Raw genomic sequence first — 57,671 nt, forward strand, 5'->3', positions numbered from 1 at the left:
TCGGTGAGCAGCTGGAATCTCGTATTTCTCAAAATCCTCATAGGAATTCACCTGGGCCTCCATCCTTTCAGAAAGAGTTTTTACCAAAACACTGTCTTTGGCTTCTCGGGCATTTTCAAGAGAGTCATACAGAGGTTTGATTGAAGCATCATTGATAGCAAAATGTCTCTGTAGATAGGTATTGATCCGATTTTGGTTGTGTGTCAAAAGACTGTCATTTTGGATCTTACCCTGCACAATGTAAAACTGGGTGCTACTAGAAGCCCTTTCGGGATTGTTGGTACGGGCTGCGCCCAAAGCTCCTTTTTGGTGGAATAGGTTCGGGCGGATTTCAGCTGGTACTTGATAGGGCAAATCATTCTCTCCGACAGATTCTCCAGGTTTGGCATGTTTGCTTTCAGTATCTCCTGCCTGAATCATAAAGTCCTCGATCACCCGGTGGAAAATCAAACTGTCGTAAACCTGGTCTTCTACCAGTTTCAGAAAATTGTCCCGATGCTGTGGAGTTTCATTGAAGAGTTCCAAGACCATTGTTCCAAAATTGGTCTGGATTTCGATTTGAGGCCTTTCCTGAGCAAAAGTTTGAAAGGAAATCAGGGTAAAAAATATGCAGGCATAAAGCTGTTTCATAGGTTTTTATCGATCGGTTTTTCTATACATAAACTTCAATCCGCTCCAATCCTCATCAATTGCTGCTACTTTGACATCCACCAGCCCTTGGTCAAGACCATATTGCATAATCTCATATTTTCCGATGTCTGTTGCTATGCTGGAGCTTTGCTTTGGCCAACTTACCCAAAGAATTCCATCTTTTTTCAAGAATTTGATGGCTGTGGTCCAACCTTCTTTTAACTCGCGCTCACTCTTGACAAAGAGATGGACAAAATCCAGTTTTGAAACTCTATCAAGATGCTCCAGCAGATCGACTTTCTCAGGCAACAATTCAAAAAATGTAGCATAGGGTCTAGGCATCTGCCATGCCCAAAGCTGCATCCCGGTTTTGATTCCGAGTTTTTTGAATAGAGGGGTAGCTGAATATCCGGAATTGGCCATTGGTGCTGAAGTGCGGAGAAGGTGATAAGTTAGGGAATTCTTCACATTATCGGCTGAAATGCCCATTCTTCCCTGTCTCTTGAAGCTGGGTTCTGCCAACTTGTCATTTTTTCTCGTTTGGAACAGGCATTGATAATTCCCCACTGTCAATTATTGTATTCACTAAAACGATTTATACCCATGCAGGAAAAAGGTACTATCTCGATCCATACCGAGAACATTTTCCCGATCATTAAAAAATTCTTGTACTCTGACCATGAGATTTTTCTCCGTGAGCTCGTATCCAATGCCGTGGATGCGACGCAGAAAATCAAAAGATTGGCGACGCTCGGTCAGTACAAAGGAGAGCTAGGAGATGTCAGAGTGAAGGTTTCCTTTGACGAAAAAAAGAAGACCATCACTATCTCAGACCAAGGTCTGGGAATGACAGCTGAGGAGATTAAGAAGTATATCAATCAGATTGCTTTCTCCGGTGCTACTGAGTTCGTCGAGAAATTCAAAGATGCCAAGGATGCCAATGAGATCATCGGTAAGTTTGGATTGGGTTTCTATTCCGCTTTCATGGTGGCCAAGACCGTGGAAATTCACACGCTTTCTTATCAAGAAGGTGCAGAGCCGGCTATCTGGACTTGTGATGGAAGCACGGAGTTCGAGATCAAAAAAGGCAAAAGAAAAGAAAGAGGAACTGATATCATCTTGCATGTCAATGAGGATTCCGAGGAATTTTTGGACAAGTGGAAGCTTCAGGGAATCTTGGACAAATACTGTAAATTCTTGCCGGTTCCTATCCAGTTTGGGACCAAAACCGAATCCGTAGAGGATGGAGTGGATGACAAAGGCGAGAAGAAATACAAGTCTGTCGAAGTTGATAATATCATCAACACTACCTCTCCTATCTGGACCAAGTCGCCAAGTGATCTGAAGGATGAGGACTATTTGGCTTTCTACAAGGAGCTCTACCCGATGTCTGAAGATCCGCTATTCTGGATTCACCTGAATGTGGACTATCCTTTCAATTTGACAGGGGTGTTGTACTTCCCGAAAGTCAAAAATGACTTCGAATTGCAGCGCAATAAGATCAAATTGTTCAGCCGCCAGGTATTCATTACGGATGAGGTGAAAGACATCGTTCCTGAATTCTTGATGTTGCTTCATGGGGTGATCGACTCTCCAGATATTCCTTTGAACGTGTCTCGAAGCTTCCTACAGGCGGACGGCAATGTGAAAAAGATCAATAACTATATCACCAAGAAAGTAGCTGATAAGTTGGCTGAACTGTTCAAAAAGGACAGAAAAGCCTACGAAGAGAAGTGGAGTGATATCGGATTGTTTGTGAAATACGGAATGATCTCCGAGGACAAATTCTACGAAAAAGGAAAAGACTTCACGCTTTTGGAAAACACCAACGGTGAATTCTTCACCATGGATGAATACAAGGAGAAAGTAAAAGCCATCCAAACTGATAAAAACGACACCACTATTTTCTTGTATGCCACTGATGTAGACAAGCAGGATAGTTTCATCGCATCAGCGAATAAAAAAGACTATGATGTCTTGGTGATGGATTCTCCGATTGATAGCCACTTTATCCAAAATGTGGAAACTAAGCTGGAGAAAGTTCAGATGAAGCGTGTGGATGCTGATGTAGTAGAGAAACTGATCCAGAAGGAAGATTCCTATGCCAACCTACTGACAGAGGATCAAAACAAGCAGGTAAAAGAGCTGTTTGAGAAAGCGATCGGCAGTCAGACCTATACCGTGGAGGTAGAAGGCCTAAGTCCCGAGGAGCTTCCGGTGACCATCACGATGGAAGAATGGATGCGCAGAATGAAGGATATGGCGCAGACTGGTGGAGGCCCGATGAGTTTCTACGGTCAGATGCCTGATAACTATAAGGTAGCTATCAATGGTAACCACCCAGTGGTCGATAAGATTTTGAAAGCTGATGGAGAAGAAGCTCAGATTCAATTGGCGAAGCAAGCCTTTGACCTGGCCAAGCTTTCCCAAGGTCTCTTGACCGGTAAAGACTTGACTGCTTTTGTCAAGAGAAGCGTGGAGCTGCTTTAATCTATATCGCAACTCTCCAAGGGTTCTATCCCGATAACTATCGGGACCTTGGAGAGTTTGTCTATTTATTAATCCCCGTCATTTGGCTGGGATTTTTTGTTTGGATTTTCGCAAACTGACTGGGCGCTTTGGTACTAATCCATTAGGTCTGAATATTTTTTTAGGAGTTTGTAGTTTAAGGTTGAGGAAGTTTTCCTATGTTTTTAAGAAAGACTGAGACGGTCTTGTATTATTTTTTTGTGAAAAAGAGACAAGAAATGTATCTGATAATCATAAAAGACAAAAAATTCATAAATTAGGTCAAATGCTTTATTCTTAAAACTTATAAAATCAAAAGCGTATGACGAAAATCAATACACTGAAACTTCGGCTTTTGGCACTGTCATTTTTATTGCCATTGTCGTTGTTTGCACAGGAAAAACCCAATATCCTGGTGATATGGGGTGATGACATCGGCTGGAGCAATGTAAGCTTCCTCAACAATGGTCTGATGGGTTACAAAACCCCAAATATTGACAGAATTGCCAATGAAGGGGCAACTTTCACAGACTGGTATGGACAGCAGTCTTGTACTGCGGGAAGAGCCGCTTTTATATTGGGGCAGCATCCTTTCCGAACTGGTCTGTTGACCATCGGTATGCCCGGAGATCCTCACGGGATTCAGGATAGTCAGCCGACCATCGCTGAGCTGCTAAAACCACAGGGCTATGTCTCAGGTCAATTTGGCAAAAATCACTTGGGCGATAGAGATCAGCATTTGCCTACCAATCATGGTTTTGATGAGTTTTTCGGAAATCTCTACCACCTTAATGCTGAAGAAGAACCAGAAGGATATTACTATCCAAAAGATCCTGAATTCAGAAAGGAATTCGGTCCTAGAGGTGTGCTGAAAAGTAGTGCCGATGGGCCGATTCAAGATACGGGACCCTTGACAAGTACCAGAATGGAGACTGTGGACATGGAATTTGAAAATGCCGCTGTTGAATTTATTAAAAAAGCACATGCCGACGGAAAGCCATTCTTCGTGTGGCTGAGTGCTACGAGAGTACACGTATGGACGCACTTGAAACCTGAAAGTGATGGTGTGACAGGTATTGGGCTCTACCCAGATGCGATGGTCGAGCATGATCTGGCTGTTGGCCGCATGTTGGATTTATTGGATGAATTGGGGATTGCAGACAATACAATTGTTATGTATTCTACAGATAACGGTGCTGAGAAATTTACCTGGCCTGATGGAGGTTCCAGTCCATTCCGTGGTGAGAAAGGAACCACCTGGGAAGGTGGATTCAGAGTGCCTACAGCTATCAGATGGCCAGGAGTCATCGAGCCAGGGACAGTTTACAATGATATTTTCTCCCATGAAGACATGATGCCAACTTTGGTAGCAGCGGCTGGAGAACCTAATATTGTCGAGAAAGTAAAAAATGGCTATCAGGCTAATGGAAAAACATTCAAGCAGCACTTGGATGGGTACAATATGATGCCATACTTCAAAGGTGAAGTGGATGAGTCTCCGCGAAAAGAGATTTTCTATTTTGATGCAGGAGGTAATCTAAATGCCATTCGCTATCAAAATTGGAAACTACACTTCACTATCATGGAAGGTGCTATCAATACCGCTTATCGAAAGTCTCCGAGCTGGCCACTAGCGATCAATTTGAGAGCTGATCCTTATGAGGTTTCTTTTGAGTCTGGAATGTATACCAGATGGTATGGCGACAATATGTGGCTATTTGTACCAGCTCAGCGCTATGCATCCAACTTCCTCTCTACATTTAAGGATTTCCCACCGCAGACAGGTTCGTCTCTTTCCATCGACAAGGTGGTACAGCAGTTGACTCAGCCATCGAGGAATTAAGAGAAAAATAACTAATTGAAAATACTTAGAAGCTGATCAATTTTGGTCAGCTTCTTTTTTATGGCATTCAGGTAGTTACAAAAATCTCGGAGGATTTAATTTCTTGCCTTAGTCCTCTTAGGTGATACCTAGTCTTTTCATACAAAATCCATGAATAGTCCTTGAAATTATTAAATTTGATCTTATATAGTTCCATTTTTATTCCATCTAGTTAAATTGAACATTTACAGCCAACTGACTATGAAAAAAATCTTTACAAGTTTTGTCATTTTTATGGGAGCCTTGGGCTCTATTCAAGCGCAGGATGATGCTGCCGAACTCGCCAAAAAACTAGCCAACCCCATCGCATCTTTGATTTCCGTGCCTTTTCAGAATAATACGGATTATGGAATAGGAGATTGGCAAGGCACTCGGAATACCATGAATATCCAGCCGGTCGTGCCGATTTCTATTACTAAAGACATCAACCTTATCACACGGATGGTATTGCCTGTGGTCACGCAGTACAATATTACAGCTCCAGGTGAAAAGCAAGCGGGCCTGAGTGATGCGGTAGTCTCCGCATTTTTCTCCCCGGTTAATTCTGAAAAGCTTACCTGGGGAGTAGGTCCAGCTTTGCTATTGCCGACAGGATCCAATGATTATCTGACAACCAAGAAATTTGGGATGGGTCCTACAGCCGTGGCTTTGAAGCAAACCAATGGCTGGACCATCGGGGGACTTGTCAATCAAGTCTGGTCTGTAGCAGGAAATGCCGATCGCCCAGATGTCAGTCAGATGTTTGTACAGCCTTTTTTGGTGTACAACTGGAAGTCGGGAGCTGGCATAGGAGCTAATATGGAATGGACTCAAAATTGGAAGGCTTCGACTAGCACTGTTTGGTTAAATCCGACTTTCAGTGCAGTCACCTCCCTTGGTAAACAAAAGACTCAGTTCGTAGTAGGTCCTAGATTCAATCTGGCTGCTCCAGATGGAGGAAAAGCAGATTGGGGATGGAGAGCGGTATTGATCTTTTTGTTTCCTAAATAAGAGAAGGTCTTCCGTTTTTTCTTTTACTAAAAAGCTTCGTACACATTAAAATAGAAGCCTTTGGCTCCGTATTTTCCCCAGGCGTAATCAATGGTGATATTGGAGCGGGAGTGCTTATTGTACATAAATCGTAAACCGAGCCCGGCGGCCGGCTCGATAAAGTCAAAAAGCTTGATAGAAGCATCTCGATTGGATGCTGTATTGGTATTGACAAATACGACCCCTCCAAATGTGTCTTTGTGTTTTTGGATGGGAAATCGGTATTCCAGCTCCGAATAGAGCATGCCTTGACCTCTCCATCTGCCCTGTGGATAGGCACGTCCAGATCGCCCAAACTGATCCCAGCCTATGGAGGGTAGATCCAAATAGGGAAGGTTCCCGCTTGTCATCATTGTGCCATAGGCCCAGAATGCCAACAAATGTCGCGGACGCTTTTTGCTGAGAGAAAAATAGTCTCGATATTCTAGCCAAAGCGTGGAAGAGTTTTGACTACTTCCCAAAAATTCAGGGTTGATCCGGTAGGAAATGAAAGCATACCTGCCTTGATAGGGATTGATTGAGTTGTCTCTACTATCCCACAGCGCATTGAGTGAGATACCGCTCAGAGTGTATTTTTCAGGATCAAAACCCTTATCTATCGAATAGGCATAGTGTGAAGTGATAGCAGGCGGCACAGTGTCCAAGTCCAGTAGCTGATCATCTATTTTGCTGTGAATGTCCAAGTGGTAGCCTATCCCCAGAAAGTAGCGGGTATCTCCGATTCTTTTAAGGGCAGTTTCATGGAGCCTGAGATAATTGAATTTCATCATTTGCTCCTCGTTTATTCCTTGCGAAAAACTACCGTCCTCATATTCAAATCCAGTACTGACCAGTTTGGAAGATTGTGGTCCCGTGCCTAGTCCAAAGGTGGGTTGGGAAAAGATGAAATACCTCCAATCTCCCATGAGATTCCAAGAGTCATTAAAGAGGAAAACATTGCTTTTGGCTGTAAGGAGCAATTGTTTTTTGGTGGTATAGATCGCCGTGGCAACCATGGTGGAGCGATGGGTGTTGGAGGCAGGTCCCATGAGCCAATTGGAAGACGCAGCGACTCCAAACATAAATCCAGTCGCAGGGGTGGAAGCTATGGCGGGAAGTGGAAGAATGGAAAAATCACGGATTCCTCGGGTGGTGTCCGACTCTGTGGTTTGGGCCTGAGCAGCCATTGTCAACAATACGAGACAGAAGTCACAGAAGATCTTTGACCTGACTTTCATGGGATGCTAGTTTCTATTGTTCCAGGCGGACCCAAAGACGATGTACCAGCCAAAGTCATTTTTAGACCAAGCTACATCGATACCTGTTCTGATTTTGAATTTTCTCGCTATCAGATATCGAAACCCAGTACCATAGTTGACTATCGACTCTGCATCACCAAAGCTAATGTCCTCGCTGGGAGCCTTGCTGATGCCGGCAAAAACCAATCCGCTCCACCTTCTGGTGAAATCATAGCGCTGTTCGGTTTCCAAAGTATAGGCAGCATCTCCCTGATAGCGGGACATAGGTACTCCCCGAGCATTGATAGCCGGTTTGAGGTAAAATGGAGCATCTCCTCCCTGTATCTTGGTTTGCAGTCTGAGTCCGCTGACCCATTGTTTTCCGAATTGCTGATAATTGAATACAGAGAAATTCAACGTGTGAAAGCTATAGTCACTGCCTGTCCAACTGTCATTGACCAAAAAATCACCGGCTAAATACCAGCCTTGATTGGGAGTGAATAGGTTGTCTCTTTTGTCAAAATCTAATGTAAGTCCCAAGCTGCTGAGATTGGAGTCTAGGTCTTTGTCCTTGACAAAATCAGGCAAAGGGATCTGATCAAAATTTGCACTGACTCGATTGCGGGCAAATAGGTAATCCAACCCGAGATATAGATCCGAATTGCCAAGCTCTCTCATGATCGAACCAAATATCCCGGATGCCTGGAAGTTGAATCCAAATTTTTGCTCCCCCACTACTGGCAAAACTCGATAAAAGTCCATGTTGACATCTCCGTGGGCTACGCCTATTCGGTATTTGAGCTTGTGCTTGGGAAGTGATGCGATCCGCATCCCTCCGACAAACCAAGACTTGTTTCGGGTATATCCGCCAAAAGCCGCAGTAATATCCGGAGCCACATACTTGGTGCTGTCCTGGTATTTATTGGGCTGGATAAAGATCGGGGTCAGCATCCCTCCGATCCCACCGAGAGCAGGCTCTGTGATCAATTGTGCCAAAGGGATGAAGCCGTGATATTCGATCAGAAATCGGCTCATATCCAACTGTCCGTCCAGCGAATCCTTAAAGACCTCCAGTCCAAACTTTGCTTTTTTGTCTTGCGCAAAACTTGCTTGGTTAAAAATCCCGATCAGTAAGCCTATAAAAAGTAATCGTTTCATGAGATGGAATACAGGTTTAGGTACAATACAAGATAGGGCGGAATTTGGATAATGATAAGGATGAAGCAGTAAATGATTCGAGAGAGCCTGATTCATATCTCATTCCCCACTTACGTACTAGGGTATTTGGCGAAAAAGCTTATTTTTGTCCATGCTTTCCAAAAAGACCAAGTATGCTCTCCATGCCCTGACCTATCTGGGCAAGCATCGTGAAGAAAAGACTGTATTGATCCAGGATATCGCTGAGGAGCACGGGATTTCTCATAAGTTTTTGGAAAATATCCTGTTGGAACTCAAAAAAGCCGGAATCCTTGGAAGTAAGAAGGGCAAAGGTGGAGGATATTATTTGATCAAAGAGCCCATAGACATACCTCTATCGAAGGTTATTCGACTTTTAGACGGGCCCATCGCCTTGCTTCCTTGTGTCAGCCTTAACTACTACGAGCCCTGCGATGAATGCAAAGATGAAGCTGTATGTGGGATAAACAAGGTCATGATCCAAGTCAGGGACGAGACGCTTAAAATATTGGAAAACAAGACCTTGGAAGATATTTTGAAAACTTAACAAAAATTTTTTGGCCATAAACCCTATAAAATAAATAGGGTTTATATACTTTTGTAATTCATTCCCGTATGTAGCTATATGATTTTAGATCAGCCACTCAAAAAATGGTTTGTTTCCAAAAAAGGAACAGACAGTAATCTTAAAAGTCTGCTCAAGTCGATTTCTTGGCGGATCGTAGGGACGATAGATACGATAGTGATTTCCTACTTTATCACCGGGAAACTAACCATGGCACTATCGATCGGATCGGTCGAGGTCTTTTCAAAAATTCTCCTTTACTACCTGCATGAGCGGGCTTGGGAGCTTTCTACCAAAAACAAAGAAGATGAGCCTACAGAAAAATATGCATGAACTAGAGCAGAGACTGAATGGTCTCAGCGCCTCTGAGGGTTTGGCTTTGATGGCGGATCTCTTTCCGGGCAAAGTGGTTTTTTCCACTTCTCTGGGGCAAGAAGATCAGGTCATCACTGAATTGATCGCCAGCCATCAGCTACCCATTCATATCTTCTCTCTAGATACAGGACGCTTGTTTCCGGAGACTTTGGAGCTTTTGGGTAGGACTGAAAGCAAATACAAAACAAGAATTCAGGTCTATTATCCCGAGCGGGAATCCGTGGAGAAGCTAGTTGCCGATAATGGGATCAATGGCTTTTATAATTCTGTAGAAAATAGAAAGTCTTGCTGCTTCGTCCGCAAAGTTGAGCCGCTCAAAAGAGCTTTGGCGGGAAATGAAGTGTGGGTCACCGGGCTTAGAGCTGAGCAAAGTGCCAATCGTGGTGGGATGAAGCGAGTAGAATGGGACGAAGGCAATCAGATTCTAAAGTACAATCCCCTGTTGGATTGGACCTACGATCAGATGCTGGATTATATCAAAGAGAAAGGGATTCCTTACAATCCACTTCATGACAAGGGCTTCATCAGTATTGGCTGTGCACCTTGTACCCGAGCGATTCTCCCAGGCGAAGATGCCAGAGCCGGTAGATGGTGGTGGGAAGACTCGAAGAAGGAGTGTGGATTGCACGCGAAATAAGACTCAAGTTACTAGACACAAGACTCTAACATCCGATATTCAACATTCGAAATTGAAAAATAAGGGTGTTCGGGCCTTCTAATAATGAATGATGAACGCAAAATTTCGAAGATGCCTAAATCATAAATCAAAAAATCGTATTTCCTATGTCAAACCTATTTATACCAAATCCCAAAGAGGCAGAGTCCATTCACATCCTGAGGGAAGTGGCAGCGCAATTTGAGAGACCTGTATTGCTTTTTTCAGGAGGGAAGGATTCCATCACACTTGTGAGATTGGCGCAGAAAGCGTTCTTTCCTGCCAAGATTCCTTTCCCACTGTTGCATGTGGATACAGGACATAATTTCCCTGAGACGATAGAGTTTCGTGATAAATTAGTCGAAGAATTGGGCTTGGAGCTCATCGTCAGAAATGTACAAGACTCCATCGATCAAGGAAAAGTACGAGAAGAAAAAGGTCGCTATGCCAGCCGAAATTCCCTTCAGACTACGACGCTATTGGATGCCATCGAAGAGTTTAAGTTTGACGCATGTATCGGTGGTGCCAGAAGAGATGAGGAGAAAGCCAGAGCCAAAGAGCGGGTATTTTCAGTAAGAGATGATTTTGGTCAGTGGGATGAAAAAAATCAAAGACCAGAATTGTTTGACATGCTCAATGGGAAAATTCACGTAGGTCAAAATGTCCGTGTATTTCCTATTTCCAACTGGACCGAACTGGATGTATGGGAGTATATCCGTACCGAAAATATCGAAATCCCGAGCATTTATTTTGCACACAAAAGAGAGGTTTTCTTCAGAGATGGCTTGATCTGGACTGCTAATGAGCATGTCTACAGAGAGCAGCATGAAGAGGTGGTAGAGAAGTGGGTTCGCTTCCGAACTGTAGGGGATATGACCTGTACAGCTGCGGTGCTTTCCGAGGCTACTTCCCTAGATGATGTGGTTGCGGAGATTCGTCAGTCTACGCTATCTGAGAGAGGAGCCAGGATCGACGACAAGCGATCGGAAGCAGCGATGGAGACCAGAAAAAAGGTAGGGTATTTTTAGAAATACGAAGTAAGAGGTACGAATTAAAGAATTGGTCGCGGGCTTTGGGCTGTCGACCGCTGGACAACGAATCAAACTATGGACATACAAGGAAGAAAACTCATCAAAATCGCTACGGCAGGCTCGGTAGATGACGGGAAAAGTACCCTGATCGGAAGACTGCTGTATGATACGAAGTCATTGACGACTGATAAAATCGAGGCGATCGAAAGAAATTCCAAGCAACGAGGATATGATTATCTTGACTTTTCTTTGGCCACCGATGGCCTGGTAGCAGAAAGAGAGCAGGGGATCACCATCGACGTGGCGCATATTTACTTTAATACGGATAAGACCAATTTCATCGTGGCGGATACTCCCGGACATGTGGAGTACACCCGAAACATGGTGACAGGGGCTTCTACTTCTCAAGTGGCTATCATTTTGATCGATGCCCGCAAGGGAGTGATTGAGCAGACGTATAGACACTTTTTTATAGCTAATCTATTGCGCTTGAGCCATGTAGTGGTGGCTATCAATAAAATGGATTTGGTGGACTATTCAGAGGAGACCTTTTTGAAGATCAAGTCTGATTTTGATCAGCTGGTAGCCAAAAGTGACTTTGATGAGGATCAGATTACTTTCATCCCAGTTTCTGCTTTGAAAGGGGAGAATGTCACCAAAAGCTCTACCCATATGCCTTGGTATGTGGGCAATACATTGCTGGATCATTTGGAGGTTCTTGAGCCACAGGACTTGGAAGAAAGTACTGTTGCAAGATTTCCTGTTCAGTATGTCATTCGTCCCAAAACTGAAGCGTATCATGATTTCAGAGGTTTCTCAGGTGTGCTCTATGGCAATAGCCTGAAAGTCGGAGACCGGGTGACCTTGCTGCCTTCCGGCAATGAATCTACGATCAAAGGAATTCATTTCTTTGACCAAGAAATAGAAGAGGCTGCGCCGGGCTCCTCAGTTACCATCACATTGACTGAAGAGGTGGATTGTAGCCGAGGTGATATGATAGTCAAGTCCAGTGAGTTGCCTCAAAGTGAAAAGATGCTTTCCGCTACGATCTGTCAGGTCAATTCTAAAGGACTCCGAGTAGGTCAGAAATACATCCTGCAGCATGGAGTGAACCGGGTATTGGCCAAAGTCGACCAGATCGAAGCCAAAGTACATGCTGACTTCTCCGGAGCGGAGGCATCTGAAGAGCTCAGACTCAATGATATCGGAAAAGTTCATTTTCGCTTGAGCAAACCTATACACTTCGACTCGTATTCCAGTCACAAATCCAATGGCTCTTTTATCCTGATAGACGAAAGTAGCTACGATACGATCAGCGTCGGTTTTATCAACTGATCGCGTTCAAAACTAAAGCAAGCCTGAAATTGCTTCTTTGACCCTAACAACCATTTCCGCTTTGGCGGCACTTACCTAACAACCTAAACCCTATTTTCCCGATAGGGACAAACTAATAAGTCATGCAAAGCTTTCGAACCGAATTAGAAAACCCGATTGTAGAACGGGACATCCTAGAACTCGAAAAGAAAATTGCGCTTTTCAGAGAAGGAAAAGTAGACGAGGAGAAATTCCGTAGCCTCAGATTGGCGCGGGGTATCTATGGGCAGAGACAGCCCGGGGTACAAATGATCCGAATCAAACTTCCCTATGGCCGAGCTACAGGGCCTCAACTCCGTAGAATCTGCAAAGTCTCAGAGGAGTATTCTACTGGGAGACTGCATATCACCACCCGTCAGGATATTCAGATTCACTATGTGAGCTTGGATCGGACACCGGAGCTTTGGGCAGAACTCGAGAAAGACGATGTCACTATCCGGGAAGCTTGTGGCAATACCGTAAGAAACGTCACTGCATCTGAGACTGCAGGGATAGATCCCAATGAGCCATTTGACGTGACTCCATATGCGGATGCGACTTTCAAATATTTTTTGAGAAATCCTATCTGCCAAGAAATGGGCAGAAAATTCAAAATGTCTTTTTCTTCCTCTGATGAAGATACCGGCTTGGCCTATATGCATGACTTGGGTTTTATTCCCAAGATCAAAGACGTAGATGGGCAGCAAGTGCGTGGATTCAAAGTTCTATTAGGAGGAGGCTTGGGTTCTCAGCCAAGACACGGAGATGTGGTGTATGAGTTTTTGGAAACAGACCAGATCATTCCATTTATTGAAGTGGTGCTAAGGATTTTTGACCGACACGGTGAGCGGGCAAGACGAAACAAGGCCAGAATGAAGTTTTTGGTCAAGGACCTAGGAATAGAAGCCTTTATTGACTTAGTCGAAGAAGAGCGAAAGGCCTTGCCTTTTCAGTCATATCCACTGGACTTCGAAAGCCTTCCTGAACATGAGCTGCCTAATCCTGAAAGCCCTGAACTTGACGGACCCCTCGGTCTGGACTTTGAGCTTTGGAAGCTGACCAATGTTTTGCCTCAAAAGCAAAAAGGCTATGTGTCAGTCGGCGTCAGAGTACCATTGGGGGATTTCTATATTTCTCAGGCAAGAGCTTTGGCAGATTTGATAGAGACATATGCAAGCAATGAGGTGAGATTTACCTTGCGACAAAACTTCCTGATTCGGGATGTACGGGAGGATTTGGTTCCTTTCTTTTATCAAGAATTGAAGAAAATCGGTCTATCTGATCGTGGCTATAATTCACTGGGTGATATCACTGCATGTCCTGGTACAGATACTTGTAATCTAGGTATTGCAAGCTCTACCGGTATTGCTGTCGAGCTTGAAAAAGTCATCCAGGAGGAATACCCTCACTATCTGCAAAACAAAGATTTGGTCATCAAAATCTCTGGCTGTATGAATGCATGTGGTCAGCACAATATGGCCCATATTGGTTTCCAGGGCATGTCAATGCGCGTAGGAAAGACCGTGATTCCAGCCCTTCAAGTGCTTTTGGGAGGTGGAAATTTGGGAGATGGGCAAGGTAGATTTGCTGATAAAGTGACCAAAATCCCAAGTAAAAGAGGACCTGAAGCTCTGAGGATATTGTTGGAAGACTTTGAGAAAAATTCAGGAGACTTGGACTTTTTGGGTTATTACGACCAAAAAGGACAGATTTATTTCTATGAATTGATCAAAGACCTAGCGGATCCGGCCAAAGTGACCGAAGAAGATCGAATCGATTGGGGGCGAAATGAAAATTACGAAGTAGCGGTCGGTGTTGGTGAATGTGCCGGAGTCGTCATAGACTTGGTGGCTACTTTGCTTTTGGAAGCCAAAGAAAAACTAGACTTGGGTCAGGAAGCATTGCAAAATGAGAGATGGTCTGACAGTATCTATCATCACTATGCCGGTCTGATCAATGCCGCCAAAGCATTGCTCCTTGGTGAGGATGTGACGACGAATAGCTATGCAAATATCATCGCCCTGTTTGATGAGAAATTTGTGGAATCTGGCAGAGTCAATCTAGCAGGAACTTTCGCAGAAAAAGTCTATCAAATCAAAGAAAATGAGCCAACGGAAGCTTTTGCAAAGGCTTATGCCAAGCAGGCGTTGGAAATCTATCAGGTATTGAAAAGCCTAAGAGAGGAGGAAGTAGAAGCGTGAATGTAACAGTAAATCCAAGGGTCACCCTGGTAGGGGCTGGTCCTGGAGATCCTGATCTGATCACTCTGAAAGGGATTTTGGCTTTGAATACAGCAGATGTGGTATTGTATGACGCCTTGGTTGATCCAGCCTTGCTCCATCATGCACCGGCTTCTGCGATGCGGATCTATGTGGGGAAAAGAGTCGGAAAACACTCTCAACCGCAACAAGATACCAATGAGCTTTGTGTTCTCATGGCCCAGCAATATGGACATGTGGTCCGCCTTAAAGGGGGAGATCCGTTTGTATTTGGGCGTGGAGCCGAGGAGCTTGATTATATTTCTGGTTTTGGGATACCAACGCAAGTGGTGCCTGGGATCAGTTCGGCCGTGGCTGTTCCGGCTTCGGCAGGTATTCCGGTGACCAAAAGAGGGGTTTGCGAGAGCTTCTGGGTGATCACAGGTACGACTAGCTCAGGACAACTTTCGCAGGATGTAGCTTTGGCTGCCAAATCATCTGCTACGGTAGTGATATTGATGGGCACCAGAAAGCTTCCTGAGATTGTGGATGTATTTGCAAAAGAAGGGAAAAGTCAGCTGCCAATAGCGATCATCCAGCGTGGTACTACGCTGGATGAAGTGGTAACAGCGGGACTGGTTTCTAATATTTTGGAAAAATCCGAAAAAACGAAAGTGGATGCGCCAGCGATTATTGTCCTAGGAGAAGTAGTGAGGGAGAGTTTAAAGTTAGCCGAAGTATACCAGCTTGCAGTAGGGCAAGGTCAGGCCTAGGACTCAGTAGGATTTGATCTCATAGGGATCTGTCCCTGATTGTACTGTATCTTGTGATCAAACAACCACTATTACAGCTCTATCAAACATGAATCAACTTTATCCCATATTCCTAAAAGTTCATCAACTCAATGTGCTCCTGATCGGAGGGGGATTTGTAGGGACGGAAAAACTCTCTTTTCTGCTGAAATCCAGTCCAGATGCGCAGGTGACTGTGGTGTCCAAGGAGTTTTGTGAGGACTTTTTGGCATTGGCTGAAGGAAAAGAATCCGTCACTCTCATCGAAGATGCTTACGATCAGAAATATTTGGGAGGAAAACATCTGGTCATTGCGGCAACAGATGATAAGGCTGTCAATCGGCAGATCAGAAATGAGGCAAAAGAGAGATTCTTGCTCGTCAATGTAGCCGATACACCGGATCTCTGTGATTTTTACCTCGGAGGTATAGTGACCAAAGGCAATCTCAAAGTGGCTATTTCCACAAATGGGAAATCACCCACAGCGGCCAAGAGACTCCGTCAGTTTCTAGAAGACATTCTACCTGAAGAGATGGACGATTTGCTGGAAAATCTTCATGCTTATCGAGATACCTTAAAAGGTGATTTTGAGGAAAAGGTCAAAGCGATGAATGAGGTGACAGAAGCTTTGGTGAAGAAGGGGTTTTAGACGATAGAGCGTAGTCAAAGGACTAACAAGAAGAGATTTTTTTTAAGAGTGCAGGTTGTAATCCTTAGACTTTAAAAATCCTCAATCAAAAAAGTATATAAAAGGCTTTTTGGTAGGGTACTTTTGAAAGACCAAAAGTACCCAAAAGTCTTTTGCCTGAATTGGCTTGAAAATGCCTTCGGACATTTTCTGCCGGATTGCGGCAAACGCTAAAAATCGCCGGATTTCCGAACAAGTTCGGAACTAGCCGATTTTCTTCACGCTTATTGCCCACAATCCGTCACCAGCCACTTCAAGGCAAATTCCGAGTCCCATTAAAATTTCTTATTGATTCAAATTAGAACGAATTTATAAATCTACAGGTGCGGTGGGCAGTCGCAGCAGCGAGGTGTGGGTTGGCTTTGTGCGGTTGAAGCTTTGCTGCGACTAGGCCTTTTGGTACTTTTGGGCCATGCCAAAAGTACAATATGAAACTTAGATTTTTTAGAAATCGATTAGGATTTTGAACTTCCGCAGGTACTTGGTTTTAGCTTTAAAAATTGTCAATAACAAAGCATAATAAAAAGGGAAGAATTACGTAAATGAATGCAAAGGTTTCATAAAAGGGGAGTGAACCGAAGCGAGGTACGGTTCACTCTCTTTTCATCTAAACTGGAAAAGCTTTTAGCTCCGAATTAGGCTTCGTAGGAGTTACCTTCAATCCAAAAAACGGACGTAGGAAATTAACTCTTCGGATCAATTCAAAGCATCCAAAACTTCCTCCGAAAGTGATCAGCGCTACGCCGACAAACTGAAGCTCAACTGAGATATTCAGTGGAAATAGCAGATGCGATCCCAAATACAGAAATATCATGTGTAGAATATACACCGGATAGGCCGCTTCACTGAGGTAAGAAAGCGCCTTACCTGGTTTGGTAAGATGCAGGCTGCCAAAAGCCAACACAGACAATATCCAAGATAAAGATTCCGTCGCCAGAAGGAAGCCTGGATGAATCGTTCCTAGATTTCCCAATCGGTAAATATATAGCCCAATACCAAGCGTCAAGAAAATCCAGCGCCATTTTTGGATCATTTTCCAGAATGGATCTCCACATAAGACAAAACAAAAGCCGAATAAGAAAGCCAAAAATCCCAATACAAATCCATGCATAGTCATCGCATAGAGCTCAAAGGGAATTGGTTTGATGAGTATGACTTCAGCGACCAGTGCTGCCAAAACCAGTAGCAAGCCCCAAGGTTTACTGAGCATTTTTTTGATCAAGCTGACGATTTTGCCAGTCTCATATTTTTTCATCAGATAGAAAACCGGAGCTAGCAATAGCACGTAGCAAAAGATATTTCCCAAAAACCAAAGATGGCCCGGTGCCCAGTTGTACTTCAGGTCCATCCCGTAGTAGGATCGCCAGATAAGCAGATGAACCGGTACGATGACAAACATTCCAAACGCAAATGGAAATAGAATTCGGATGGTTCTTTCTTGGATCAGTTGTTTCCAGCTACGGGACTGCATCGCAAAATAGACTCCCATCCCTGACACAAAAAACAAAAGAGGAATTCTCCAGATGTTCAAGAGGGCCATGCCCAGCCACAGGGAACTTAGAGGTTGATCAGAGGTGATAAACCCGACCATCCTTCCCCATGGCTGAAAACCAATGGCAATATGATAGATCAAGAGTAGACCAATGGCAATCACTCGGAGCCAGTCTATGTCATACCTTCTTTGAGCTTTCATTTATTTCAGCATTTTGGCGATCTCTGGACGGATTTTTTCCAGATAGGCATAGTCTAGTTTGAGGCCCATCGGCTCCATCATCCCTCCGATGATATCATAGGCTTCCTTCATATCGGCAAATGAACCAGCTACATTGTCATAAGCAGTCGTGCCGTATTTGTTTTTGATACTGCGATCGGCGCCATGATCCAGCAAAAGCTGAACGATTTCCGGTCTGCCAAAAAAGGCAGCTGAAATTAGAGCCGTGGATCCTTCATTATTTTGAAAGTTGATGTCTGCGCCAGCGTCTAATAGGAGCTCGGCGATTTCTTTTTGGTCAAAGACCGCAGCGGTAATCAAAGGACTGGAGCCTCCAAAAGGATCCTGCACATTCAGGTCGCTTCCGGCCGCGATATGCTGCTTGACAGCTTCTACATCTCCGGTAATCACTGCAGTCTGCAGGTCTTTTTCTGGAATGCCTTCTTTTTTGGCTGCAGAGGAATTGCAGGCAGTAAAATAGAATAACATCATCACTATAACTGATGTGAAAAGTTGGGTTTGAAATGCAATTTTTTTCATGATAAATTTTGGTTTGTACGAATGCTACAAAGTAAAAATCCAGGCCTGCGTCAGACTAAATACCCATGCTCCCAAAAGCATAAGACTTGATTTATCGGATATCAATTATGACGCAGTTATATAAAAAATGAAGCAAAACGCCTAAATTCAGGAGTTTTAAAGGCTTTTTGAAATCCTGATTTCAGACCGAAAAGCTTTGAGAAAAACAAACGATTCTAAAGCCCATGACCGATCTGACTCCTCAGGAGAAAGCCTTTTTAGAGCAAGTGACAGCAAAGATTGATTTGCATCTGTCGGAGGAAAGTTTTGGGGTGACCGAGCTCGCTGAGGAAATGAGCATGAGCAGATCCAATCTGCTCCGAAAAGTCAAAAAAATCACTGGTCTTTCGGTCAGTCAATTGATTAGTCAGACACGACTCAGTCGTGCGATGGATATGCTTCGGACTGGTAGCGCAAATGTCTCTGAGGTTTCGCATCAGGTGGGATTCAATAGCCCTTCTTATTTTATCAAGTGTTTTCGAGAGCAGTATGGCTATCCTCCTGGTGAGGTTGGGAAGCATCCTGAAGTCAAAGAGGAGGAAGTTTCGGTTTTGGAGAAAGAGAATGCCAAGTCCAAAAATCGCTGGCCATACCTGATCGGATTGACTTTGGTTTTGGGTTTGGTGGCAGTATGGTTTGGGAAAGATTCAATCGTTTCGGAGCCTATTCCGGAAAAGTCCATCGTCGTGCTTCCTTTTAAAAATGACAGTGCTGACTCCACCAATCTCTATCTGATCAATGGCCTGATGGAGGCTACGCTCAACAATCTTCAAAAGATTAAAGATCTCCGAGTTCTCAGCCGTACTTCTGCCGAAAAATACAGACTCAGTCAAAAATCCATTCCTGAAATGGCCGAGGAACTAGACGTAAGTTATTTTGTAGAAGGGAGTGGGCAGAAAATGGGCGATAAAATTGTTCTGAATATCCAGCTCATAGACGGATCAAAAGATCGACATCTCTGGAGTAAACAATATCGCCGGGAAGTCAGTGATATTTTTGCTTTGCAACAGGAGATTTCTCAGGACATAGCCAAGGAAATACAGGCGGTCATCACGCCACAAGAGAAATCTCTCATAGAAAAAACTCCTACAGAGAATCTTCAGGCCTATGATTCCTTTTTAAAAGGACTGGATCTCCTGAACAAAGGCGGGGATGAGAATCTGATCGAATCGGTTAAGTATTTTGATGAAGCGGTGGAGGAGGATCCAAGTTTTGCTATGGCTTATGCTTGCGCCGGGATGGCCTATTACTATTACGATATGTTTCGGGCGGACAAAACCCACTTGGATCAGATCGGAACCTATGCGGATCAGGCAATTTTGAATGATCCGGCATTGGCAGAAAGCATGATCGCAAAAGCGATGTATTATCTCTTGAAAAAGGAGTATAGTCAGGCTCTTCCATTTTTGGAAAAAGGCCTGGAGTACCGTCCTAATTCATCTTTGATCATCGGTTTGCTAGCCGACTTCTATGCCAATCATCTACCTGATACAGAAAAGTATCTGGAGTACGCACTTCGGGGAATCCAACTCGACGCTGGGTCCACCGATTCTGTGGCCACGAGTTACTTCTACTTGAGATTGGGCAATGCATTGATTCAGTCAGGCTTTGAGGATGAATCCTTGTATTACATCGATAAATCGCTAGACTATTTCTCCGGAAATATGTATTCACGCTATGTCAAAGCGTTCGTTTCCTTTGCCAAAGACAAAGATCTGAGACATACACGAGAGCTGTTGAAGGTCGAATTTTACAAGGATACGAGCCGATTTGATATTTTGCAGGATATCGGAAAAGTGAGCTATTACCTCCGGGAATATGACTCCGCTTATTATTATTACAGGTGGTTTAATCGAATTAGGGAAGAGCAACAGCTCAATGTCTATGTGCATGAAAATATGCTGATTGGGCTGGTCTATCAGGAAATGGGCAAAAGTGAGCAAGGAAAGATGTACATAGAGAGCTACCGTCAATACCTGGAAAGAGATCAGACAGTTTACAAAAATCTGGGACTGACTATGTACTATGCACACGAAGGACAGTTTGAAAAAGCGCTGGATTATTTTAGGCTATTTGCAGAGGAAGATGGGATCCAATACTGGGTGATACTATTCCTCAATCAAGATCCTTTGGCCGACGAGATTAAGAAGCGACCGGAATTTCAAGAAATCTGGTCTGGAGTGGAGGATAAGTTTTGGGCCACCCACGCCAGAATCAGATTAAGTCTGGAGGAGAAAGGCTTGTTGTGAAATAGTTATCCTGCTTCTCCAAAACCAGCATATTACCCGACTGAAACAGAAGTTATCCTGCTTCTCCAGAAGCAGGATAAACTCTAAAAAGAACTTAAAAAGACAATTTCATCCCTCCATTGATCACAAATCCATCTACCGGAGCATAAATGTCCCGAAACTGAGGATCATCTAGGCTACCTGTATAGATCGTGTCAAAAGCTGTTTGTCTAGTGTCCAGAAAATTCTCAAAATTCAGAAATAGAGAGACTGTCTCTCCGAATTTTTTCTCCGTCATCAGTCCCATGATCCAGTAGGATTTCCCCTCAGCACCATCACCAAGTAGCTGCGGGCTGAAGTAATAAGCTTCCAGTCCGATCCAGAAATTATCGTGCTTTTCATACATCAGCACATTGTTGAGTCGGTGTTTGGCTACCAAAGGATATTCACTTTTTTCTCCCGACATGTCCTGCTCGACTTCTGCATGGGTATAGCCTGTGAATAGCTTGAAGTCCCCATAAGTCCATTTGAGATTGACTTCTACACCGTGGGTTTGGAGTGATCCGTCAGGTTGCTGATACTCGTAGTAGTTGCCGCTCGGTACGAGCAGCAAGGGGTCTTGAATATGGGTGTAGAAAAACAAAGCATTGGCATTGAGTGTGACTTCTTCCCCGATTGGGATTTTGTAGTTCACGTCAAAATTAGCTCCGCTGGATCGCTCCGAATCCAGTGATCCGGCTGGGATAGGTAGGATGTTTTGGAACTGAATCTTCTCAGCATCCTCAGAAAAGACTGTTGGGGTCTTGTATCCCAAGCCTCCACCTAGCCGAAAGGTGAATTGCTGGTTGGGTTCGTACATGAGCGAGAGTCTAGGCAGGGCTAGCAAGCCTTCGTCTGAGACATGATCCAGTCTGAATCCCGACTCCAAGGTCCACTCTTCAGAGGCATTCCAGATATTTTGGACAAAAGCCCCGACGATGGTTTGATTGTAGTCCAGCGACACGTTTTCGGTTCCTTGATGCTGGGTGAATTTATCTGTCCATAAATTGAGACCGGCTGTCCATTCGGATTTTTCTCCTGGTATGAAGAGATTTGCCTCTGAGAAAGAAGATCGCTGATCTCCTTGGAACACGAAGTCAGGAATGCTGATTTTTCTATCGAAATGATTCAGACTGTTCTTTACCGTCAGGACTTTGTCGCTACCGAGTTTTTGGGAAAAGACCAATTGGGTCGAGAGCCTGTCCGTTAGATTCTCTTCGAAATAGGGATTTGCTACGGATTCTCCTTTGAGGTATTGCATATTCCCTCCCAGTCTTTCTTCCTGAGTCCAGTTGATTCCAAAGTCAAGCTGGGAGTTTTTACTGATTTCCCAGAAAAGTTTAGGGTTGATGGAGTAGCGATCAAATTTCGGGATGGCAGACAGCCCAATGTCTGCCGGATCGTAGGGCGTTCCCTTGTTGTAAGAAACGAAAACTGTCGTTCCGACTTTTCCAAAGTCTTCCGCATAAAAACCGCTTGCATCTAGTCCAAGTGCTGAAGTGCCATTGAGCATCAACTTCAATTCCTGCTCTTCTTCAGGTCTTTTGGAAATCAAATTAACCAAGCCGGCTATCGCTCCGCCTCCGTAAAGGGTCGAAGATGAACCTTTGATCACTTCCACCTGAGCCAGATCCAGAGGCGCGATTTGCATGAGGCTCAAACCGCCCGAATAGCCTCCATAAAGTGGCAATCCGTCCCGAAGCAATTGGGTGTATTTGCCGTCTAAGCCTTGAATCCGGATGCTGGAATTGTACGAGGTGGCAGAAGTTTGCTGAGTTTGAATCCCCGTACTTTCACTGAGAAGCATTCGGATATCGCCTGGTTTCATATTGGCTTTTTCGGCCAGTTCCTCACCGGCGATGACTTCCACCCGAGAGGGAATATCTTCGATCACGCGTGTACTTCGCATAGATTGGACGACGACCGCTTCCAGTTCCTCGTCATGATGGCCAAGTTCGAATGTCTCCGGATCTTTCTGACTGCTTTCCGGAAAGGATCGTTTGATTTTGATTTCCTCATAGCCCAAATAGCGGATTTCAATTGTGAATTCTCCATTGGGAATATTCGAAACGGAAACGAGCCCGTTTTCGTCAGCGGTGCCGCCGATTTGGAGTTGGGGAAAATAAAGGGTGGCTCCGACCAAAGCTTCGCCGGAGTCATGGTCTTTGATAAAGGCTGAATATTGATTTTGTGCCACTGCGAAAGTGCCGCACAGCATCAATACCCAAGCCATGATGTATTTTATCATGTTGGATTTAGTTTTTTGAAAAAAAGAAGGGGACCTATTTAAGGTTTTTGGAGAAAAATCAGCCCTGTGGAGGCTTTCTCAAAGGAGAAGAAACACCATCTACCAAAAGCTCATGCCACAAGATTGGTATTCTGGGGGAACTTTCTTCTAGAGAATAAAGTGGAATCATGTCGAATTGTGACACTACGCAGCCCGGACAACTGCCGCAGGCAAAAAATGGAGAACATGAATTCGCGCAATCATCCGATTCTTGGGCTCCATCATTTTGGACCAAGGAACTGTTTTCCTCACAGCGATCCTCTTCTAGGCAGCATGGGCCAGTGGATAGCAGGAGGGTAAATAAGCTCAGTAGGATGCACACGAGTCTCATGCTTCAAAGGTAAAAAATGAATCGATCAACTATCAAAAGAATTGTGAAAAAGAAAGACTTAGGTTTTGTGGAGTGAAATGAGGGGGACATTGGATGTCAGTCAGTGAGATAAGTATTGGGTTTAGGTTTTTTATTTAGCGGGCATACCCTATTTTTGGGCTTTCTTAGAGCAGGGAATTAGAACCTAAATTTATGGCATATTTATTCACCTCAGAGTCAGTATCTGAGGGACATCCAGATAAAATCGCAGATCAGATTTCTGATGCATTAATCGATAATTTTTTAGCTTTTGACCCCAATTCCAAAGTAGCGTGTGAAACCTTGGTGACCACCGGACAAGTGGTATTGGCGGGAGAAGTGAAATCGGAGATCTACCTGGACGTACAGAAAATCGCCCGGGATGTGATCAATCGGATCGGTTATACCAAAAGTGAGTACATGTTTGAAGGCAACTCTTGTGGAGTGCTTTCGGCGATTCATGAGCAATCAGCAGACATCAACCAAGGTGTGGATCGTGGCAATCCTGAAGAGCAGGGAGCTGGTGATCAAGGGATGATGTTTGGTTATGCGACTAACGAAACTGAAAACTACATGCCATTGGCGCTGGATCTATCTCATATGATCCTTCGTGAACTGGCAGCCTTGAGAAGGGAAAATAAAGAGATCGGATATCTTCGTCCAGACTCCAAAGCTCAGGTGACGATCGAATACAGTGATGACAATGTCCCTCAGCGAATCGAGGCGATCGTGGTTTCGACGCAGCACGATGACTTTGATGAGGAGCAGGCAATGCTTGCCAAAATCAAATCTGACATCGTGTCTATCTTGATTCCACGAGTGAAGGCTCAGTTGAAGCCGGAATTGCAGAAGCTATTCACAGATGATATCAACTATCATATCAACCCTACCGGCAAGTTTGTAATTGGAGGACCTCACGGAGATGCCGGATTGACCGGAAGAAAAATCATCGTGGATACCTATGGTGGCAAAGGAGCTCATGGGGGTGGAGCTTTCTCAGGAAAAGATCCATCGAAAGTAGACCGCTCCGCTGCTTATGCTACGCGTCATATTGCCAAAAATATGGTAGCGGCAGGTGTAGCTGACGAAATGTTGGTGCAGGTATCCTATGCAATCGGTGTGGCAGCGCCGATGGGAATCTATGTGAATACCTATGGTACTTCCAAGGTAGGCATGACCGACGGAGAGATCGCCAAGAAAGTTTCTCAGCTTTTCGATATGAGACCTTATGCGATCGAGCAGCGATTGAAATTGAGAAATCCGATCTATGAAGAGACTGCTGCCTATGGCCACATGGGAAGACAAAATGAAGTAGTGACCAAGACATTCCTATCTCCTTACAGAGATGAGATTACTTTGGATGTGGAGCTATTTACATGGGAGAAACTCGATTTTGTAGACAGAATCAAAGATACATTTGGGCTTTAATTCAGTCCGATACATTAATTCTAAACCCTGGGATTTCCCGGGGTTTTTTGTTTTAAGTCTGTATGAACTATTTATGAAAGGACAGGAATTCTCTCCTTTTCCACCTATATTTTTCTATCTTTAAGCATATCGCCTTTGAGGTCAGTAGCCTCATTAGTTTTTAATCTCAATCACCATGGCAAAAACCATCATTGTATCAAACCGACTACCTATTTCACTCAGACATCGAAACGGACGTTTTGAGTTCAAACCTTCAGCTGGAGGCCTAGCGACCGGACTGGGATCCATCTACAAAACCGGCGAAAATATCTGGATTGGCTGGCCGGGAAATACCGTGGATGATGCCGAGCAGCGAGCAGAAATCATCTTGGAACTACATGAGCTCAAAATGGCTCCGGTTTTTCTTTCCAAGGAAGATGTGGAGCAGTTTTACGAGGGCTTTAGCAACGAATGCCTCTGGCCGGCTTTTCACTACTTCACCCAATTCATGGTCTACAATCCCGAACATTGGGAAGCCTATGTGCGGGTCAATCAGAAGTTTTGCGAAGCCATCCTAAAGAAAGCCGGACCAGATGATACGATCTGGGTGCATGATTATCAGCTCCTTCTTTTGCCTCAGATGCTCCGAGAGGTTTTGCCCAATGCGACTATTGCGTTTTTTCAGCATATTCCATTTCCTTCTTATGAGATTCTGCGAATGATCCCTTGGAGAAGGGAGCTTTTGGAAGGGGTTTGCGGATCAGATTTGATCGGTTTTCATACCTATGATGACATGCGGCACTTCCTCAGTGCAGTGGGAAGGATCACTGGACTTTCCAATGAAAGTGGCTATATCCAAGCCGAAAACCGCATCATCAATGTGGATTCCTTTCCGATGGGGATTGATTATGACAAGTTTGCGAAGCAGGCCAAAAGCAAAAAGACCCAGAATATCGTCAAGGAATTTCGGGAGCAGGTCAGCGATCAAAAACTCATCATCACGATCGATCGACTGGACTATTCCAAAGGAATCCCGCAGCGTTTGCAGGCTTTCAATCAGCTCCTCAAAGATCACAAAGAGCTGCATGGCAAAGTCTCCATGATCATGATCGTGGTCCCAAGTCGAGACAAAGTGCAATCCTACAAAGAGCTCAAAGAAGAGATTGACTTGCTGGTCGGTAGGATGAATTCGGACTATTCTACCCTCAACTGGGTTCCGGTTCATTATTTCTACCGAAGTTTCCCATTTGAGGAGCTGAGTGCATTTTACAATATGTCAGACATCGCTTTGGTCACGCCACTAAGAGATGGAATGAATCTGGTCTGCAAGGAATTTGTAGCTAGCAAAACGGACCAGACGGGAGTATTGATTTTATCCGAAATGGCCGGAGCTTCCAAAGAATTGCAGGATGCGATCCTAGTCAATCCCAATGATCAACAAGCGGTGATCCAGGCGATCTATGATGCCCTTCAGATGAAGCCAGACGAGCAAAAAGAGCGAATCAGTTCCATGCAGGAAAGTCTCAAGAAGTACGATATTTTCCAATGGGTGAAGGTTTTCATGGACCGTATCGAGCATGTCAAGCATAAGCAGGCCGAACTGACATCCAAAGATGTGGATACAAAAGTCATCAATGAGATTCAGAAAAGTTTTCAAGCCGCCAAAAATCCAGTCTTGTTTTTGGACTATGATGGTACGTTGACAGGCTTCACTTCCAATCCTCAAGATGCCAAGCCGGATGCCGAGCTCAAGGCTATTGTGAAGGGTTTGAGCGAAAAAGCTCAGGTTGTAATCATTTCTGGTAGAGATAAGGATACACTAGGCACTTGGTTCAAAGGGCAGAACATTGACATGATCGCCGAGCATGGTGTTTGGGTGAAAATGAAAGAGAATAAAGGAGACTGGGAACTCTATGCCGAGGTGGATGACAGTTGGAAAGACGATATCCGCAAAGTGATGGAATATTATGTCTTGAGGACTCCGGGAGCCTTTATCGAAGAAAAACACCATTCCTTGGTTTGGCATTATCGAAAAGTAGAAAGCGGTCTGGGAGATCTCAGAATGCGGGAGCTCTTTAGTCACCTGAAATACATGGCTCGGGGACACAATCTTCAGGTCTTAGAAGGAAATATGGTGCTTGAAATCAAGCGTCCAGATATCAATAAAGGACGTGCTGCCACGGCACTGATGAAGGGGCAAGAGTATGATTTTATCTTGGCAATCGGAGATGATTGGACAGATGAGGACACATTCAAAGCCATGCCAAAGGAAGCCTATTCCATTCGCGTCGGCTATGCCTATACTCAAGCCAATTACAATATCAAATCATTTAGACAAGTGAGAAATCTGCTTGGGAAGTTGATTCAGTAGGTTGAGAATAGGAATGCCCACTATTGCATCGCATTTCCAAGATGTTTTGCCTAATAGGACTTGAGGACAGGAGAGGGAAGACCGAAGACGGGAGCGGCTTGAATCTGAACCTCAAGGCTTCATTTTAGCCTTCTTTATTAAAACGGTGGGATTACGGATAATCATGTTGAAAGAAATTATTCACTGGTATCGTCCTTGAATCTGCGTCCATCTGTGAATTTTTCTGCGAAGATCTGCGGGAAACTATTTGAAATACGCTTTGCGAAATAGAATGGCTTGGTAGATAGGATGCGGCAGACAGAGTGGATATTAATCTGTGTCGCCGCGTCGCCGCGAGAAAAAATCACCTTCGACTCTTTGCCTCTTTGCGGGAGAATTATCCCCCTTATCGATATTTCAAGTACAAATCATACAAGATCATCTTATCCAGATCAGTCAATTCGGGATTGTTGATCTCTCTTTTGGTGAAGTGGAGCTTGAAGGATTGAATCGCTGCAGCAGGGTCTGAAATATTGTAACCGATGATTCGAAGTGCATCGATGGGATTGAAGTTTACAGGAACCTTTCCTTCATAATCAGGCTGGAGGATTTTTTCATCATACCAGTATCCAAATCCTGCATCGGCTAATTTCTTCCATGGGAAATACTCACTGGGATCGACTTTTCTACCAGGAGCCAGGTCTGCATGGCCAATGAAGTTGGCCGTAGGAATGTTGTATTTTTCTTTGAGAACTTTCAATACTTGTATCAGACTCTCGATTTGCTTGTCCGTGAAGTATTCCGAGCCGTTATTGTCCAGTTCGATCCCGATCGAGGAAGAGTTGAGGTCTGTATCATTGCCCCAGCTACCGCGACCGGCATGCCAGGAACGAAGGTAATCATTGAGCATTTGCACGACGGTGCCGTCCCGACTGATGACATAGTGCGAACTCACGGAAGTTCTCGTCACCGTGAATGTACGGATAGTCTGATCCAGTGATTCCTGAGCTGTGTGATGGATGACGACAAAGTTGGGTTTTCGGATGCTGAAATTCGTAGTTCCGATCCATTGATCATTGATTACCAGGGTGTCATTGGGACTCTCTAGCTTTGTTTTTGGCGTTTCCAAAAGTACCTGAGTCGCTTCTGCTACCTTCTTCTGATGCGCTTTATTGTTTTGGTAATAAGCATCTCTTGTACAGGATGAAAAGCTCAACACTACGGAAATGAGAAGAGCAGGAAGAAGTCCTTTTGAAATCATGGATAGTTTTTATAAAGTCGGATTAGTTGCTTTGTGCCAATACTCAAATAGTAGAGATCGATCAGCGCAGAATTTGTCAACAGCAGACTGACCACAGCTAGAGCAAATGAACTTAAGTTCTCAATCTGATTCCGCACTGGTATCAATGATACTAATATGATCAAATCTAGTCATCTTCTACTGCAAAGACCATGCAATTGGGAAAGGCGGTTGAAATAGGATTTGTGAAATACGATGGAAATAGGCTTCGAGAAATAGAATGGCTTGGAAGATAAGATACACCAGATAGAATGGAGATGAATCTGCGTCTCCGCGCCGTCGTGAGAAAAAATCACTTTCGTTTCTTTGCCTCATTGCGGGAGAAAAATCCCCCGCAAATCCATTACAGGAAGTTCGGCATATCCAGTTTTTTCCCAATTCGGAAGGCTGCATTCATCAGTCCTACATGGGAGTAAGCCTGCGGAAAATTGCCCCATTGGCTGCCCGTAGCCTGATCGACATCTTCTGAAAAGAGATTGAGGTGATTGCAGTATTTGGTCAGAGTTTCAAATCCTTCAATGGCTTCATCAAGCCGATTGACGCAAGCGAGCGCTTCGATATACCAGAAAGCACAGATCAAAAAGGTCGTCTCCGGCACCCCAAAATCATCCATGTGCTTGTAGCGGTAAAAGAGAAAGTCTTTGGCTAAAAGGTCTTCTTCCAGCGCTTTGAGGTGATTATTGGCACGCTCCAGATCATCCCCAAAATAGCCCATCGTGATCAATTGAAGAGTAGAAGCATCCATGTGTTTGGATTCGATGGCTTGCGCATAGGCTTTACGCTCTGGGAGGTAGCATGCCTCTATTTTTCGCTCTGCCTCATCGCGTAGCTCTATAGCCTTTTGATAGAGCAGGTCGTTTTTGAGACGGATTCCGATCTTGGCAGCGGCACATGCTCCTGCCCAATGGAAGAGATAGGTGTAACAATGCTTTTGAGCCAGATTTCTAAACTCCCAAAGGCCGGCATCTTTCTCATCCATGGTCGCTTCGATTTTCTGAAGGAGATTGAGAATAAGTGGTTCGGAATGGCTTTTCTCCGACTCGGTAAAACGCTGATCCGAATAGAGCGGGAGCAAGGAAACAAGTACCTGACCGTAGAGATCATTTTGGATGTGGGTATAGGCTTGATTGCCAAACCGAACAGGCTTATTGCCCAGATAGCCATCGAGATCGGATATTTCCTCTGTCAATAGCGAGTCTCCGGTGATAGAATAGAGCGGTTGATAGCGTCCTTCTGCCGTAGTGGGGAGGTTTTGGATAAATTCGAAATACTTTTCCAACTCTTCGAAGTGCCCCAAGCTATTGAAGCAAGTCAGGGTGTAGTATGTGTCTCTGATCCAGCAATAGCGATAGTCCCAGTTGCGGGTCGAGCCCGGAGACTCGGGTAGAGAGGTGGTGGAGGCTGCTATGATGGCTCCTGTATCTTCGAACTGGTGGATCTTCAGAATCAATGCCGAGCGAAGTACCAGTCGCTGGTGAAAATTGGAAATGCTGGTGGATTTGACCCAGCCCTGCCAGTATTCTCTTGTGGATTGCAGAAAACGCTCCGAAGTGGACTCAATCGGAGCCTCCAGCGGTCGTCCATAGGTGAAGACCAAGTAGACGGCTTTTTGGAGTACAAAGCTTTTTCCTTCGCAAATGTAGCTAAGTGGGGCATTGCTGGTCAGGCGAACTTCCTGATCTATTCCCATGTAGCGGATGTGATTGCTCCCCATGCTTGGAGTCAGTTGCGAGTGTCCCCGATCTGTGACAGGTTGGCATTCGATTTTAATCCTAGGGCTACCTGTCAGAGGCTCTACTTTGCGGATGAGCATCTGGGGCTTGTAGTAGCGGTCGTAGTTTTTGAATCGCGGGGCACAGTCCGTGATCTTGTAGCTATGCTCTCCGTCCCTGATGATGGTCTCGAGGATATTGGTGTTTTCCACATAGTGCTGGGTAGAATCAAACTCTCCAGACTCTGGTAGGATGGTGAATTTCCCTCCTTTTTCGCGGTCCAGCATGCCGCCAAATATAAAATCCGAATCAAACCGTGGCATACAGAGCCAGGAGATATTGCTGTTTTTTTCGATGTGGGCGATGTAGGCACAGTTGCCAATCAAGCCAGAGTCATAGGTGTGTTTGCTCATCTATTGAATACTAGGGTTGGGAAAAAGTAGGCTCTTGGGTCACTAGCAAGAAAGCAAAAAAGGGGAAAGGAAGCAAAATTCCTTTCCCCTAATCCTGGGTTCACCAGTAATCTTTAGTAATCAAACCGGACCAGATTAGGTTCCCGATCTACTGTCACGGCGTAGATGGCTCGGTTTTTTTCATCGACTTCAATCCCATATACAGGATAGTCGAGCTGATACTGATTCAGCAGATTACCTTCATAGTCAAATTCGAAAATCCTGTTGAGATTTTCCGAGTCGCTGAGCTCTCTGTAGGTTTTACCATAAAATAGAGCAAAAAAAGAATCTTTTACAGGAGAAACATCCATGTACCGGGAAGTTGATTCCCTTCCGAAATCTGCCATCTGATATCCGATACTATAGCTAATTTTGAAGTAGGGAATAGTATGTGTCGGACCATAAATCAATTTGCTGGATTCATTTTTTAAATCAATGATTTCAATAAAATCAGCCACCTTGCCAGCAAATACAAAATGCGATTTTGTTGGATCACTCTTTAATGTTCCTTGGAATATAGTGCTGACTAAATTGGCATCTAAATCTTCTTGTTTGTATCCATTGGGTAGCTCTTTGCCTTCGATCATATCCTTCCAGTTTCCGAAAGTGGCCAAGGTGTCTCCAGAAGTAGTCAAATGAAGATACTTGGTCCAGCCATCGACTAAGTTTGCCAAAAGTGTTTGGTCTTGAGCCCACGTAGCACTGGTAATGAAAAACTCCGTTTCTGGAGATCTAAATTCATCTTCGGCAAGGCGATTTGTATCGAGTAAGTCATACTTTGAAAACTTTCTCACTTCCGGATTATAAGCCCATACTTTATTTTTCTCTCCTGCATCTTCTATTTGAGTGATTGTAGTAGTTTCTCCAGGGCCCATGCCGTGGATTCCTTTGGATCGCAGATAGCTTCCCGACTCCAGATCTATGATGTGAAACTTGTTGTCGTATTCGTTTTTTCGCTCGAAAACCACAGCGTATTGATCCTTGAGCATCAGTCCTCTGGGATTGAGGATTTCTGGGATATCGTATTTGACTCCTCTTAGTTGAATGGGAGCCGGAAGATCTTCCTCAGTGAAATAGATGGCACCGTCAGAAGGATCGGAATCGGAACAGGCCCAAAAAGTGAGGGCTAAAAGTAGGGGTAGGGTGGAGCTAATATTTTTCATCTTATAAAAATATAGAAATAAAATCTTAAGTTTTTCGCTGATATATGAAATTATCGTTTGAAAACTAATTTTTATAAATATTAACTTTTAGACTAGCTCCCCCATTGGATTAATTTTTTTCTTCGAAAAGTGAAGGGGGCTAAAACGCAAAATAAATGCTTTCCTAAGGATTCTTCATTCAGATACAATATCAATGGCCTGCATCCCAAAATGTTCCTCCAGTTGACTTGCACGGAGAATTGGGATGCCAAATTCGTACAAATCCAAAACCTCATTGCCTCGAAGGAGAAAGAAAAGAGTGGTTTTATTGTCTAAGGGCACAGTATCTAAATGGTTCACTTCAAAAAATTGGTCTTCTGGATCTAAATAGACTGGGTAGGGAAAATTTCTCTTTTCAAAAAAAGACTGAATCTGCTCAGGGCTTCTTTCTGCATCTTTCCCTTTGCCTCCCAAATAGATGACTAAGGATAAATCAGGATAGGAATCCGCAAATTCTTGCCAATCGACAATATTGTCCGAGAAGATGTAAAGAGATCTTTCCGTAATATTCAAATAGCTAATCACCTTTGCCTCACAAGCTGAACAGGGTCGATTCCCAGGATGGATCAGCTCCAAGTTTTCTGGGAATATCATTTCCTCTGTTTTGCTATTGCAGCCAAAGGTGGAAAAGCATAGGATAAAAAGACAAACTATTATTCTATTCATTAAATCGAATTTTTGCTTTGATAATGACAGGGTAGTCAAATTCCTGTTGTGGTATTTCCATTTGTATTTTATCCAAATCGGATTTTGGGAGGCCATCCAATATCACAGATCGATAGGTCAAAAAAAGCAGCTCACCATCTTCTACTCCAATTGGATAATGATAGAGCATATCATCTGTCAGATTGCTGGATAATTTGACAGTTTTTCCAGTGGATTTTTCTATTATCACCACTTCTTTAAAAATGCCTTCAGGTTTTTGGAAGTGGACACTCAGAAGTCTCAAGGTTTCATCTTCAAAGACACCATGTAGGTTTGCAAATCCAGATTCACTCATTTTTCCAAAACTATCCATGATATCCTCTTGCCAGAAATAAGCAGGTATAGAATATCGTCCAAAATCCAATTGGGCTACGCTCTCCAAGCTGTCATTTTGGAACTGGTAAACATAAGGCTGAAAGGACTCAATGACATACAAGTTATTTTGGTTTTGGAAAAAATTGCGCTCAGTCATCGGTAGGAGGTTGTTTGTATAGGTGTTTTCCAAAAAAGAGGAGATTATATTTCCTTTAGGATCGGTCTTAGCTAAGCGAAACTTGGTAAAAGGCAAATTGTAGCTCCCATAAAGTAAGTATTCACCTGAAGGATTTGTAGTAAATGAACTGGCCAAATAATTGATTTGGAATACTTGGTCTATTTCTCGCAAGGGAGAAATTTTATAGATAGTTGCTTGATCTCCGATTCCTGAAAGGATCTTGGTGCTGCCATCGGCATTGATAAAAAAATCATCCAGCTTTCTAAGTTTTTCAGGACCATCTCCAATAGGAGCGATGATTCCCAAATGGTCGCCAATTCCGTTGAATTGATGAATCCCATCTTTCGAATTTTCGTCCATCAAATAATAAGAGGATTTGTCAACTCTGACTCGAATGTATGTACCCATCAGGTTTTCGGCATTCGTCTGGAGAGGGGATGCTTTTTGAATGGAAAGGCTCCCTTTTTCTAGGGTTTTAGATACTCTAAGATGATAATTGTAGACGTTTTCTTTTCTGGAGTGGCGCAGGAAAAACAGCTAAGAAAAAACAAGGAATAAATTTCAAGGAATTTGGAATAATGATAAACTAAAAATTACTCGCTTTCAACAAAGTATTAGTCAGAATTTTTTCGCTTTAAATCCAAACTAAACTCTAGAAGAAAAACTTCTGTCAATGGATTTGCTATTATTGCTTTTTGAAGTTCTGAACCTTCAAAATTTGGATGTTCTTGGTTGACTTGTTCTTTGATGATACTTGCCAGAAATTTTGCATTGGAGACTCCTTTTGCTATTGGAAAGCCAACCTCGTAATCAAAACTTAAATCGTTTACCAGATTTTCAGATTGAATTGAAATATTTTTTTCTTCTGAAAACAAAGCAAAGTAGGATTTGTTCGAGTAGAAATAAAAAAGAATAGTTTGTTTACCTGTACTTTCAAATACCGAAAACATGGATGGCTGATTCCTGAGACTTTCACGAAATTGGTTAAAACCGTCCAGATCCATTACGAAATCTGTGTTTTTTGGACTTTGGATTCCTTTGCCTTGAAATGCTAGAGTGTCTAATGGATTTAATTCTCCCTGCTCTACTTGGTAGAAAACCGGTTCAAAACTGGAATGAAAGATGGTCCTGTCATCACTATGAAGTTTATGAAAGGGGTTGAGAGGCTTCATTAAGTAAGCGATTGAATGGGGCAGGTGGCTGGAAATTACTTTTCCGCTTTTATTAAAAAATACAAGCTCATTATCTTGCCCTCCTCCAGTCAATGCCACAAAACCGGTTTTGGTTTTCGCAAATCGTTGGGTTAGGACCTCCAAGCGGATAGGATCCTCGATTTCGAATGTTTTTTCCCAATAAGACAGCGGGATCACCTTTCTGCCTATTCCGTCCAAAACATAGATTTGATTTCCTTCTACCCAAAAATCATCCACCTCTTTAACCTCATAGGGTCCTTCGCCTTTACGAATAGGAACTTCCAATGTTTCCCCTGAAGCTCTATCAAAAGCAAAGAGAGATTGAGAAAAGTTGAAATCGCCAATTAAAATTAAATCATCAGTAACTGATATTTTGTCTGCCTCGTATGGCAAATTACCGAGATCGCCAATCAAAGGGGTAATCGTTACATCTTTAACAAGGCTTGAAACTTTTCGAACTTCACCAGTTTCGGGAGGAATGTCTAAATATCCACTCTTATGAGGTGATTGATTGCAGTTTGTAAGGAAGAACACAATCAGCAATTTTGAGATCTTTTTCATAATTTTCTTAATGGTCAAAAATAAGTTTCACCCTAAGCTATAACTAAAAAGTTGAAGCTCTTTGAAAGAAAAATGGCTGCTTTTTAATGAAAAAGCAGCCGAAAGATTCTTAACAGGCTGTAGATTGCCCACATTTGCAATCCAAACCAGTACCATTTTGATGACAAACTTGTCTTGAATTACCTGTAAGAATAGCACCAGCTATCCCACCTGCTTGAGGCCCTAATCTACAAGGTATAATTTCAACTTTACATTTAAATCCAATCGCTTTCGTTTCAAAAGCAATCCCTGTTAGCAAAGTGGTCATAAATAAGGCCACATAAATCATTGATTTTTTCATAAAAAAAGGTTTTAAAATTTGAAAAGTTTCTGGCCAAAAAACAGCTTTCATTCGAAAACTACTTAAAGTTATTTCTTTTGAATAAATAATCAAATAAGACTATAAATAAATGTTTTTTAGATAGTTAGGCTTCTGGTAGTCTAAGAATACAACTTCTTATCCCTGATATACTCTTCCACCTTCTCTGGAAGTAGGTAGCGGACAGATTTGTCTTCTTGGATAGATGTCCGGATAAAAGTGGCCGAAATATCCAGTAATGGCGCATCGATCTCATGGAATGCCGGATGATCAAAGCTCAGCTTCTCACCGGGACGGGGATAGACATAGATCTGATACTGCTCCAGAATCTGCTCGTAGTTTTTCCACTTTTTGAACTGCTTCAGATTGTCCGAACCGAGGAAAATGCTGAACTCATGCTGGGGATACTGCTCACTGAGATAGGTCAGCGTATCGATGGTGTAGCTGGGACGGGGCATGTGAAATTCCACATCGCTGGCCCGGAAGTGGAAATTGGCTTCGATGGCCAGCTCGACCATTTTCAGCCGATCAAACTCATGGATCAGCGATTTCCGCTTTTTGAGGGGGTTCTGAGGACTGACGACAAACCACACCTCATCTAGTGCGGAGCGATCATAGATCGTATTGGCGATGATCAAATGGCCGATGTGGATGGGATTGAAGCTCCCAAAAAAGAGTCCGACCTTCACTGCTTAAGAGGCTATGAATTCGCTGACCAGCTTTTCGGCCTCGGCAGAGGATACGCCAAAGTCATCATTGACGATGCTGACATCAAACTGTGGTTCGAATTTCATTTCAAATTCGGCCTTGAATATCCTGCGGGAGAGAGATTCCTCAGATTCGGTGCCACGGTCATTCAGGCGCGTTTTGAGTACTTCCAGAGAGGGTACTTTGACAAAGATGGCCAAAGCCTGATCTCCGAAGTATTTTTTCAGTGCCAATCCCCCTTTGACATCGACATCAAAGATGACTGTCTTGCCAGAATCCCAGATGCGCTGGATTTCTTCTTTGAGCGTGCCATAGAAGTTGCCCGCGTAGACTTCCTCCCACTCGATGAAGTCGTCATTGTCGATGTGCTGCTTGAATTGCTCCTGGGTCAAAAAATAGTAGTCTTTGCCATGGACTTCATGGCGGCCCCGCTTGTCCCGGGTACAGGCGGAGATAGAAAATCCCAGATTGGGGATGTGCTGGATCAGATGCTTCACAAGTGAAGTTTTTCCTGATCCTGACGGCGCAGAAAAAATAATGGCTTTGCCTTGGGTCATGGGCTTTACTTGGCTTCTTGTATTTTTTCGCGGATAGTTTTGGCGAGCTCTTGCGGTACAGCTTGCTTGGTGCATTTGTTTTTGAGTACCTCACGGATCGCCTGTTCTAGATGGAAATGCTCAAAGCATGGCTGACATTTAGCCAGTTTCTCCTTGAGAACCTCCTTGCCTGGATTTCCCAATTCTCCATCGAGTATGCTTTCTAGTAGCTCAAAACACTTGCTGGTGTCATCACACCTCAGCTTTCGCGCACCGGATTTTTCTTCATTCATGTCCATGCGTTTATGATAATTATTCCTCCTCGTCTGTCTTATAGCCCATGTGTTGGGCATATCCTTTTAGTTTTTCTTTGAGCAGATTTCTTGCTCTGTGTAGTCTGGACCTGACGGTACCGATGGGGATGTCCAGGATCTTGGCCATCTCCTCATAGGTGAATCCCTCCAAGTCGCAGAGTATGATCACCGTACGAAAATCCACCGCCAGACTATTGAGTGCATTGCTGATCTCGTCTCCGAGCATGTCTTTGACAGATTCGGCTCTCAGATCAGTAGTCCCTTGGAAGTCAACATCATCAGAGTTGTAATAAGTTTCAACTTCCTGATAATCTACTTTCGCAGGCTGTTTGCTTTTCTTCCGATATTCGTTGATAAAGCTGTTTTTCAGAATGCGAAACAGCCAGGCTTTGGCGTTGGTTCCCTGCTCAAATGAATTGATAAAGCGATAGGATTTCAGGTAGGTGTCTTGCACCAGGTCTTTGGCATCGTCCTCATCAAAGGTGAGTCGGTAGGCAAAGTTGTACATAGAGTCTATGTGTGGCATAAACTCCCCATCGAAGATGGAGTTTTTCTCTTCTTGAGAATATTTTCTGCGCTGTACTTCCGACATAAGTTTCAAAAGTAATGATCTGCTTAATTTATAACTAGGAAAGGGGGAGATTTCCCTGCTTTTCCTTTATTTTGTCCTGTCGAAAGGCCTTGATTGCCTCCATCCCAACGATTTTCTATGCTTTTCTTTCGGTTGCTATCCAGACTGCCTCTTTCCTTGCTATATCTGATCAGTGATTTCCTATATCTGATCGCTCGGTATGTGATTCGCTATCGCAAAAAGGTCATCGATGAAAATCTGGCTTTTGCCTTTCCGGAACTCAACGAAGCAGAGCGAAAAAAGATCCGAAATCGCTTTTATCGCAATTTTACTGACACATTTGCCGAAACTATCAAAATGCTGACAATTTCGGAGCAGGAATTGCGACAGAGATTTCAGGTGGTCAATCAGGAAATCATCGATGCGGAAATCCACAGTGGGAAAAGTGCCCTGATGATGGCCGGTCATGTTTTCAATTGGGAAATGGCTATTTTGGGAGTAGCGCTGCATACCCATGTGACTGCAGAGACAGTCTATCTCAAATTAAACAATCCCTTTTTTGAAAAGCTGATGTTGAGCATTCGCACGCATTTTGGAGGATTGATGACAGAGAAGCGTGACTTTCGCAGAAGCATGATCACGATGCGGTCTGAGCCGAGGATTGTCCATCTGGCGGCAGACCAGCGGCCTCCCAAAAAGGAAAAACGCTACCTCCGGGAGTTTATGAATAGACCAGCCTATTTCTTTGAGGGTGGGGAATTTCTGGCCAAGCGGATGCAGTTGCCTGTCTTTTTTGGCTTTATGACCAAAATCAAAAGAGGGCATTATCGCTTTGAGTTTACCAAAATGGCAGAGCCTCCTTATGACCAAGAGCAGCCCAATAGCATCATCGATAGATTTTGTGAAAAGCTGGAGGAAAATATCAAAGCTCAGCCCGATCTCTACCTGTGGAGTCACAAGCGCTGGAGAGTCTGATCACTGGTCAGTCAATTTGGAATGGAATAGGTCCTGTTGGACTATAGCAGCCTCCAAGCCTGCCGTCTGCTACCAGACGCAAAATATACATCTCGTACCTTGATGTGAAAGTCTAGATACTTGGTTCAAAAATCTTGATACTGATTACATGGATTACCTAGAAGAACTCAACCCGCCCCAGCGGGAAGCTGTAGAACATACCGATGGTCCGGTGATGATTATTGCAGGTGCTGGATCCGGCAAAACCCGGGTACTGACCTACAGGATCGCCCATCTTATTTTTGCCAAAGGGATAGATCCATTTCAGATATTGTCCCTGACTTTTACCAACAAAGCCGCTGCAGAGATGAAGCACCGGATCGAGGCGTTGGTAGGTCTGGAAGCCCGAAATACCTGGATGGGTACTTTTCACTCTGTATTTGCCAAAATTCTCAGAGTCGAAGCGGAGAAGATCGGCTATCCGTCCAATTTTACAATCTATGATACAGATGACTCCAAGTCACTCATCAGGACGATCGTCAAAGAAATGCGACTGGATGATAAAATATACAAGCAAGGGGTAGTGCTATCCCGCATCTCCGGAGCTAAAAACCGACTGATTTCATGGCAGGCCTATCAGGCAGATACCTTTGTCAAAGCAGACGATGAGGCGGCCATGAAACCTAAGATGGGTGAGATCTATCAAAAATATCAAGAGCGGCTTTTCAAAGCCGGAGCAATGGATTTTGATGATTTGCTCTTCAATACCAACGTGCTCTTTCGCGATCATCTCGATGTGCTGAATAAATATCAACAGCGCTTCAAATACGTGATGGTGGATGAGTTTCAGGATACCAACCTGTCTCAATACCTCATCACCAAAAAACTGGCCGCAGTCCATCAAAATATCTGCGTAGTAGGTGATGATGCGCAGAGTATCTATGCTTTCCGCGGAGCGGATATCCAGAATATCCTCAATTTCGAAAAAGACTACCCGGATCTCATGGTGGTCAAGCTGGAGCAAAACTACCGCTCAACCAAAAATATCGTAGAAGCTGCCAATTCCATCATTGACAAAAACCAAGCGCAGCTCAAGAAAACCGTATGGACATCCAATCCAGATGGAGACTTGATCGAGCTTGTCAAAGCCTCTTCGGACGGAGAGGAAGGGAGAGTAGTGGCAACTACGATTTTTGAGGAGAAAAATCAAAAAAAGCTTCAAAACAGTGATTTTGCAATACTCTATCGGACCAACTCCCAGTCTCGAGCCATAGAGGAAGCGCTGCGCAAAATGAACCTGACCTATAAGATCGTAGGGGGCTTGTCCTTTTACCAAAGGAAGGAGATCAAAGATCTGATGGCTTACATGCGATTCACGGTCAATCCAGTGGACGAGGAAGCTTTCAAGCGGGTCATCAACTATCCCAAGCGTGGCATAGGGGATACTTCTGTAGAGAAAATTCTCGTGGCAGCTTACGATCATGATGTACCGCTCTGGGAAGTGGTGCAAAATTCCCACAGTTTTCTTTCTGGAAGAGCTGCCAGCTCAGTGCAGGATTTTGCGACCATGATCAAGTCCTTTCAGATAGAAGTCGAGCGCAAGGATGCGTTTGAAGCAGCGAGCTCTATCGCCAAACAAAGTGGACTACTCAGGGAGCTTTATGAAGACAAAACCATCGAGGGACTCAATCGCTATGAAAACGTTCAAGAATTGCTCAATGCCATCAAAGAATATGTGGACAATGAGGATAACGAAGACAAAAGTCTAGGAGCCTTTCTGCAGGAAATCGCACTACTCACCGATAATGACCGGGATAAGGATACCACAGATGCCATCACACTGATGACCATTCACTCCTCCAAAGGGCTGGAGTTTAATCAGGTCTTTGTCGTAGGGCTGGAGGAGGATTTGTTTCCATCCCAGATGATGATGCAGAGTCGAGAGGATCTGGAGGAAGAGAGAAGGCTTTTCTATGTGGCGACGACCCGCGCGATGCGCAAGTTATACTTAACCTATGCTTTGACACGTTATCGTTTTGGTCGCTTACTCAATTGTGAGCCCAGTCGTTTTTTGGAAGAGATCAATCCCGATTGTATCAAAATCAGTAAAAAGCGTGCAAGTCGGGATATGCCTGGAGCCATGCGGCGAGAGGGATTGCCGGGGACCAGCAGCGAGAGGCCGGGATTCATCGGGATCAAAAAGAAACCAGAAACCCGTGTGCCTACGCAGATGAAAATCCATACGCCAAGTCCGGATTTCAAACCTAGCAATACCAATCAGTTGCAGGCTGAGCAGCTGGTGGAGCATCCCAAATTTGGCTTTGGGAAAGTGCAAAAGATTGAGGTAGAAGGCCTTAATCGGAAAGCGATTATTCAGTTTGAGCATTTTGGTGAAAAGACTTTATTACTTAGCTTTGCGAAGCTCAGAATTATTGACTAATCACCTGCCTTCCTGCCTTTTGGTGAATTTTTATTACCTTTTATCAGGCAATTTTGGAAGGGATCATGGAGCAGATAAAACAGGAAAAACAACATCTCATTTTGAAAGAATACGGAAAGAATATTCAAGGCCTCGTAGAGCACCTATGTGGCATTGAAGACCGACAAAAGCGCACTGCCAGTGCGCAGACGGTGATCGATATCATCAAGCAACTCAACCCATCTCTCAGACAGGAAAATGACCAGAAACTCTGGGACGATCTCCACATCATGTCTGACTTCAAACTCGATGTAGATGGACCTTTCCCTATGCCCGAAAAGGAGCTTTTGGGTAAAAAACCGCAGGCTATCGGCTATCCCAAAGGAGAGGTGAAATTCAAACACTACGGGAGAAACATTGAAAAACTCATCGAGAAAGCCATCGAGATCGAGAATGATGAGGAGCAAGAAGCAGCGGTGATCTACATCGGTCAGCTGATGAGAAGCTTTCACTCGACCTGGAACAGAGACAATTTTGATGATGGCATCATCCTAGACGATATCAAGACACTTTCCAAAGGAAAGCTTCATATCGATCTGGAAAAAGTAAAAGAAAACGGACTTTTTGAATCCAACACCCGAAGAGATTTCAAGGTGCCTATGCAGGAGGAAAACAACTCCAAAGGAAAGCGTGGCAACAATAATCGAAGAAGAAACGGAGGGCATAAAAAACGCAGAAATTAATGGCATCTTTTCGAGTAAGAGGAGGGCATGCGCTGAAGGGAGAGATCATCCCCCAGGGCGCTAAAAATGAAGCTCTCCAGATTCTTTGTGCGGTACTTTTGACTTCAGAAAAAGTAACAATCAACAAAATCCCTAACATCCGTGACGTCAATAAGCTGATCGAACTATTGGGAGATATGGGAGTCAAAGTGACCAAATTGGGTCCAGAATCCTACTCTTTCCAGTCGGACGATGTCAATTTGGATTACTTGGAGACTGAGGAGTTTTTGACCAAAGCATCTGCCCTGAGAGGTTCCGTGATGATTTTGGGGCCTTTATTGACTCGATTTGGTACAGGCAAATTGTCCAAACCAGGAGGAGATAAAATCGGCCGAAGAAGAATGGATACCCACTTTTTTGGTTTTCAAAAACTGGGTGCAAAATTCCGATATGATGCTGAAAATGAGATTTTTCACATCGATGGCAAAAATCTGAAAGGCACCTACATGCTATTGGATGAGGCCTCTGTGACCGGCACCGCCAATATCGTGATGGCAGCTGTCATGGCAGAGGGCAAAACCACTATCTACAATGCCGCTTGCGAACCTTACTTGCAGCAATTGTGCGACATGCTCAACCGCATGGGCGCCAAGATTTCTGGGGTAGGCTCTAATCTCCTCACAATTGAGGGAGTAGAGAAACTAGGTGGTACCGAGCATACCATGCTTCCAGATATGATCGAGATTGGTTCATTTATCGGGATGGCAGCTATGACACAGTCAGAGATCACGATCAAGGATTGTCAGATTCACCGATTGGGGATTATCCCTGAGACCTTTCGCAGGATGGGGATTCAGTTGGAGTTTCGGGGAGACGATATCTTTATTCCAGCCCAAAAGCACTACGAAATTGAGACCTTTATCGATGGGTCCATCTTGACTGTTGCCGATCAGATATGGCCGGGATTCACGCCTGATTTGCTATCGATCGTCTTGGTGACCGCTACGCAAGCCAAAGGAACCGTTTTGGTGCATCAGAAGATGTTTGAATCCAGATTGTTCTTCGTAGATAAACTGATCGACATGGGAGCTCAGATCATTCTGTGTGACCCGCATCGGGCTACGGTGATCGGATTGGATAGAAAATACCCACTCAAAGGTATCCGTATGACTTCACCGGATATTCGGGCCGGAGTGGCTTTGCTAATAGCAGCGATGTCTGCCAATGGCACTTCGATAATTGATAATATCGAGCAAATCGATCGAGGCTATCAGCACATCGATGCCCGACTCAATGCTTTAGGAGCGGATATCGAGCGTCTATAATTTTAATTTTAGTGAAATGGACCCTAAGGAAATGGTCGAAACGATAGAGGTTACCAGAGTTTTTCCGGAAAATATGACTCCGGATCATCAGCCTCTATTTGAAAATTCCCTTTCTGCCACTTTCACCAAATTACCAGAATGGGTCCTGGAGGATGTTTTTGTCCTTCAGGATACAGTTTTCTCACCCAAAGAGCTGAGTTTTTTTGCAGATCACACCCATGTCAATGGACTGGGAATTCTTCCTCTTGGAAAGAGAGTGGTCAATTGTGCTCTCAAAAAATGGAGATCGGTGGATCATGCCATCTGGATCAAGGATGAATGGAGCGCCAACTATTTCCACTGGATGACAGATTGCCTTCCTAGGATCTGGTCAGGTTTGGAAAAAGGAGTCTCTGATCGGGTGCTGCTTCATCAGTCGTATAAGATGTTGCCATATGTGCAGCAAAGTTTGAAACTGATCGGTATCAAGCCGATTTATTATGCCTCAGATGAAAACCTGAAAGTGAAAAAGCTGGTGCTGACATCTAGGACAGCCGAGTTTCCACATTTCAATATTCCATGGACTTTAAAGACTCGGGACAAGCTGGCACTTCTCAATGGCAAGGCACCCCACAAGAAAGTCTACATCAGCCGAAGCCTTGCTCCTAAAAGGAAAGTACTCAATGAACTGGAAGTAGAGTTGCTTCTTCGTAAAAGAGGCTTTGAGATCCTGCATGCGGAGAAGCTCAGCGTCAAGCAACAAATAGAGCTGATGGCGCAAACCAAGTTGTTTGTTTCGCTTCATGGTGCTGCTTTGACCAATATGCTATTTATGCATCCGGGACAATCTGTCTTGGAGTTTCGAAATCAGGGAGATGACGTGACACAGTGTTATTTTAATCTGGCCAATGCCTTGGGGTTGAGATATTATTATACCTTGAATCAAGGCAGTGAAAAGAATACTATTTTGGCGGATTTCACGGTAGATCTTGAAGCCTTAGAAGAGACACTAGATCAGATTCTTAATTAAAATCACCTGGGTTTTTCCGTACACAAGTTTTTTTGGATACCAGACTTTCTAGCCAGTTTTATCATTGCAGGGATTGGAGTCAGTACATGGGTTCATTTTCTGCAAACTCCCGTTTCCCGTTTTTAGTCTTCCATCTCTTAAACAAGGCGAGTTAAGATGATGGTGCAAAAGCGGATATCCATATTATTTTTTATATTTTCCAATCCTATCTCAAATCCAATAAACCCATGACTAAAAAGAAACTCAGGAGCCAGGAATGGTACGGCCGAACTGGCAAGGATGGCTTCATCTATCGATCTTGGATGAAGAATCAAGGACTTCCACATCACTTATTCGAAGGGGAGAAGCCAGTGATCGGTATCTGCAACACTTGGTCTGAATTTACACCCTGCAATGCTCATTTTCGTGAATTGGCAGAATCCCTGAAGCAAGGCATCTGGGAGGCCGGTGGTTTTCCGTTGGAGTTTCCTGTCATGTCATTGGGTGAATGCTCGATCAAGCCTACTGCGATGCTTTTCAGGAATCTGGCTTCCATGGATGTGGAGGAGAGTATTCGCGCCAATCCTATGGATGGAGTAGTCCTTATGTGCGGCTGTGATAAGACGACGCCTTCATTGGTGATGGGAGCCGCATCGGTTGACCTACCTACTTTGGTGCTTTCGGGAGGACCGATGCTGGTGGGAAGATTTAAAGGAAAGAAAATCGGGACATCTGACATTTGGCGGCTGGCGGAAGATTTCAAATTGGGTAAAATATCTCAAGAAGAAATGATAGAAGCAGAAGCTGCTATGTCCCGCTCTCGAGGGCATTGTGCCCCGATGGGTACGGCCTCTACGATGGCTGCCATGGTTGAATCCCTTGGTCTGGCTTTGCCGGACAATGCCACAATTCCTGCGGCAGATTCCAGAAGAAAAGTCATGGCCCACATGGCTGGAATCCGGATTGTAGAGATGGTCAAAGAAGACTTGAAGATGAGCAAAATCCTAACTCGAAAGGCTTTTGAAAATTCAATCATGGTCAATGCCGCCTTGGGAGGTTCAACTAATTTTATACTCCATCTTACTGCGATAGCCAAGCGAATCGGGGTGGCTATCGACTTGACCGACTTCGATCATTTTTCTTCCAAAATTCCACTGTTGGCCAATGTGCAGCCTTCTGGGGAATATTGGGTGGAGGATTTGTTTTATGCAGGAGGGCTTCCTGCAGTGATGAAAGAAATAGAAAATATCCTGCATACAGAAGAACTCACTGTGAACGGGAAAACTCTCGGTGCGAATATCCAAAATGCCGAGTGCTACGACAGAGAGCTGATCGGTACCTTGGAGCGACCTGTCAAGCCGGATTCAGGGATCGCCGTTTTGAAAGGTAACTTGTGTCCTCACGGAGCGGTGATCAAGCCATCTGCTGCGAGTCCGCACTTGCTGACGCATACTGGCAAAGCCATTGTATTTGAGACAATAGATGATTACAAAGCCCGAGTAGACGATCCGGACTTGGATGTAGATGAAAATTCTGTTTTGGTACTGAAAAATGTAGGTCCAAAAGGATATCCTGGTATGCCAGAAGTAGGGAATATGACTTTGCCCCGCAAAATCTTGGAAAAAGGAATCAAAGACATGGTTCGAATTTCTGATGGGAGAATGAGTGGAACCGGATTTGGTACCGTGGTACTTCACGTCTCTCCAGAGTCTGCCATCGGGGGCCCTTTAGCTTTGGTGCAAGAAGGGGATTTGATAGAGTTGAATGTGCCAGAAAGGAAGTTGAATTTGCTTCTGTCTGATGAAGAAATGGAACAGCGAAAAGCTGCGTTTCGGCCTTTAGAGCTTCCCTATGAGCGTGGCTATGTCAATTTGTTTTTGGACAAAGTGAATCAGGCCCATGAAGGAGTTGATTTTGACTTTCTCAAAGGGAGCTCGGGTTCTGAGGTAAAAAGAGATTCACACTAAAAAAAATGCTTTCATGAAACAAGCAAAAGTAGCCATCGTCACCGGAGCGGGACAGGGGATCGGGTTGGAGATAGCGCGTAGCCTATGTGTCGCCGGTTCGCATGTCATCTTGAATGATTTGGAGCAAAGTCTAACTGAAGAAGCGGTGTCCAGCCTCAGCCAAGAAGCGAAAGGCAGAGTGATTGGTTGCTCAGGCGATTCGGCAAAGCCGGAACTGATTCAGGAGATGATGGATCTGGCGATTCGCGAATTTGGCACAGTTGACCAAGTGGTCGCCAATGCTGGAATTACTTTGTTTGGAAGCTTTTTGGACTATTCCATGGAGGACTTTCAGGAAGTGATGCGAGTCAATCAGCTCGGGACATTTCTACTCACGCAGGCGGCTGCACGTATCATGAAAAGTCAGCCAAAGGGTGGTTCCATCCTTTTTACATCTTCTGTGACAGGCCATCAAAGCCATGAAAATCTGGCCGCCTACGCCATGAGCAAAGCAGCTGTGGAGATGCTGGCAAAAAATTTAGTATTGGAGCTGGCACCTTTTGGTATTCGGATCAATGCGATTGCTCCCGGGGCGACACTGACCGAGCGAACTACCTCGGATCCGGATTATGCAGCCACCTGGTCCCGCTTGACTCCTTTAGGAAAAGCGGCAGAAGCCAAGGACATTGCGGAGGCAGCTTATTTCTTGCTTTCTGATGCGGCGAGACATATCACTGGCCAAACCCTGATCGTGGATGGAGGCTGGACCGCTATCAGCCCCTCTCCCTACGATTGATTGAAAATAGGAAGACTCAGAAACAATTTCTAGATTAGATAGTATTGTCTTAAAACCCACACTCTTATGAAAAAACCAATCTTGATTTGTATTGCAGCATGTTTACTTTTTTCCTGCCAAAAGAAGGAAACCCTTCCGGATACTCTGCCTATGAAAGTGGCAAAAGCCTATGGTTTTGACAAAATGGATGAAGTGAATACTATCGCTTACACCTGGAATGTACAGCGTGATTCGGTCAATGTCTTTTCCAGAGATTGGAAATGGAATATCAAAGAGAGAACGGTTTACTACGCAGGAGCGGATACCTCCTATACCTATAGTCTGGATGCTGACTCTTTGCCTGCGGCCGACAAGGGATTTATCAATGATAAATATTGGGCGATGATGCCGTTTCAGCTGGCTTGGGATTCTGGCTATACCTTCGAAACAGAAGAAGATGTGCCGTCACCAATCGCGGGAACTAGTTCTACGAAGTTGACGATCATTTATAATTCGGCAGATGGCTATACGCCGGGCGATGCCTATGATCTTTATCTGGATGAGGAGTACCACATCCTCGAGTGGGTTTTTAGAAGAGGAAATGGTCCGGATGGAAGACCGACGACCTGGGAAAATGAACAGCAGGTTGGGCCTTTACTTTTTGAGACAGAACATAGAAATGCCGAAGGCAATCGGACACTGTGGATTTCAAATATCCAAGTGGAATAAAAAAAGGCCCGAAAATTTCAGGCCTCTTTAATCAACTCATCAACAACTCAATGACATGAGCTGGTGCTTGGACACCAGCAACTTTCTCTTCTTCCAGCTCCTTGTGAAGGGCGTATTCCAGATCATAGATCAGCCCATTGACAAAGATCTTGTCCATGTGAAGGTCGCTCTCAAACGAAGCAAACTTCTTCTTCCCGGTCAGTACGATTCCGTATTGACTGAATACTTGGGAGATTTTTTTTAGTGTGGAATAGTTTTTCATAGCTGTAAAGCGCCTCCGGAAGATCCGGAGGCATTGGTTATTTTTAGACGTAAGCAGCTGCTTCGGATTCGAAGTCCTCTACTTTGGTGTCTTCTAGTTCGATTGTCTTCTTCTCTGCTTTACCGATTTTGGCCATGAAGCGGTCAAATAGGTAATAAATCACCGGTACCACGACTAGGGTCAAAAACATGGAGGATAGCAATCCACCGATAATCACCCAAGCCAGTCCGTTTTTCCATTCGGCACCTGCTCCTCCAGCCAAGGCAATTGGAAGCATACCGATCACCATCGCAAGGGTGGTCATCAAGATCGGTCTGAAACGGATTTTGACAGCTTTCTCCAAGGCATTCTTGACTTCAACTCCAGCTTCTTTCAGCTGATTGGTGAAATCGACCAATAGAATCGCATTTTTAGCTACCAAGCCCATCAGCATGATCAGACCCATGATAGAGAAAATGCTCAAAGTACTTTTGGTCAGGGCCAATGCCAGCAATGATCCGATCAAAGCCATCGGAAGTGAGAACATCACCACCAGCGGATAGACATAGGAGTCATAAAGTGCCACCATGATCAGATAGATCAAGAGGATGGACGCAATCAATGCGATTCCCAAGCTTCCAAAACCCTCAGATTGGTTTTTCAAGTCACCTTCGAAGTTGATCTCAACTTGCTGAGGAAGTTGCATCTCGGCGATTTTGGCTTGAAGCTCGGCTCCCACAGTACCGGATGGAACACCTGCTACCTGCGAAGATACTTTCACTGATCCTACACGGTCTCTTCTCTCCAGCTTCGTCGGACCTTCTGATTGGTTCACCTGAGCAAACTGGTCCAGCTTGATCAATTCACCTTTGTTGTTGAGGAAAGTGATGTTTTGAACGTCGGAGATGTTTTGACGGTCAAATTCGTTGAGGCGAACCTGAATATCATATTCATAGTCTCCATCGGTAAACTTGGAGTCTTCGTTACCATTAAAGGCTACTTGGAGAGTCCCGCCCACTTGGTCCATAGAGAGTCCCAGCTCGTTCATTTTGAATCGGTCCACTTCCACTCGGATTTCAGGGTTACCAGACTCCAGGGAGCTTTCTACTTTTCTGGTGCCGCGGATATTTCTGAGGATATCCTCGATTTTTTCTGCTGTCACTCTCACTGAATCTCTGTCTGGTCCCGAGATGATCGCCTGAATAGGAGCATCCGCGGCAGTACCCATGATTGAGATCGGAACTGAAGTATATTCGGCACCTGGGATATTTTCCTCGAGGTAGTTTTCTACATCTCTGGCAAACTCAGGCCCGGTTTGGGTTCTGTGTTTTTTGTCCACCAGTTTCACCGCAATCTCTGAAGTAAATGGTGAAGACTGTGATCCTGTATATTGTCCACTGGACATCCCTACGGTAGTAAATACCTCCGTAACTTCTGGAAGGGTACGTAGGTAGTTTTCTACTTCCTGTGTTTTGAAGTTAGTCTGCTCAATGGTGGCGTCTTTTGGTAGCTCCATTCGGATTTGGAATTCACCACGGTCACCTTGAGAGACGAATTCACTACCGATCCATCCTCCACCAATCAAGAAGAACGAACCTACGAATAGCAAGAAGGTGATAGCCATCAAAGCGAATTTGTGTCCAAATCCCCATCTCAAGATGCTGACCAACCAATCTACAAATCCATCTAGGCCTCTTTCGAAACCATAAATGATCTTTCCGAAGAAGGAGTCTTTATTGAGATGTTCCAACTTGGAAAATCTCGAAGTAAGCAATGGAATCAGGGTAAATGCCACGAGCAAACTGAAGAGAGTTGCCACAGCTACCGTGATACTAAACTGCTTGATGATCCCCGAGATCAAGCCACCTGTCATCGCCAAAGGCACGAATACCACGATGATCACAAGGGTGATAGACACTACCGTAGCACCGATTTCGCGAATTCCGTCATAAGAGGCCTGAGCGATGGTTTTGCCCATTTCCAAGTGACGATAGATATTTTCGATGACCACAATCGCATCATCGACTAGAATACCGACAACGAGTGAAAGTGCCAGTAGAGACATCAGGTTCAATGTGAAACCAGCCAGCATCATCACAGTGAAGGTCGCTACGATGGAAGCCGGTACTGCGATCATTACGATCACGGCATTTCGGATACTGTGAAGGAATAGCAACATGATCAATGCCACCAAAACAATAGCAATCACCAAGTCCTTGATTACGTCATTGGCTGCCTCAAGAGTAAATTCAGAGCTGTCCTGAGAAATCTGGAACGATAGCCCCTCAGCTGCGTAGCTGTTTTCCAAAAGATTCAATTCATGAATGACGATTTCGGAAACTTCCACAGCATTTGCATCGGATTGCTTTTGGATCGTCAGACCGATTGCTTCATTGTTGTTCAAGCGAGTCAATACATCCTCGTCTTTGTAATCGTCAATGACCTCTGCCAATTCTTTTAATTGAATCGCGGATTCATCCTGTCTATAGGCGATGACGAGGTCTTCGATTTCCTCCACTGTGGCAAACTTACCGGCCAAACGGATCAAGACCTGTCCATCACTGTTTTTCAATCGACCTGTAGGGAAATCAAGGTTACTGGCATTGATTTTCTGTACTACCTGAAGCGGAGAGATGCCATATGCATCCAGTTTATTTCTGTCCAGATTGACTTTGATTTCACGCTCAGTACCACCGAGCATATTGACTTGTGCTACCCCGTTGATTTTGGCGAGGGAAGGCTGGATTTTATTTTTGATCAAATCATAGAAATCCGCCGGATTCAGATTGGAATAGACCGCCATCTGCATGATAGGCATGTCGTCCAAGTCGAATTTGGCCAGACTCGGTGGATCCACGTCATCGGGAAGATCTCCCAGAATAGCGTCGATTTTACGCTGCGCATCTTGAAGCGAAAGATCCACATCGGTTCCTGATTCGAGTTCTATCGTGATGATGGACACACTCTCTTGCGAGATGGAGTTCATGGCTTTGATCCCCTCGAGGGAAGCTACTGCATCTTCGATTTTTTTAGTCACTGAAGTCTCCACTTCCGATGGCGCGGCACCTGGATAGATGGTGGAGATGGTCACCACATTGGTGTCCATTTTTGGCAAAAGCTCGTAAGACAGCTGTGTGTAGGAAAAGATCCCCAGCAATGTCAATACGGTGAAAAGGACGACGACCATGGTCGACCTTTGTATGGATATTTTGGTAATCTGCATCTTACTGTACTTTTACTTGAGTACCTTCTTTTACATTGATCAATCCAGAAGCGATGATTTCATCTCCTTCATTTAGCCCTTTGAGGACTTCTACATTTCCATCTTCCAATGGATTGATTTCTACCGCTTGATAGACGGCTTTGCCATCTTGGATGGTATAGACTCCTGGGTTTTTCAAGCTACCTACGATGGATTTTCTATTGATTGTAAGGACAGTCTCTTCTTGAGAAAACTGGAACTGAGCGGTGCCAAACATCCCCGGTTTGATCAGGTTTTGGTTCGGGCTATTCATCAGTAGAATCACTTCATACTTAAAGGATCCATCTGCTTTATTGGAGATGAAGTCTACCTTTCCGGTGAATTCTTCAGCTTTGATGGCGTTGACCCTGACAGGGATCACGTCTCCTTGTTTTACTTTTGAAATCTCATTTTCGGAGACTTTCACTGTGAGTTTGAGCGGTGCAGTATTGATGATGTCTGCGATCGGCATACCTGGGCTGACCAATGTCCCCATTTCGTAGTAGTCCTCATTGATGAAGCCGGAAATAGGGGCTTTGATCTGCGTGTCGTCCAGTCTTTTTTGAAGGGCAGAAAACTGAGCATCAGCGATTTTGAAGCCGTTTTGTGTTTCTTCCAATTGCTTTTTGGTGATCGCTTCTGTACCGGCAAGATTTTCAAATCTTTTTAAGTCTTTCTCAGCTTGATCTCTGTTTAGCTTGGCGATATTGTAGTCAGAGCGGATCAGACGATCATCTACTTGCACGATGAGGTCACCTTTTTTGACATAGTCACCTTTTTTCTTGTAGATCTTGATGATGGACCCTGAGGTCTCAGACATCAGCTTCAGTTCTTGATTCGGTTCAAATACTCCATTGGACTCGAAGTTTCTATTTACTTTCGAGCCTTTGACTTTTTCGGTAGTCACAGAGATATATTCGCTGGATTTCATGGCCAAATTGGCCTCTTCCTCCAGTTCAGCTTTGTTGTTATAGAGCGTGTAAGCGATGGCTCCGACGCCCAGAAGCATAAATGCTGCGATGAGTAACTTTTTCATATCGATAGGTAGGTTTAGCTTTTTATAGTGTTAGGTTTTTGATTTTGCCCTGCGCATTCAGGATTTCCAATTGGGCTAGGCGCACTTGGATGATTTGATTGTTGTAGTTGCTTTGTGCTTGTCTTTCTGTCGCTTCAGCTTCCAAAAGATCAGTCAGAGGACTGAGGGCTTCTTTGTAAAGCAAGTTGGTCTCCTGAAGTACATCTGTGGCCAAGGCCAGGTTTTCTTCCAGAGATTCCAAAGTCTGCAATGAACTGTAGTATTTGTTGATCGCACTTTGATATTCGAGGTTGGCACCATCTTCTGCCTGCAATCTATCCAGATGCAACTGGGCTGTTTTCACTTTGGACTGAGCGGCTTTGTTTCTAGTTTGGAGTCCGTCAAAAATCGGAATCTCTAGTTTCAAGCCGAAAAGAAACCCTTGGTACCAGCTTTTGGAAGTGCTCAAGAAATCAAACTCCTGAGAGAAGGCACTTTTGTTGAAATCAGCGAAGCCGACCAATTGAGGTTGGTTTTCGGCCTTGATATTCTTGTACTCATACTCATAGAGTTGCTCTTGAACATCGAGGATCTGCATGTCTTTTCGATCTGAAAGGATCAATTCGCCGATTTGGAAGTTTTGAACTTCCCGATTCATATCAGCCACGGATTTGTCCAGATTGATCGGAGTGTCTACCGGGATACCCATCACGAGCTTGAGGTAGCCTTCCCTTTGGAAAATGGATATGTCTAGGTTTTCCAACTCAGATCGTACAGAAGTCAGATTTACTTTGACTCGATTGTAATCTACCTTTCTAGCCAGGTCATTTTCGTATTGAGCCTGAAGGATTCTCTCCAAGCCCTCCAGCTGATCAATAGTGGCCAAAAGCGTCTCTCTCTGTAGCTGCAGCTGAATAGCACTGAGGTAGTTCATGGCGATCTCATGGATCACATCTTCCTCAGACTGCTCAGCCAAAAGGCGGTAAAATTCCTCTCCGGTCTTGGCAGCTTTCAATCCGATCAAATAGGAATTGCTATAGATCAATTGGTTGAGCTGGAGGCCTGCTTTCAATGATTGTGGCACACCAAAAGCGATGACATTGATGTCTGAGGGATCACCTCCGAAAATGCCTCCGCCAGGAATGGCTTGAGGAAATACGTCGATGAAATTATTGTAATCTCCATAGGCAGAGAGCTGAGGTAGCCCTGCGCCGCGGATTTCATTGCGCTGATATTTGGCCTTGTCTTCATCCAAAAGAGCCTTTTGATAGGTTCTGTTGTTTTCCAAGCCAATTTTGATGCTTTCCTTCAGCGTCAGTGTTTCTGGGAGTACCAGTTCCTGATCCGCTGTCTGGGCATAGGTCAGTCCGGATAGAAGGACCGCCATAGAAAAGACTAGATACTTTTTAAGCATGGTTGTAAATAATAGTTGATTTAGATTTGTATTGTTAGTTCTGTAAAAAAAGAACTAATGATTGAAATTTTTTTAGGAATACTTCTTTTTGAATCGCTCGAAAAGGGAAGGGACTTCTTGTTTGAAGAACTCCAGAAAATTGGAGAAGTCTTTCATTTTGCAACAAAACTCGGAGCCTTTGTCATTTCTTTCTTTGAGAACTTCATCTACGAATGTTTTAATTTCGGCAATGTGTAGCAGGTCTCTTTCAAACTCCACTCTCCAGTCGTTCACTTTCAATTTAAAGTATCGTTTTCTGTCTCCGGGCTTAGTGGTATAGATGACTCTCTCTTTTGCCTGAAGAAAAGTCAAAGCATTGCTGACGGCACTTTTGCTGACTCCCAGTAATTCTACTATTTCATCAAAAGTCGCTTCTGCATCCTCATGAACCAACAGAAGTCCGATGATTCTCCCCACCAAGGGCTGCATGCCTTTGTGCTCGTGGAAAACCCCGATTCTTTCAATTAATTCTCTTTGTTTTTCGCTTAGCGTCATAGTTGATTATTCTTGGCTTGCTGGAATAACGGGACAAAGATATAAAAAGTTTTGTTTGTTCTGTAAATAGAGAACCAAATTTAATTAAAAATAAAAAGGGGCTAGTAAGTTCACTAGCCCTTTTTCCTCTTTGTAAGCCCATTACTTATTGTCTGAAAATCTGGAGGGAGCTTTGATTTGGACAAAGTCCCTCCAAAATCTACTTATTAAACCATTTGTCGAAAGTTTTGGATGATCAAAACAATTGCTTTGATTCCTTCTGGACAATTATCAGAATTTCAATCTCTATGCCAAGTGCCTAGAAAGTGTTTAAGGGTAGATTTCCCGAAAAATAAGTGGGGAATTAGGGTGCAAGTTGGGGAGGGATCTGGACGATTTGGGCAAAATAAAACCCGGAACCTGCGAGGCTCCGGGCTTTATCGTATGTATAATGTGCCTATTGATGCTGATCCATATAGTCCACTACGAAATAACTCAATGCTTTCATGCCAAGTGTAAACCCACCTTCGTCAATGTAGAAGCCAGGAGTATGATGTGAGGGTGTCTTCGATGGATCTCCTCCTTTTTTCATCCCACCAAGATTGATAAATAGTCCCGGTTTTTCTCTTTGGAAAAAGCTAAAGTCTTCAGCTCCGGTGACCGGCGGCATATTGATCACATTGTCATCTCCAGCTGCTGCCTGAAGTGTAGGGAGCATTTGGGCAGTGAGCTCTGGATTGTTAACCGTAGATGGGTAGAGTTTATCGATTTTGAGATCCACTTCAGCACCTGCGCTTTCGGCGATGTTGGTGACTATTTCAGTGATTCTTTTGTGCACCAGAGCCTGCTGCTCATCTCCGAATGTTCGGATCGTACCGATCATTTCTACTTTTTCGGGAATGATATTATGACGAATTCCCCCATGGATAGCTCCCACCGTTACCACCGCAGGGTCTTGGGTGATGTTGACATTTCGGGAAAGAATGGTCTGTAGTCCCATGACAATTTGGGAGCTGGTCACGATAGGATCTATGCCTGACCAGGGGGAAGCTCCATGTGCTTGTCTTCCCGTCAGCGTGATTTCTAGATTGTCCACAGCTGCCATAGCCGGCCCAGATCTATAGCCGACTTTCCCGACTTCCATTTGGGAGGCAATGTGCAAGCCGAAAATAGCATCTACATCTTCCATGACTCCCTCTTTGACCATCAGTTCTGCACCGGCGATCTCCGCATCAAACACACCTTCCTCGGCAGGTTGAAAGAGAAATTTGACATTGCCCGCGAGATCATTTTTCATACTGGCCAAAACTTCGGCTACTCCCATTAGGATCGCCACATGCGTGTCATGTCCGCAGGCATGCATCACGCCAGTTTCCTGACCATTGTAGGTGGCAGTGTTGACAGACTTGAAGGGCAAATCATTTCGCTCCGTGACCGGCAAAGCATCCATGTCGGCTCTGAGTGCTACGGTAGGTCCTGGCTTGCCTCCTTTGAGATAGCCTACGACTCCGGTGACAGCTACTTCCTCGGTGACTTCTATGCCCAATGACCTTAGGTGGTCTGCTATCTTTTTGGCTGTGCGAAACTCCTGATTTCCCAATTCGGGATGCATGTGAATGTCTCTTCTCCACTCGATGACCTTAGATTCGATCTCGTTGGCTTTTTTGTCGATGTCTGGCCGTAGTTTCGTCTGTCCAAAACTGACTCCGCTAACGAGAAAGAGTGGTACTAGTAGTTTTTTCATGGGATAATTTGGTTGGTGTTGGTATTTACTTGTTTTGGCAATTTAAGAGAAAAACCAGCTTTTGGTCCAGACGAATTTAAAAAAGGCAAGATCCCGAACCATTTTGGATAAAAGTGATTTTAAAGAGACAGAAGACAAGTCAGAAGTCTAGAGTTTGAAAGCTGAAGAATTGAGGGAAATAAATTTTGTAATCGAAAATTAAAATCAACAACTATATGGAACTGAATAATAAAAAAGCAATCGTAACAGGTGTCAGCAAAGGAATCGGGCTGGAGCTTGTGAAGTTACTTTTGGAAAAGGGAGTAATTGTAGCAGGATGGGGCAGAACCCGACCGGAACTTGCTCATCCCAATTTCCACTTTTTCACCTGTGATGTTTCTAAAGAAGAATCTGTCGAAGGAGCTTTTCAGTTGACAGTCGAGAAACTAGGGGCTGATATCCGGATTTTGGTGAACAATGCAGGGTTTGGTGTAGCTGGCGAGACAGAGACTTTCTCATCTGATGATTGGAAGGCTATGTTTGACACGAATGTGCACGGGATCTTTTATACTACCAAGCGCGTGATCGCTGCTATGAAGAAAGCAGATGAAGGTCATATCATCAATGTGGCTTCGATCGCGGGATTGAATGGAGTTAAGAATTTTGCAGGCTATGTGGGAACCAAGCATGCTGTTCGCGGAATTTCACATTCCCTGTACATGGAGCTTCGGGATTTTGGGATCAAAGTATCCACGATTTATCCAGGCTCTGTGCAGACTAATTTTTTCGATGACATCGAGGGTATGAATGCTCATGAAAACATGATGCGTCCAGTGGATGTAGCGACTTCCATCGTGCAGACTTTGGAGACACATCCCAATTATTTCGTAGCAGATGTGGAGTGTAGACCTTTGAGACCAAAAGGGAAGGCGTAAGAAAACAAGTTCACTATGAAAAATAGAAGAAGATTTATTAAAAGTTCCTCACTGATGGGGATTGGCGCGATGTCGATGCCCCACCTGACGCAGGGTGGAGGCCTCCAATTTCATAACTCTGAGTCTCCCAAAGTGCTTTTTTTTGATGTCAATGAGACCTTGCTGGATTTGACCGCAATGCGTGAAAGTGTGGGCAAGGTGCTGGGAGGAAGAGAAGACCTCTTGCCTTTGTGGTTTACGACTATGCTTCAGTATTCTTTGGTCATGACTGCTGGGAGACAATATGAGGATTTTGGAATAATCGGTGCGGCAACCTTGCAGATGGTAGCCGCAAACAATGGAATCAACCTAGATGAAAAATCGGCTAAAGATGCCATAGTAGGTCCACTTAGGTCACTTCCTCCTCATCCGGAGGTCAGGGACTCACTCAAAAACTTGAAAGATGCAGGCTATAAAATGGTTTCATTTACTAATTCTTCCAATCAAGGCGTAAAGACACAATTTGAAAATGCCGGGCTTTTGGAATTTTTTGACGAAAGACTAAGTGTAGAAGATATTGGTAAATACAAGCCTGATGCAGATGCTTATGACTGGGCGGCCAGAAAGATGAAGGTCAAAAAAGAAGAATGCATGCTAGTAGCAGCTCATGGTTGGGATATTGCCGGGGCGCTTTGGGCAGGTTGGAGAGGTGCGTTTATCAGCAGGCCTGGAGCGCAGTTATTTCCTTTGGCACCCAAACCGGAGTTGGCAGAAATCAACTTAAGCCTCATCTCAGAAAAACTCATAGCCTTGAAATAACTTTTTGGTGATTGAGTTCTATACCTTATGATTTGACCTGCACATGAGTTTTTGAGTAGCAATATTTGCGTATCGAGTGGCATTCCCTATTTTTGCCCTAGACCTTCTCAACCGGGTTTTTGCCCATGCCATGCGGGTGAACTCCCGGTTGGTCTCTTTTCCAGCCTATGTCTTTAGAAGTTTCCCAGTTATGTAAAAATTACGGTTCGCAAAAGGCCCTCGATGAGGTTTCTTTTACCGCCGTCCCTGGGAGAATCTTGGGTTTTTTGGGTCCAAATGGAGCAGGCAAGTCCACTACGATGAAGATCATTACTGGTTTTGTGCAGGCTGATGGAGGCGCGGTGAAAGTAATGGGAAAGGATGCTTTGGCACTTCCCAAAGTAGTCTCGCCATTGATCGGGTATCTACCGGAGAAAAATCCGCTCTACCAGGATATGTATGTCAGAGAGTTTTTAGCTTTTGCAGGGGGGCTGTATGGTCTCAAAGGAGCGGTTTTGAAAAATCGCTTGGCCGAAATGCTGGAGAAAACTGGCTTGCTTCCCGAGCAGCACAAGAAAATTGGGCAGCTCTCCAAAGGGTATCAGCAGCGCGTTGGCCTGGCCAAAGCTTTGATTCATGATCCCCAAGTGGTGATTTTGGATGAGCCTACGACGGGGCTAGACCCCAATCAACTCGTAGGAATCCGGAAGCTCATCCAAGAAGTGGCTGCTGAAAAGACACTCATTTTGTCCACTCATATCATGCAAGAAGTGGAAGCTATCTGCAAAGATGTGGTGATTA

At 44.3% G+C, this 57,671-nt stretch carries 49 protein-coding genes (2 of these 49 only partly in view); 25 read left to right on the forward strand and 24 right to left on the reverse strand.

The annotated features are described in order from the left end of the window. On the reverse strand, positions 1 to 630 hold the 5' portion of the coding sequence (locus G460_RS22005; RefSeq protein WP_051316081.1) for a peptidylprolyl isomerase. 180 nt of this gene lie to the left of the window's left edge; only the first 630 of its 810 coding nucleotides appear in the window; it begins with the start codon at positions 628 to 630; its stop codon lies off the left edge, out of view. Positions 631 to 636: 6 nt separating this feature from the next. Next, on the reverse strand, positions 637 to 1,152 hold the full coding sequence (locus G460_RS0116110; RefSeq protein WP_211226760.1) for a DUF3052 family protein: 516 nt from the start codon (positions 1,150 to 1,152) through the stop codon (positions 637 to 639). Positions 1,153 to 1,233: 81 nt separating this feature from the next. Here G460_RS0116110 and htpG point away from each other — a divergent pair, with 81 nt between their 5' ends. The 3 genes from htpG (at position 1,234) to G460_RS0116125 (ending at position 6,010) form a co-directional block, all read left to right on the forward strand. After that, on the forward strand, positions 1,234 to 3,120 hold the full coding sequence (gene htpG, locus G460_RS0116115; protein WP_026956332.1) for a molecular chaperone HtpG: 1,887 nt from the start codon (positions 1,234 to 1,236) through the stop codon (positions 3,118 to 3,120). Positions 3,121 to 3,460: 340 nt separating this feature from the next. Then, positions 3,461 to 4,981, forward strand: coding sequence for an arylsulfatase (locus G460_RS0116120; RefSeq protein WP_026956333.1), 1,521 nt, complete (start codon positions 3,461 to 3,463; stop codon positions 4,979 to 4,981). A 240-nt stretch (positions 4,982 to 5,221) separates the two neighbouring features. Next, positions 5,222 to 6,010: a hypothetical protein gene (locus G460_RS0116125; protein ID WP_035464549.1), complete on the forward strand. Its 789-nt coding sequence runs from the start codon at positions 5,222 to 5,224 to the stop codon at positions 6,008 to 6,010. Between the two features lie 26 nt (positions 6,011 to 6,036). Here G460_RS0116125 and G460_RS0116130 read toward each other — a convergent pair whose 3' ends face one another. Both G460_RS0116130 and G460_RS0116135 read right to left on the reverse strand, forming a co-directional pair. Then, positions 6,037 to 7,266: a BamA/TamA family outer membrane protein gene (locus G460_RS0116130; RefSeq protein WP_026956335.1), complete on the reverse strand. Its 1,230-nt coding sequence runs from the start codon at positions 7,264 to 7,266 to the stop codon at positions 6,037 to 6,039. Positions 7,267 to 7,272: 6 nt separating this feature from the next. Then, on the reverse strand, positions 7,273 to 8,424 hold the full coding sequence (locus tag G460_RS0116135) for a BamA/TamA family outer membrane protein (protein ID WP_026956336.1): 1,152 nt from the start codon (positions 8,422 to 8,424) through the stop codon (positions 7,273 to 7,275). 151 nt (positions 8,425 to 8,575) lie between these two features. On the opposite strand from G460_RS0116135, the gene G460_RS0116140 reads away from it, so the two are divergent. The 8 genes from G460_RS0116140 to G460_RS0116175 all read left to right on the forward strand — a co-directional run bounded on the left by G460_RS0116140 (position 8,576) and on the right by G460_RS0116175 (position 16,059). After that, the gene (locus tag G460_RS0116140) at positions 8,576 to 8,989 is read left to right on the forward strand and encodes an RrF2 family transcriptional regulator (RefSeq protein WP_026956337.1); all 414 of its coding nucleotides are present in this window, start codon (positions 8,576 to 8,578) and stop codon (positions 8,987 to 8,989) included. Between the two features lie 78 nt (positions 8,990 to 9,067). Then, positions 9,068 to 9,340, forward strand: coding sequence for a DUF2061 domain-containing protein (locus tag G460_RS0116145; RefSeq protein ID WP_026956338.1), 273 nt, complete (start codon positions 9,068 to 9,070; stop codon positions 9,338 to 9,340). Next, positions 9,315 to 10,019 (forward strand): phosphoadenylyl-sulfate reductase, encoded by a 705-nt coding sequence (locus tag G460_RS0116150; RefSeq protein ID WP_026956339.1) that lies wholly within the window; start codon positions 9,315 to 9,317, stop codon positions 10,017 to 10,019. The genes G460_RS0116145 and G460_RS0116150 overlap by 26 nt, the downstream gene beginning before the upstream one ends. Before the next feature lie 146 nt (positions 10,020 to 10,165). Next, on the forward strand, positions 10,166 to 11,065 hold the full coding sequence (cysD, locus tag G460_RS0116155; RefSeq protein ID WP_026956340.1) for a sulfate adenylyltransferase subunit CysD: 900 nt from the start codon (positions 10,166 to 10,168) through the stop codon (positions 11,063 to 11,065). 78 nt (positions 11,066 to 11,143) lie between these two features. Continuing rightward, complete coding sequence (locus G460_RS0116160) at positions 11,144 to 12,403, forward strand: sulfate adenylyltransferase subunit 1 (protein ID WP_026956341.1); 1,260 nt, start codon at positions 11,144 to 11,146, stop codon at positions 12,401 to 12,403. 122 nt (positions 12,404 to 12,525) lie between these two features. Next, the gene (locus tag G460_RS0116165) at positions 12,526 to 14,622 is read left to right on the forward strand and encodes a HEPN domain-containing protein (protein WP_026956342.1); all 2,097 of its coding nucleotides are present in this window, start codon (positions 12,526 to 12,528) and stop codon (positions 14,620 to 14,622) included. Then, positions 14,619 to 15,392, forward strand: a complete 774-nt coding sequence (gene cobA, locus G460_RS0116170; RefSeq protein ID WP_026956343.1) for a uroporphyrinogen-III C-methyltransferase — start codon at positions 14,619 to 14,621, stop codon at positions 15,390 to 15,392. The genes G460_RS0116165 and cobA overlap by 4 nt, the downstream gene beginning before the upstream one ends. Positions 15,393 to 15,480: 88 nt before the next feature. Further along, positions 15,481 to 16,059 carry a precorrin-2 dehydrogenase/sirohydrochlorin ferrochelatase family protein gene (locus G460_RS0116175; RefSeq protein ID WP_026956344.1) on the forward strand — a complete coding sequence of 193 codons (579 nt, stop codon included), beginning with the start codon at positions 15,481 to 15,483 and terminating at the stop codon, positions 16,057 to 16,059. Between the two features lie 646 nt (positions 16,060 to 16,705). Here the strand turns inward: G460_RS0116175 and G460_RS22010 are convergent. Continuing rightward, positions 16,706 to 17,791 (reverse strand): acyltransferase family protein, encoded by a 1,086-nt coding sequence (locus G460_RS22010; RefSeq protein WP_035464551.1) that lies wholly within the window; start codon positions 17,789 to 17,791, stop codon positions 16,706 to 16,708. Continuing rightward, positions 17,792 to 18,349 (reverse strand): ankyrin repeat domain-containing protein, encoded by a 558-nt coding sequence (locus G460_RS0116190; RefSeq protein ID WP_026956345.1) that lies wholly within the window; start codon positions 18,347 to 18,349, stop codon positions 17,792 to 17,794. It lies immediately after the preceding gene. A gap of 224 nt (positions 18,350 to 18,573) precedes the next feature. Here G460_RS0116190 and G460_RS0116195 point away from each other — a divergent pair, with 224 nt between their 5' ends. Continuing rightward, entirely contained in the window at positions 18,574 to 20,637 is a 2,064-nt protein-coding gene (locus tag G460_RS0116195) for a helix-turn-helix domain-containing protein (RefSeq protein WP_026956346.1), read from the forward strand. A 94-nt stretch (positions 20,638 to 20,731) separates the two neighbouring features. Here the strand turns inward: G460_RS0116195 and G460_RS0116200 are convergent, their stop codons facing one another. Beyond that, entirely contained in the window at positions 20,732 to 22,903 is a 2,172-nt protein-coding gene (locus G460_RS0116200) for a TonB-dependent receptor (RefSeq protein WP_026956347.1), read from the reverse strand. 562 nt (positions 22,904 to 23,465) lie between these two features. Here G460_RS0116200 and metK point away from each other — a divergent pair. Both metK and G460_RS0116215 read left to right on the forward strand, forming a co-directional pair. Next, positions 23,466 to 24,719, forward strand: coding sequence for a methionine adenosyltransferase (gene metK / locus G460_RS0116210; protein ID WP_026956348.1), 1,254 nt, complete (start codon positions 23,466 to 23,468; stop codon positions 24,717 to 24,719). 175 nt (positions 24,720 to 24,894) lie between these two features. Then, on the forward strand, positions 24,895 to 27,069 hold the full coding sequence (locus G460_RS0116215; protein ID WP_026956349.1) for a bifunctional alpha,alpha-trehalose-phosphate synthase (UDP-forming)/trehalose-phosphatase: 2,175 nt from the start codon (positions 24,895 to 24,897) through the stop codon (positions 27,067 to 27,069). A gap of 385 nt (positions 27,070 to 27,454) precedes the next feature. Here the strand turns inward: G460_RS0116215 and G460_RS0116220 are convergent, their stop codons facing one another. The 11 genes from G460_RS0116220 to G460_RS0116270 all read right to left on the reverse strand — a co-directional run bounded on the left by G460_RS0116220 (position 27,455) and on the right by G460_RS0116270 (position 37,174). Beyond that, complete coding sequence (locus G460_RS0116220; protein ID WP_026956350.1) at positions 27,455 to 28,309, reverse strand: N-acetylmuramoyl-L-alanine amidase; 855 nt, start codon at positions 28,307 to 28,309, stop codon at positions 27,455 to 27,457. A gap of 382 nt (positions 28,310 to 28,691) precedes the next feature. Next, entirely contained in the window at positions 28,692 to 30,473 is a 1,782-nt protein-coding gene (locus tag G460_RS0116225) for a glycoside hydrolase family 15 protein (protein ID WP_026956351.1), read from the reverse strand. A gap of 113 nt (positions 30,474 to 30,586) precedes the next feature. Continuing rightward, a complete protein-coding gene (locus G460_RS0116230; RefSeq protein WP_026956352.1) occupies positions 30,587 to 31,675 on the reverse strand; it encodes a BF3164 family lipoprotein in 1,089 nt (362 codons plus the stop codon). A 174-nt stretch (positions 31,676 to 31,849) separates the two neighbouring features. After that, complete coding sequence (locus G460_RS0116235) at positions 31,850 to 32,380, reverse strand: TlpA family protein disulfide reductase (RefSeq protein ID WP_157366946.1); 531 nt, start codon at positions 32,378 to 32,380, stop codon at positions 31,850 to 31,852. Continuing rightward, the gene (locus G460_RS0116240; protein ID WP_342667614.1) at positions 32,373 to 33,449 is read right to left on the reverse strand and encodes a 6-bladed beta-propeller; all 1,077 of its coding nucleotides are present in this window, start codon (positions 33,447 to 33,449) and stop codon (positions 32,373 to 32,375) included. The genes G460_RS0116235 and G460_RS0116240 overlap by 8 nt, the downstream gene beginning before the upstream one ends. 77 nt (positions 33,450 to 33,526) lie before the next feature. Next, a complete protein-coding gene (locus G460_RS0116245) occupies positions 33,527 to 34,666 on the reverse strand; it encodes a 6-bladed beta-propeller (protein ID WP_026956355.1) in 1,140 nt (379 codons plus the stop codon). A gap of 109 nt (positions 34,667 to 34,775) precedes the next feature. Further along, positions 34,776 to 35,057, reverse strand: a complete 282-nt coding sequence (locus G460_RS0116250; RefSeq protein ID WP_026956356.1) for a hypothetical protein — start codon at positions 35,055 to 35,057, stop codon at positions 34,776 to 34,778. 89 nt (positions 35,058 to 35,146) lie between these two features. After that, the gene (nadD, locus tag G460_RS0116255; protein ID WP_026956357.1) at positions 35,147 to 35,713 is read right to left on the reverse strand and encodes a nicotinate (nicotinamide) nucleotide adenylyltransferase; all 567 of its coding nucleotides are present in this window, start codon (positions 35,711 to 35,713) and stop codon (positions 35,147 to 35,149) included. Between the two features lie 3 nt (positions 35,714 to 35,716). Beyond that, positions 35,717 to 36,289 carry a guanylate kinase gene (gene gmk, locus G460_RS0116260; RefSeq protein WP_026956358.1) on the reverse strand — a complete coding sequence of 191 codons (573 nt, stop codon included), beginning with the start codon at positions 36,287 to 36,289 and terminating at the stop codon, positions 35,717 to 35,719. Between the two features lie 5 nt (positions 36,290 to 36,294). Further along, complete coding sequence (locus tag G460_RS0116265; RefSeq protein ID WP_026956359.1) at positions 36,295 to 36,567, reverse strand: anti-sigma factor; 273 nt, start codon at positions 36,565 to 36,567, stop codon at positions 36,295 to 36,297. Positions 36,568 to 36,580: 13 nt separating this feature from the next. Continuing rightward, positions 36,581 to 37,174 (reverse strand): sigma-70 family RNA polymerase sigma factor, encoded by a 594-nt coding sequence (locus G460_RS0116270; RefSeq protein WP_026956360.1) that lies wholly within the window; start codon positions 37,172 to 37,174, stop codon positions 36,581 to 36,583. A 117-nt stretch (positions 37,175 to 37,291) separates the two neighbouring features. Here G460_RS0116270 and G460_RS0116275 point away from each other — a divergent pair, with 117 nt between their 5' ends. The 8 genes from G460_RS0116275 to G460_RS0116310 all read left to right on the forward strand — a co-directional run bounded on the left by G460_RS0116275 (position 37,292) and on the right by G460_RS0116310 (position 47,011). Continuing rightward, complete coding sequence (locus tag G460_RS0116275) at positions 37,292 to 38,128, forward strand: lysophospholipid acyltransferase family protein (protein WP_026956361.1); 837 nt, start codon at positions 37,292 to 37,294, stop codon at positions 38,126 to 38,128. A gap of 148 nt (positions 38,129 to 38,276) precedes the next feature. Next, entirely contained in the window at positions 38,277 to 40,547 is a 2,271-nt protein-coding gene (locus tag G460_RS0116280; RefSeq protein ID WP_026956362.1) for an ATP-dependent helicase, read from the forward strand. A gap of 65 nt (positions 40,548 to 40,612) precedes the next feature. After that, positions 40,613 to 41,269, forward strand: coding sequence for a DUF4290 domain-containing protein (locus G460_RS0116285; RefSeq protein ID WP_026956363.1), 657 nt, complete (start codon positions 40,613 to 40,615; stop codon positions 41,267 to 41,269). Next, complete coding sequence (murA, locus tag G460_RS0116290; protein ID WP_026956364.1) at positions 41,269 to 42,573, forward strand: UDP-N-acetylglucosamine 1-carboxyvinyltransferase; 1,305 nt, start codon at positions 41,269 to 41,271, stop codon at positions 42,571 to 42,573. The genes G460_RS0116285 and murA overlap by 1 nt, the downstream gene beginning before the upstream one ends. Before the next feature lie 16 nt (positions 42,574 to 42,589). After that, positions 42,590 to 43,582 carry a glycosyltransferase family 61 protein gene (locus G460_RS0116295; RefSeq protein WP_026956365.1) on the forward strand — a complete coding sequence of 331 codons (993 nt, stop codon included), beginning with the start codon at positions 42,590 to 42,592 and terminating at the stop codon, positions 43,580 to 43,582. A gap of 227 nt (positions 43,583 to 43,809) precedes the next feature. After that, positions 43,810 to 45,528: an IlvD/Edd family dehydratase gene (locus G460_RS0116300; protein ID WP_026956366.1), complete on the forward strand. Its 1,719-nt coding sequence runs from the start codon at positions 43,810 to 43,812 to the stop codon at positions 45,526 to 45,528. 13 nt (positions 45,529 to 45,541) lie between these two features. After that, positions 45,542 to 46,303, forward strand: a complete 762-nt coding sequence (locus G460_RS0116305) for an SDR family NAD(P)-dependent oxidoreductase (protein WP_026956367.1) — start codon at positions 45,542 to 45,544, stop codon at positions 46,301 to 46,303. A 66-nt stretch (positions 46,304 to 46,369) separates the two neighbouring features. Further along, positions 46,370 to 47,011, forward strand: coding sequence for a hypothetical protein (locus G460_RS0116310; RefSeq protein ID WP_026956368.1), 642 nt, complete (start codon positions 46,370 to 46,372; stop codon positions 47,009 to 47,011). Between the two features lie 31 nt (positions 47,012 to 47,042). Here G460_RS0116310 and G460_RS0116315 read toward each other — a convergent pair whose 3' ends face one another. The 6 genes from G460_RS0116315 to G460_RS0116340 all read right to left on the reverse strand — a co-directional run bounded on the left by G460_RS0116315 (position 47,043) and on the right by G460_RS0116340 (position 55,179). Next, on the reverse strand, positions 47,043 to 47,273 hold the full coding sequence (locus G460_RS0116315) for a hypothetical protein (RefSeq protein ID WP_026956369.1): 231 nt from the start codon (positions 47,271 to 47,273) through the stop codon (positions 47,043 to 47,045). 43 nt (positions 47,274 to 47,316) lie between these two features. Beyond that, complete coding sequence (locus G460_RS0116320) at positions 47,317 to 50,475, reverse strand: efflux RND transporter permease subunit (protein WP_026956370.1); 3,159 nt, start codon at positions 50,473 to 50,475, stop codon at positions 47,317 to 47,319. A gap of 1 nt (position 50,476) precedes the next feature. Continuing rightward, complete coding sequence (locus G460_RS0116325) at positions 50,477 to 51,529, reverse strand: efflux RND transporter periplasmic adaptor subunit (protein ID WP_026956371.1); 1,053 nt, start codon at positions 51,527 to 51,529, stop codon at positions 50,477 to 50,479. A 22-nt stretch (positions 51,530 to 51,551) separates the two neighbouring features. Then, positions 51,552 to 52,922 (reverse strand): TolC family protein, encoded by a 1,371-nt coding sequence (locus G460_RS0116330; protein WP_245578744.1) that lies wholly within the window; start codon positions 52,920 to 52,922, stop codon positions 51,552 to 51,554. Between the two features lie 72 nt (positions 52,923 to 52,994). Next, positions 52,995 to 53,456, reverse strand: a complete 462-nt coding sequence (locus G460_RS0116335) for a GbsR/MarR family transcriptional regulator (RefSeq protein WP_026956373.1) — start codon at positions 53,454 to 53,456, stop codon at positions 52,995 to 52,997. 436 nt (positions 53,457 to 53,892) lie between these two features. After that, entirely contained in the window at positions 53,893 to 55,179 is a 1,287-nt protein-coding gene (locus G460_RS0116340; RefSeq protein WP_026956374.1) for an amidohydrolase, read from the reverse strand. Between the two features lie 215 nt (positions 55,180 to 55,394). Here G460_RS0116340 and G460_RS0116345 point away from each other — a divergent pair, with 215 nt between their 5' ends. From G460_RS0116345 to gldA, 3 genes are all read left to right on the forward strand, one after another. Beyond that, positions 55,395 to 56,093: an SDR family oxidoreductase gene (locus G460_RS0116345; RefSeq protein WP_026956375.1), complete on the forward strand. Its 699-nt coding sequence runs from the start codon at positions 55,395 to 55,397 to the stop codon at positions 56,091 to 56,093. Positions 56,094 to 56,108: 15 nt separating this feature from the next. After that, a complete protein-coding gene (locus G460_RS0116350; RefSeq protein ID WP_026956376.1) occupies positions 56,109 to 56,891 on the forward strand; it encodes a haloacid dehalogenase type II in 783 nt (260 codons plus the stop codon). A gap of 167 nt (positions 56,892 to 57,058) precedes the next feature. After that, positions 57,059 to 57,671, forward strand: the 5' portion of a protein-coding gene (gene gldA / locus G460_RS0116355) for a gliding motility-associated ABC transporter ATP-binding subunit GldA (RefSeq protein ID WP_026956377.1). The gene runs 293 nt beyond the window's last position; only the first 613 of its 906 coding nucleotides appear in the window; it begins with the start codon at positions 57,059 to 57,061; the stop codon falls past the right edge of the window.

Origin of the sequence: Algoriphagus vanfongensis DSM 17529 (assembly GCF_000429465.1) — a bacterium.
Taxonomy (GTDB): domain Bacteria; phylum Bacteroidota; class Bacteroidia; order Cytophagales; family Cyclobacteriaceae; genus Algoriphagus; species Algoriphagus vanfongensis.

Coding starts and splice junctions, on each gene's coding strand:
- G460_RS0116320 (WP_026956370.1), bottom strand. CDS start 50,475: ATGCAGATTACCAAAATATCCATACAAAGGTCGACCATGGTCGTCGTC.
- htpG (WP_026956332.1), top strand. CDS start 1,234: ATGCAGGAAAAAGGTACTATCTCGATCCATACCGAGAACATTTTCCCG.
- G460_RS0116265 (WP_026956359.1), bottom strand. CDS start 36,567: ATGGACATGAATGAAGAAAAATCCGGTGCGCGAAAGCTGAGGTGTGAT.
- G460_RS0116135 (WP_026956336.1), bottom strand. CDS start 8,424: ATGAAACGATTACTTTTTATAGGCTTACTGATCGGGATTTTTAACCAA.
- G460_RS0116350 (WP_026956376.1), top strand. CDS start 56,109: ATGAAAAATAGAAGAAGATTTATTAAAAGTTCCTCACTGATGGGGATT.
- G460_RS0116280 (WP_026956362.1), top strand. CDS start 38,277: ATGGATTACCTAGAAGAACTCAACCCGCCCCAGCGGGAAGCTGTAGAA.
- G460_RS0116140 (WP_026956337.1), top strand. CDS start 8,576: ATGCTTTCCAAAAAGACCAAGTATGCTCTCCATGCCCTGACCTATCTG.
- G460_RS0116165 (WP_026956342.1), top strand. CDS start 12,526: ATGCAAAGCTTTCGAACCGAATTAGAAAACCCGATTGTAGAACGGGAC.
- G460_RS0116160 (WP_026956341.1), top strand. CDS start 11,144: ATGGACATACAAGGAAGAAAACTCATCAAAATCGCTACGGCAGGCTCG.
- G460_RS0116325 (WP_026956371.1), bottom strand. CDS start 51,529: ATGAAAAAGTTACTCATCGCAGCATTTATGCTTCTGGGCGTCGGAGCC.
- G460_RS0116230 (WP_026956352.1), bottom strand. CDS start 31,675: ATGAAAAATATTAGCTCCACCCTACCCCTACTTTTAGCCCTCACTTTT.
- G460_RS0116285 (WP_026956363.1), top strand. CDS start 40,613: ATGGAGCAGATAAAACAGGAAAAACAACATCTCATTTTGAAAGAATAC.
- G460_RS0116270 (WP_026956360.1), bottom strand. CDS start 37,174: ATGTCGGAAGTACAGCGCAGAAAATATTCTCAAGAAGAGAAAAACTCC.
- G460_RS0116300 (WP_026956366.1), top strand. CDS start 43,810: ATGACTAAAAAGAAACTCAGGAGCCAGGAATGGTACGGCCGAACTGGC.
- murA (WP_026956364.1), top strand. CDS start 41,269: ATGGCATCTTTTCGAGTAAGAGGAGGGCATGCGCTGAAGGGAGAGATC.
- G460_RS0116315 (WP_026956369.1), bottom strand. CDS start 47,273: ATGAAAAACTATTCCACACTAAAAAAAATCTCCCAAGTATTCAGTCAA.
- G460_RS0116190 (WP_026956345.1), bottom strand. CDS start 18,349: ATGAAAAAAATTGCATTTCAAACCCAACTTTTCACATCAGTTATAGTG.
- G460_RS22010 (WP_035464551.1), bottom strand. CDS start 17,791: ATGAAAGCTCAAAGAAGGTATGACATAGACTGGCTCCGAGTGATTGCC.
- cysD (WP_026956340.1), top strand. CDS start 10,166: ATGTCAAACCTATTTATACCAAATCCCAAAGAGGCAGAGTCCATTCAC.
- G460_RS0116310 (WP_026956368.1), top strand. CDS start 46,370: ATGAAAAAACCAATCTTGATTTGTATTGCAGCATGTTTACTTTTTTCC.
- metK (WP_026956348.1), top strand. CDS start 23,466: ATGGCATATTTATTCACCTCAGAGTCAGTATCTGAGGGACATCCAGAT.
- G460_RS0116305 (WP_026956367.1), top strand. CDS start 45,542: ATGAAACAAGCAAAAGTAGCCATCGTCACCGGAGCGGGACAGGGGATC.
- G460_RS0116250 (WP_026956356.1), bottom strand. CDS start 35,057: ATGAAAGCTGTTTTTTGGCCAGAAACTTTTCAAATTTTAAAACCTTTT.
- G460_RS0116295 (WP_026956365.1), top strand. CDS start 42,590: ATGGACCCTAAGGAAATGGTCGAAACGATAGAGGTTACCAGAGTTTTT.
- G460_RS0116130 (WP_026956335.1), bottom strand. CDS start 7,266: ATGAAAGTCAGGTCAAAGATCTTCTGTGACTTCTGTCTCGTATTGTTG.
- G460_RS0116330 (WP_245578744.1), bottom strand. CDS start 52,922: ATGCTTAAAAAGTATCTAGTCTTTTCTATGGCGGTCCTTCTATCCGGA.
- G460_RS0116120 (WP_026956333.1), top strand. CDS start 3,461: ATGACGAAAATCAATACACTGAAACTTCGGCTTTTGGCACTGTCATTT.
- G460_RS0116335 (WP_026956373.1), bottom strand. CDS start 53,456: ATGACGCTAAGCGAAAAACAAAGAGAATTAATTGAAAGAATCGGGGTT.
- G460_RS0116175 (WP_026956344.1), top strand. CDS start 15,481: ATGAATCAACTTTATCCCATATTCCTAAAAGTTCATCAACTCAATGTG.
- G460_RS0116275 (WP_026956361.1), top strand. CDS start 37,292: ATGCTTTTCTTTCGGTTGCTATCCAGACTGCCTCTTTCCTTGCTATAT.
- G460_RS0116340 (WP_026956374.1), bottom strand. CDS start 55,179: ATGAAAAAACTACTAGTACCACTCTTTCTCGTTAGCGGAGTCAGTTTT.
- G460_RS0116215 (WP_026956349.1), top strand. CDS start 24,895: ATGGCAAAAACCATCATTGTATCAAACCGACTACCTATTTCACTCAGA.
- G460_RS0116195 (WP_026956346.1), top strand. CDS start 18,574: ATGACCGATCTGACTCCTCAGGAGAAAGCCTTTTTAGAGCAAGTGACA.
- G460_RS0116150 (WP_026956339.1), top strand. CDS start 9,315: ATGAGCCTACAGAAAAATATGCATGAACTAGAGCAGAGACTGAATGGT.
- G460_RS0116145 (WP_026956338.1), top strand. CDS start 9,068: ATGATTTTAGATCAGCCACTCAAAAAATGGTTTGTTTCCAAAAAAGGA.
- G460_RS0116245 (WP_026956355.1), bottom strand. CDS start 34,666: ATGAAAAAGATCTCAAAATTGCTGATTGTGTTCTTCCTTACAAACTGC.
- G460_RS0116200 (WP_026956347.1), bottom strand. CDS start 22,903: ATGATAAAATACATCATGGCTTGGGTATTGATGCTGTGCGGCACTTTC.
- G460_RS0116225 (WP_026956351.1), bottom strand. CDS start 30,473: ATGAGCAAACACACCTATGACTCTGGCTTGATTGGCAACTGTGCCTAC.
- G460_RS0116125 (WP_035464549.1), top strand. CDS start 5,222: ATGAAAAAAATCTTTACAAGTTTTGTCATTTTTATGGGAGCCTTGGGC.
- G460_RS0116220 (WP_026956350.1), bottom strand. CDS start 28,309: ATGATTTCAAAAGGACTTCTTCCTGCTCTTCTCATTTCCGTAGTGTTG.
- gmk (WP_026956358.1), bottom strand. CDS start 36,289: ATGACCCAAGGCAAAGCCATTATTTTTTCTGCGCCGTCAGGATCAGGA.
- G460_RS0116345 (WP_026956375.1), top strand. CDS start 55,395: ATGGAACTGAATAATAAAAAAGCAATCGTAACAGGTGTCAGCAAAGGA.
- G460_RS0116235 (WP_157366946.1), bottom strand. CDS start 32,380: ATGAATAGAATAATAGTTTGTCTTTTTATCCTATGCTTTTCCACCTTT.